The organism is Ruegeria sp. CH2 (genome assembly GCF_056537065.1).
In genome coordinates, this window is the sequence record NZ_JBQFQV010000014.1 from 1 (window position 1) to 53962 (window position 53962).

A 53962-nucleotide genomic window follows, 5' to 3' on the forward strand; every position below is an offset into this window, starting at 1 on the left:
CTGCGGTCAGCGTCGTCTTGCCGTGGTCAACATGCCCAATCGTGCCGATGTTGACGTGCGGCTTATTACGCTCAAACTTTTCCTTTGCCATTCCTCAGGCGCCCTTTTGCGATTTGGGGGACCCTTGGTCCCGGGTTACTATCTGCGCGCGCGAGATATTTGGTTCAAAGGGGAAAATCAAGCACATCCTGAGGGAAATGCGCTTATCCCGCCGGATTTTGCGTAACCTCGGTGGAATCGAGGGGCTGGATCAGGTCTGGCCGTTTTTCGAACCAACCTTTGTCTTCATGTTCTTCAGCCAGCCACTCTTCGACCCGGTCGGCAACTTTCAATGACAGACCGGCCATTTGTTCCTCTTTGGTGCGCTCGTGCCCCGACCCTTTCAGCGCACTGCCTCCGGTCGTGTCTTCCAGCACCTGGAACTGCTTTCCCTTGGCCAGAAACTTTTCTTTCTTCACGTCATAGACGTTGACCAACACAATCGCGGTGCTTTTGGGATTGTAGATGATCGGGATTCCCGGAGGCGCCAGCATGTAGCCTTCCAGGCTGATCCCGATGTCGTATTCCTGCGTGCCTTCATAACGGCCCAGACGAATATCGACCGCATTCTGGATGGCCTTCGTCCACTCGTCGGGCGTTGCGTCGCGCGACACTGGCCCTTGCACGGCCTTGTCAGCGAAGGCGTAGTTGACCCGCAGCTTGAATTCCCCCAGTGACTCGGGCGGTTCATAAACCTGTGTCTGGGTGCAAGCGCCCATCAGGGCCAATCCGGTGATCAGGGTCAGAATGCGCAACATGTCTCTTCTCGATAGGCCTGTTTTTCTTTGGTCTAGCGCACCGATACGGGTTGTGCCAAGCCGTATCGGTGGATTTCTACCGCAACCGAGGCCGGATCACGAAAACTTATAGTCCCGCGGGAAACCATAGGGCGCTTTTTTCCCTACGCTGGCGCGCTTGGACAGCCATTGGGACATATCTGCCTCATGCCGGGTCTTGTCGCCCCCCATGGACCATTTCAGGCCTTCCTCCCAGTTGAAGGTGGTGATGTCAGACAGACCGCCATCCAGCTCCAGCGTCCCCTGCCGCCCGCGTGCCATATTGTATTTTTGCAGGCGCACGCCCTTGCCGCGGGTCATTTCGGGCAATTCCTCGATCGGGAAGACAAGGAACTTGCCGTTCTGGGACACGATTGCAATGTGGTCGCCCTCGACCGGTATACAGATCACTGCTGTTTCGTTGTCCTTGACGTTCAGCACCTGCTTGCCGTTTCGCGTCTGCGCCAGCACGTCATCTTCGGGCACCATGAACCCGTTGCCCGCATCCGAAGCCACCAGCAGCTTGCGCCCCGGCTTGTGGATCAGGATATCGATGATCCGAGCCTCGTTCGGCAGGTCGACCATCAGGCGCAGGGGTTCGCCCATGCCCCGCCCGCCGGGCAGGTTGGCCGCGCTGACAGTATAGAACCGCCCGTTCGAAGCGAAGACCAGCAACCGGTCGGTCGTTTCCGCATGGAAGATAAAGCGCGGCCCGTCGCCATCCTTGAACTTCAATTCACGGGTCAGGTCGATATGACCGGTCATGGCGCGAATCCAGCCCATCTGAGAGCAGACGACCGTGATTGGTTCGCGGTCGATCATCGCCTCAAGCGGCACTTCTTCGACCTCGCCCGCTTCGGCGAACCGCGTGCGGCGCGCGCCGCCTTCGTAATCTTTGCCGAAGGTCTTTTTCGTCTCTTTCAACTGCTCGGAAATCCTGGCCCATTGCAGGCCTTCGTCGGCCAACAGGTCTTCGAGGTTGGCACGTTCCAGCATCAACTCATCGCGTTCTCGGACCAGCTCCATCTCTTCCAGACGGCGCAGGCTGCGCAGGCGCATGTTGAGGATCGCGTCAACCTGAACCTCGGACAACTCGCCCTCGCCCGGTTTGGGTGAGACATAGTCGGCCTCGCTGGTGGCGCGGATATGGTCGATCCCCCAATCCTCGCGCATCAGCGCGGCTTTGGGGTCTTCGTCGTAGCGGATGATGTCGATCACACGGTCGAGGTTCAGGAAGGCAACGATAAAGCCCTCCAACACTTCCAGCCGGTGGTCGATCTTGGCCATGCGGTGGCGCGAGCGGCGCAGCAGCACCTCTTGCCGGTGATCAAGGAAAGCGCGCAGCACTTCCTTCATCGAGCAGACTTTGGGCGTCACCCCGTCAATCAGCACGTTCATGTTCAGGCTGAACCGCACCTCGAGGTCCGAGTTGCGATAAAGCATGCCCATCAGCACTTCAGGGTCCACGTTCTTGGAGCGCGGCTCGAGGATCAGGCGGATGTCATCGGCGGATTCGTCGCGCACATCGGCAAGGATCGGGATTTTCTTGGTCTGGATTAGCTCGGCGATCTTCTCGATCAGCTTGGACTTCTGAACCTGATAAGGAATCTCGGTGACGATGATCTGCCACTGTCCGCGCCCCAGATCCTCAACCTCGTACTTGCAGCGCAAACGGAACGAACCGCGCCCGGTGCGATAGGCTTGCGCGATATTCTCGGGTGGCTCGACAATCACGCCACCGGTCGGGAAGTCAGGGCCGGGCACATAGTTCAGCAACGTGTCATCGCGCGCGTCCGGCGTCTTGATCAGATGCAGACAAGCGTCGCAGAGTTCCGAGATGTTGTGCGGCGGGATATTCGTCGCCATCCCCACCGCGATACCACTTGCGCCATTGGCCAGCAGGTTCGGGAACTGTGCGGGCAGCACGACCGGTTCGGTCAGCGTGCCATCATAGTTGTCGCGAAAATCAACGGCGTCTTCGTTCAACCCTTCCAGCAGCGCCTCGGCCACGATGGTCATCCGCGCTTCGGTATAGCGCGAGGCCGCCGGGTTATCGCCGTCGATATTGCCGAAATTGCCCTGCCCGTCGACCAGCGGATAGCGGACGTTGAAATCCTGTGCCAGACGCGCCATCGCGTCGTAAATCGCGGCGTCGCCATGCGGGTGATAGTTGCCCATCACGTCGCCGGAAATCTTGGCAGACTTCCGGAAACCTCCGGTTGCACTGAGTCGCAACTCTCTCATCGCATAGAGGATTCGGCGGTGAACCGGCTTCAACCCGTCCCGCGCATCGGGCAGCGCCCGGTGCATGATGGTGGACAGCGCATAGGTCAGATACCGCTCACCAATCGCGCGGCGCAGCGGTTCCGCCACCTCGCCCCCACCTGTGGGGGCCTGCATGTTGGGGTCATCGATCGTATCGTTCATATATGATGTGATACGACGCAAGTGCGCCTTGGTAAAGCGAGCAGCACATAAATTGCTGGGGAAAAGTCGTGCTTTTTGCAACAGGGGGAGACACCGTGTTGTTTTCCCCCATTTTTCGACTCGTCCCCCGAAATATGCTAAGATCTCATCAATTGATTTGCTGCCATTTGTTGATGTTACGATTGCTTTGGGGGATGCGCCATGACGCGCCTGATACTTGTTACCTTTGCCGCGCTCGGCTGGACCTTTTACGTGATGAGCGGTGGCCCTGATTTTGAACCGCGCGGCGTGCGCCCTGCCAAACCGGAACGCGTGGCTGTCGTGGCAGAACCGGTTGCCCCGGTCGTTGAACCTGCACCTGTCGAAGATTTGGTCACCCGTGCCGCCGTCAAACCCGCACTGGTGGTTCCACCTGTTGCCGAGGCGGTAACCCAGTTGGGTGAGACCGAAACAAAGGCCCTCCTCTCGCAGGTCGAGGCTGGCCTGAAAGCCAATCCCTCGCTGTTTCAAGACGAAAGCGTGACCCTGACCTTGGCATCACTGGAACAGGGTGTGACCGCACTGGAGCAGGTGGTCACCGATGCCGAGTTGCCCACAGTCGAACTGCCCACGCCTGCCGAGGCCCAGACCGACATCCGCGAGATTTCGGGCACCCGGGTCAATCTGCGCGATGGCCCCGGCACGATCTATCCCATCATCGGCAAGGCCGCGCTTGGCCAAAGGGTCGAGGTCCTGAGCGATTCCGGCACCGGCTGGCTGCGCCTGCGCGTGTTGCCCGCGCAACAGGTTGGGTGGATTTCAGCATCGCTTGTCCGGAAAACATCAAACTGACGCCCGGACGTCATTGCCCTGCTGCAAACCCCGCCCTAGCTTTTGGCGGAGTTCAGCTTCGGAAGGCACATGCAGAAATCGATTCTTATTACGGGATGCTCGTCGGGCATTGGGCTGGACGCAGCACACGGAATGCGTGCGCGAGGCTGGCGTGTGTTTGCATCCTGCCGACAGCAGCGCGACTGTGACCGCCTGCGCGCGCAAGGGTTTGAAAGCCCAAGAATCGACTATACCGACCGCGACAGCATTTCCTCGGGATTGTCATATGTACTTGAGGCAACGGACGGAACACTGGACGCACTGTTCAACAACGGCGCGCACGGGCTGCCCGGTGCGGTTGAAGACGTCCCGACAGACGCTCTGCGTCATATCTTTGAAACCAATGTCTTTGGATGGCACGAGCTGACCCGACAGGTTATTCCCGTCATGCGGGAACAGGGCCACGGCCGGATCGTGCAATGTTCCTCGGTACTTGGTCTTGTTGCCTTCCCCTGGCGCGGCGCATATGTCGCCACCAAATACGCCATCGAAGGGCTGACCGACACCTTGCGGCTGGAGTTGCGTGACACAGACATTCAGGTCGTGTTGATCGAGCCCGGCCCGATCACCTCAAAGCTCAGGGAAAAGGCAATCCCGGTGTTCGAAAAATACATCGACTGGGAGAACTCGGCCCTGCGGGAAAAATACGAAGGTTCGCTGCTGAAGCGACTATACGAAAACAGTGCGCCCGACCGGTTCGAACTGCCCGCCTCTGCTGTCACCGACAAGCTGGCCCATGCGGTCGAGGCGCGCCGCCCCAAACCACGCTACTATGTGACCACCCCGACATATGTCGCAGGGGTTCTGCGCCGGATTCTGCCCACAAAAGCCACGGATCGCATCCTTTCGGATATCTGAGACGTTATTTCCCGTTCGCTTTTCGTCACCTTGACGCTAGATGGGGATAATCGAAAAAACCGGACGGTGACTTTAAATGGACCCTTTAATGGTCATTCTGCTTCTGGCCATGGCGGCAGTTGTCGTTGTGTTAGCCCTGGGCATCGCGAATTTCGGCAAAGGCGGCATGGAAGCAGCTAAGAAAAGCAACAAGATGATGCGCCTGCGTATCCTCTTTCAGTTCATCGCCGTTATTTTGATCGTGCTATACGTCTATCTACGCGGGCAAGGGGTGCAGTAATGGTTGTCCTGAACAAAATCTACACGCGCACGGGCGACGATGGCAAAACCGCTCTGGGCAATGGCGAGCGTGTGGCAAAGTATTCGGGTCGCGTTGCCGCCTATGGAACAGTGGACGAGCTGAACTCTTTTGTTGGCGTGGCCCGCACCGAGGCTGAAGGCGTAGTCGATGCCGCCTTGTCGCGGATTCAGAACGACCTGTTTGATCTTGGCGCAGATTTCTGCCGCCCTGAAATGGAGAAGGATGCAGAAGCGGACTATCCACCGCTGCGAATCGTATCCGCTCAGATCGACCGGCTGGAAGCCGAAATTGACATCATGAACGAAACACTGGAACCGCTGCGCAGCTTCATCCTGCCGGGCGGTTCGCGGCTGGCCGCGCATTTGCACGTGTGCCGCACCGTATCGCGTCGCGCCGAGCGGTTGGCGGTCGAGTTGACGAATATGGAACCGGTTAACGATGTGGCCGTCAAATATCTCAACCGGCTAAGTGACTGGTTTTTCGTCGCGGCCCGGTGCGCAAATAACGATGGCAAGGACGACGTGCTGTGGGTTCCCGGCGCAAACCGCTGAATATTTCCCTGAAAATAAGCGCAATGCGGGCAACAATCTTGCGTGCCTCAAGGTAAAAAACTGCAAAACGCGACGTCCCGACGCGACGACGTGACGATTTTGCTCTGTTTTGCGGGTGCAGCAGACGTTATCAAGTCCGACGAGAGCATTGGTGGAGTCGCCTTCGCGGCTTGCCGTTTTTTGAGGAGAAAGCGCTACAATGAAGGTACTGGTACCTGTCAAACGCGTGATTGACTACAATGTGAAGGTCCGCGTGAAAGCGGACGGTAGCGGTGTTGATCTCGCCAATGTCAAAATGTCGATGAACCCGTTCGACGAGATTGCGGTTGAAGAGGCCATTCGCCTGAAAGAGGCTGGCAAGGCAGACGAAGTTGTTGCCGTTTCGATTGGAGTGAAGCAGGCGCAGGAGACGCTGCGGACCGCGCTGGCCATGGGGGCTGATCGGGCGATTCTGGTTGTTGCGACGGATGATGTGCATACCGATATCGAGCCGCTGGCGGTTGCCAAGATCCTGGCCAAGGTGGTCGAGGAAGAGCAGCCCGGCATCGTTCTGGCGGGCAAGCAGGCGATCGACAACGACATGAACGCCACCGGTCAGATGCTGTCGGCCCTGCTGGGCTGGTCGCAGGGCACCTTTGCCTCGGAACTGGATATCGAAGGCGACAGTGCCAAGATCACCCGCGAGGTGGATGGCGGGTTGCAGACCATCAGCGTCAAGATGCCGACCATCGTGACCGTTGACCTGCGCCTGAACGAGCCGCGCTATGCGTCGCTGCCCAACATCATGAAGGCGAAGAAAAAGCCGCTGGACGAGAAAACCGCCGCCGATTACGGCGTCGACGTCACGCCGCGCCTGGAAATCGTCAAGACCGAAGAACCGCCGGCACGGGCCGCTGGTATCATCGTTGGCTCGGTGGATGAGCTGGTTTCGAAACTCAAAGAAGCGGGGGCTGTGTAATGGCTGTACTTCTGCTTGCCGAAGTCAACAATGGCGAACTGGCGCTGGACGCCACCGCCAAGGCCGTCAACGCCGCCAGGGCGCTGGGTGACGTGACCGTTCTGGCCGCGGGTGGCTCGGCCGCCGCTGCCGGCGAGGCTGCCGCCAAGATCGACGGCGTGTCCAAGGTGCTGGTTGCCGAAGACGCATCGCTGGGTCATCGCCTGGCGGAATCGACCGCCGCGCTGATCGTGGGTCTGGCCGATGGGTACGAGCATATCGTGGCCCCCGCGACCACCGACGCCAAGAACGTGATGCCGCGCGTCGCAGCCCTGCTGGACGTTATGGTGATCTCGGATGCCTCGGGTGTGGTTGACGGCTCGACGTTTGAGCGCCCGATCTATGCGGGCAACGCGATCCAGACCGTGAAGTCGAACGACGCCAAGAAGGTCGTCACCATCCGCACCGCCAGCTTTGACGCGGCGGGCGAAGGTGGCTCGGCTGCGGTCGAGACCATCTCGGTCGGCGACAATCCCGGCCTGTCGTCGTGGGTCGAAGACAAGGTGGCTGCAAGCGACCGTCCGGAACTGACCTCGGCTGGCGTTGTTGTCTCGGGCGGCCGTGGTGTCGGCTCGCAAGACGACTTCAAGCTGATCGAAGCTCTGGCTGACAAGCTGGGTGCCGCGGTTGGCGCATCGCGCGCCGCTGTGGACTCGGGCTATGCCCCGAACGACTGGCAAGTGGGTCAGACCGGCAAGGTTGTTGCCCCCGATCTTTATGTCGCCGTCGGCATCTCGGGCGCAATCCAGCACCTTGCGGGCATGAAGGATTCAAAGGTCATCGTTGCGATCAACAAGGACGAAGAAGCGCCGATCTTCCAGGTCGCCGACTTCGGACTGGTTGCCGACCTGTTCCAGGCAGTCCCTGAGCTGACCGAAAAACTCGGCTGACCACAGCCCGGGGCCTTAGCCCCACAATCACCAAAGGCTCGCCAACCGGCGGGCCTTTTTTAATTCAATCCCCTCAAAGCCACCTCAAGCTTCAAAGCTATCTCCCTATGCGCCGAGGGGCCGAGCATATGCTCGGCCACAGGCTGTTGCAGCGTCCCGAACAACACGTCCTCGATCTCGTCTGACAAGGAGGACACACTGACCGTGCATTCCACGACATCGGCACACAACGGTCGAACCTGTTCGATCATGTCAGCATCGGGCAAGACAAGGTCGCGATGCCGATCCTCCTGTCGCTGTATGTGCAGCCAGAGAAGAACAACCCGTGGCTTGATCCGTCGCACCAGCTCGGATGTGTTGCGCAACCAAGTCTCTCGCAACTCCTGCGCCACAACCTCAAAACGCGCGTCCTTTATGGCCCGCAACCTTTCCAGCAAATGCCTGACAAAGTGGATTTCCGTGAAATCGACCTCAGGATAAAGGCCCTGCAAGTCGCACGAGGGTTCAAGAAACCGATCATTCCGACGCGAATGCACGCGATAAAACCTGTTCGACTGGTACGGCACGTCCAGCACTTGCAGCACACAAAGGTCTGATCCGTTGACAAGATTTAAGACCCCCGGATCAGCAAGCAACGCATCAGCCCCACAAAAAAGACTGCCAAAATTGATACAAGGTTGCGGCAATCTTTTGGCAAGCAATGCCGGGTACGGATATTCCACGAACCGGCCAAACGTCTCTTCTCCACCCAGGCAGGCCACATAAGGCGTATCAAGATTTCCGGGCGGCGACCGAAACCAAAGATTTGATCCTGCATATTGGCACGCGGCCTCTGTGCCGTTGCTTACACGATGAAAGCTCATACCAAGCCCCCCAAATTTTCACCCAATTGCCAATTTGCGGCCTTAGGTATTGAGAATCTCCTAATGCGCGCATTTGAAGCAAAATTGACCGGTTCGATCCTCTTGCCGCCCGCCCCGGTCTGCCGATACTGTCCCGGTATCCTCCAGGGCAAAGGCAGCTGAACATGGAAGTTAAATCGGTCGGGGTGATTGGCGCGGGTCAGATGGGCAACGGCATTGCCCATGTTCTGGCTTTGGCGGAATACGATGTCTTGCTGAATGATGTCAGTCAGGATGCGTTGAACAGCGCAATGGCCACGATCGAAGGCAACATGGCGCGTCAGGCATCACGTGGCAAGATCACTGACGATGCGATGCAGGCGGCCCTGAAGCGTATTACAACCACCCTTGAATTGCCGCAGCTGGGACAGACCGATCTGGTGATCGAAGCCGCGACCGAGCGGGAAACGGTCAAACAGGCCATTTTCGAAGATCTGCAACCGCACCTCCTGCCGCATACGATCCTGACGTCGAATACGTCGTCCATTTCCATCACGCGTCTGGCCAGCCGTACCGACCGGCCCGAACGTTTCATGGGTTTCCACTTCATGAACCCGGTTCCGATCATGCAATTGGTGGAACTGATCCGCGGTATCGCAACAGATGAGGAAACCTTCAAAGCCTGCAAGGCGGTCGTGGACCGGTTGGGCAAAACAGCTGCCAGCGCCGAAGATTTCCCGGCTTTCATCGTTAACCGCATCCTGATGCCGATGATCAACGAAGCCGTTTATACGCTGTATGAAGGTGTCGGAAGCGTCCAATCCATCGACCAATCGATGAAACTGGGTGCGAATCACCCCATGGGGCCGTTGGAACTGGCGGATTTCATCGGGCTGGACACATGTCTTGCCATCATGAACGTCTTGCATGATGGTCTGGCTGATACAAAGTATCGCCCCTGCCCGCTATTGACCAAATATGTCGAGGCCGGATGGCTGGGGCGCAAGACGCAACGCGGTTTCTATGACTATCGCGGCGAGGTGCCGGTTCCGACACGTTAAGTAAACCGCCCGTGCCCGGTACAGTACCGGTCAGATGAAAACACGGGTCAGGACTTGCCTGACTTGCCCAGCGACAGTGTATGGTTTCTGAGCCAGGTCATGAAACCACGCGGGTCTCTCTCCAACTGTTCCATGTCCTGATCCGAGATCGGATCGCCAATGACCGGCGATTGCGGTTTTTTGCACGAGCGGACGATTTCATGCAGCAACAAGCCTTGCCGCAGGATCGGCGACAGTTTGTTGGCGATCTGGTACCAGCGCGAGTTGCTGCCGGGAAAGAAAATCGGCACCACACGCGCGCCTGAACGGCGGATCATTTTTGCGGTGAACACATTCCACTCGCGCTCGACCGCGGGGCCAAACCAGTCATCCGAAGACATGACGACACCGGACGGGAACAGCGCCACGACACCGCCGTCTTTCAGATGGTCCATCGCCTTGCCACGCATTTCCAGCATCTTGGCCTGCGCTTCGGGGTCATGCGGAAACGGAACCGGGATCATGAAAGACGTCGCGGCCTCATCAAGACCCGTCAGGACCGAGCGGGTCAGAATGCGATAATCACTGCGGATCCGCCCTATCAACTCGGCCAGAATCATACCGTCCACCATTCCGTGAGGGTGGTTGGCAACGACAACGACGGGGCCGGATTTTGGAATACGGGCAATCTGTTCTTGCGGTGTGGTCAGGTCAATCCCCATCACCTCAAGCGCGCCGCCCCAGAACCGCTGCCCACGATAAAATTCGTTCTTTTTCTCGAATTTGTTGACCATCCGCAGAATGGTCAGCTTGCCCGTGCACCATTCGATGGCGCGAATGGCCGTCGAAGTCCAGGCATCGTCGAAAGAGTTCGCATAGGTCAGAGTTCTACGATCGTAGATCTCGCCCTGATCTTCAGTCCCATCCACCACCGGGCTTGTCTTGGTCTCGTGCGTCGTTTCCGCCAATTCCTGGCCTTCCCGTTCTTTCTGTCCTGGCGAGGGCAGCTTAGAACCCCTCTCCGAACTTGTCGTTCACAAGCGCTTCCAGAGCTTCTGCCAATGCTTCAGCATCCGGTCCGGAGGTCTCGACGTCAATAGTTGTTCCGCGTGATGCTGCCAACATCAAAAGGCCCATAATACTGTCGCCTGACGCAGAAATTCCGTCCTTCGACACCTCGGCATGCGCGTCGAAACCTTCCACAACCTCGACCAGCTTCGCCGATGCGCGGGCATGCAGACCTTTTTCATTGATAATTTTCAGGCTTCGGGTGGTCATATTCATCAATCCGGTTTTAGTCCAATGTCACATTTTGCGCATTGATGTATTTCCGTCCAGCTTCCATTGCCTGACGGACAGCATCACCAACGGGTAAGTGGCGGCTTTTGGCCAATTTAATGAGCATTGGCAGGTTTGCCCCATACAATATCCGCCGATCCTGAGGGGCGCAGGCCCGCAGGCTGAGATTTGAAGGGCTGCCGCCGAACAGGTCGGTTACAACGACAACACCGTCGCCCATATCGACTGCGTCAGCCGCACGACAGATTTCCGCCTGTTTTTCATCCCTGTCGTGGTCAGGTTCGATCGCAATGGCCACAAGGCCGGGCTGCGGCCCGACCACATGCTGTGTGGCGGCCAGGTATTCCTGGGCCAAACCGCCATGCGCAACGATCACAATTCCGATCAATCCGACCTCACATTCAACGACCGACGTTCCATCTCGCGATGCCTAATTGCCACCTGCTGCCCATCCTCTGCAAGGGCCTTTGCAACGGCTTCTGCCATTGCGACGGATCTGTGTTGCCCACCCGTGCATCCGAAAGCCACCGACAGATGTGCTTTTCCTTCGGCCCGAAAGGCCGGCAGCAACAAGGTAAGCAAATCCATCACCCGTCCAAGAAAGGGTTCGTAATTCTTATCCGATTGGACATAGCGCGCAACGTCCGAGTGTCGCCCATCCGCCGCCCGCAACTCGGGGCGCCAATAGGGGTTCGCCAGAAACCGGCAATCAAAGACCATGTCCAGCCCACGCGGAAGGCCCCGCTTGTACGAAAACGACTCGATTGAAACTGCCAGATGTCGCCCCCCCTGGGGCGCAAACCAGTTTTCAACTTCTTCCCGTAACTGGTGCACGTTCAGTTGGCTTGTATCGATCAGGGTATCTGCAATCTCGCGTATGGGGGCCAGCAGCTCTTTTTCACGCTGAACACCGGTCTCAGGGCTGGCATTCTTGGCAACAGGGTGCCGCCTGCGGGTTTCCGAAAACCGGCGCACCAATACGTCATCACTGCAATCCAGATACAAAACGGTCAAATCCACCCGCGCCATGCGGCCCAGGCTTTCGGCCAGTTCGATAAACCCAATTGTCGAGAAATCGCGATTGCGGGCGTCAATGCCAAGCGCCATTGGGCGGTCGCTGTCCGCGCTGTCCAGCAGGCGCAGCAGCAGGCCCATCGGCAGATTGTCGATGGCCTCAAAACCCAGGTCTTCCAGTACATGAATGGCTGTGGATCTTCCGGCCCCTGATGGGCCTGTTACCAGCACGATCCGCCGTTGCTCTGTCATTTGTTCGGCCATTCCGGGTGTACACGCCCATTCTTCAGAAGCTGCATCAACGCTGCGGCCAAGTTGGGCACGCCCGCCCCGCGAAGCAAGGGAACAGCTTGCCCCAGCAGCACGATTGTCGCCTCGGCAGGTAACCTCTGTGGCTCATTTTGATCCAGATCCACAACATAGTCCAAGGAGACCGGTCCGAATACATCCGCTTTGATCAAACCAATGTGACGGGCCTCGATCAAACCCTGTATCTGCGGCACGGCGGCGGCAATGACCTGATGGTCCCGCCTTGACAGTTCGACCCGATCATCCGCGACCAGACCCGCCCCATAGGCCATCATCTGCAATGCTAGTGCCGATTTTCCCGCGCCCGAGGCACCGACGATCAACAGCCCGCGCCCGGCAACTGTTACGCATGAGGCATGAACACAAGCGCTGTCCCGGTCTTTGGCGTCTGACAGAGAACCTGCTTGCATGAGTTATACAGGTAACCCCACCACAAAGCGTGCCCCTAGCGGGTCTGACGTAATATCCGCTTCGGTCGGGCGGATATTCTCAGCCCAGATTACGCCGCCATGGGCTTCGACAATCTGTTTCGAGATGGCCAGACCAAGCCCCGAATTGTTGCCGAAATGCTCTGCCGGGCGTTGCGAATAGAAACGCTTAAACACTTTGGTCAAGGCCTGTTCCGGAATACCCGGCCCGGTGTCTTCGACCACGACTAGAACACGGTTGTCGCGCTGACGCACCCAGACGCGGATGGCATCACTTTCTTCACAGAAGGAAATGGCATTGGTGATCAGATTGACGAATACCTGCGCCAGCCGTGCCTCAAGCCCGTTTATGACAATCGGTTCGGATGGCAGATCGGTGATATAGTCGATCCCCTTGGACCGCGCGTCCTCTCCCAGATATTGACCGATATTGCCAATCAGCTTGAGCAGATCAAAGGGTTGTTCTTCTTCCTTAACCAGTTCCGCATCAAGACGTGACGCGTTCGAGATGTCGCTGACCAGCCGGTCCAGGCGCCGAACGTCATGTTCGATTACACCCAGCAGCTTGTCGCGCTGATCATCGCGCTTGACCATGCGAAGCGTGCCAACAGCGGATTGCAGGCTGGCCAAGGGGTTCTTGATTTCATGGGCGACATCAGCGGCGAACTGTTCGTTTGCGTCGATCCGATTATACAGAGCAGTCACCATGCCCCGCAGAGCGCGGCTGAGGCGACCGATTTCATCCGGACGGGCGCTAAGATCAGGTATGCGAATGCGCCCCGGATTGACCCCTGTGCCCCGATCCTTACCCATTTCCGCCGCTGCGGCCAGGTCTGCCAACGGGTTGGCGATGGTCGAAGCCAGCACAAGGCTCAGGCCCACCGAAACCAGCAAAGCCACCACGAACATTTGCAGAATGCGCTCCTGCTCACGGCGGGCCAGTGCGTCGATCTCACCGGCGGGGCCTGTGATGGCAACTGCTCCGGCAGGGGTATCCTCGTAAAGAATCGGAGCAGCGGCTACGATCACGGTCTCACCTGCGGCGTCCTGAACTGCCTGAACCTGCCTTTGACCTGCCAGCGCCTGTGGGATAATTCCCTGCACCCGCTGTGCCAGAGTCGGTGCCTCGACCTCGGTCGACCAGTTGAGAAGGTTCGACACACCGATCCAGACCGCGTTCAACGTGTCGCTGATCACCGTGCTGCCGGTTTGCAGCTCGGAATTGGTTTGCAGAAGAACCGGCATGGCCGACACTTGCGGGGCACCGCGTGTCCAGCCAATCAGGGTGCCACTGGCGTCATAGACAAAGACTTCCCCGCCTTCAGGAAGTGTCAAACCTGACAGCGTATCTCTGACGTCGAGGTTGCCAGCATCCTGCGCGGTGTGCTGCGCACCCTGGCGCAGCTGGGTTTCAAAGACGTTGCTGACCAGCTGCGCATCGCCAAGCAGATTGCGCGCCGTCTGCTGAACCGTCTCTTTCCGCGAATCGTCCAGATACAGCAATCCTGTAACCAGGATCACCAGCGCGATCAGGTTGAAGGTGATGATCTTGCGCGCCAAAGGCGAGCCTCGCAGAGAAAACAGGTTTCTCTGGGACCGCTTTTCCCTCAGTTCCGCTGACTCGGTATCGTCGGGAATGACCCAGTCATCCCCGAGTACGACGTCACCGTCACGTAGTTCGCTGGCTGCTTCGGTGTCGCGCACGAGAGCCCATTACCCCTTGCTGGCGTGGCGCCTATTCTTCGTTGTACCGATAACCGATACCATAAAGGGTTTCGATCGCCGAAAACTCGGGATCAGCCGCGCGCATCTTCTTGCGCAGACGCTTGATGTGGCTGTCGATCGTCCGGTCATCCACATAAACCTGATCATCATAGGCCACATCCATCAGCTGGTCGCGGCTTTTGACGAAACCCGGACGCTGGGCAAGTGCCTGAAGAAGCAGGAATTCGGTCACGGTCAGGGATACATCATTCCCTTTCCAGCTGACCGCATGGCGCAGCGGGTCCATCCGCAAGTCGCCGCGTTCCATAACCTTTGTGTCGTTGCTATTGGCCGCAATCGCGTCGCCGCTTGTTGCTTCTTGCCGACGCAGCAGAGCGCGGATGCGCTCAACCAGCAACCGTTGCGAGAAGGGCTTTTTCACATAGTCATCCGCGCCCATGCGCAGACCCAGAACCTCGTCGATTTCATCATCTTTCGAGGTCAGAAAAATCACCGGCATCTGCGTTTTCTGACGCAGCCGTTGCAGCAGATCCATGCCATCCATTCGCGGCATCTTTATATCGAGTACGGCCATATCAGGCAGCTTTTTGTTGAACGCATCCAACGCGGCCTGGCCATCATTATAAGTTTCAACCTCGAAACCTTCGGCTTCGAGTGTCATGGATACAGACGTCAGAATGTTTCTATCGTCATCCACAAGTGCAATCTTTGACATCGGGCTCACCCCTATTCCTGCTCACTCGCGCAATAATTCGCTTATTTGTAAGGCATTGTTGGCGGTTTTAAGACGCCGAATCAATCCGTAACTGCGAATCGTGCCTTTGTTGCGGCAGGTCTGCGGCAAATTTGCCTTTATGCCCGCAAAAATATGCCCGGTTCTCGGTCATTGAATTTGTGATGGCGCTAAACCCGAACTTGGTTGCGCTAACTGCGTCAAACCCGCCTGTTCATGTCCTGAACGACCGTGGTAAGACGCGCCCAACCGCCGGTTTTCCCGGTACACTGCCCCAAAGGCGCCTCAGGGCCCAAAGCCCCCGCGCCGCCACAGGAGAAGATACACATGACATCTGGACGGGTTAACCCGCAATTCCGCCTCGAGGATCAGGGCATCGAGGGTCTGGGCAATGTCTATTATAACTTCATGGAACCGTCGCTGATCGAAGAAGCGCTGAAGCGCGGCGAAGGTACACTTGGGAATGGCGGTGCCTTTCTGGTCACCACTGGCAAGTTCACCGGTCGCTCGCCCAAGGACAAGCACGTCGTCAAAACCAGCAGCGTGGCTGACACTATCTGGTGGGAAAACAATGCCGAGATGACCCCAGAGGGATTTGACGCCCTCTACCAAGACATGCTGGCCCATATGAAAGGCCGCGACTATTTCGTGCAGGATCTCGTCGGTGGTGCCGATCCGACCTACGCGATCAACGTGCGCATGGTGACCGAGCTTGCCTGGCACAACCTGTTCATCCGTCACCTGCTGCGTCGCCCGGATCGCGAGGATCTGGACGAGTTCACCGCGGACTTCACCATCATCAACTGCCCCAGTTTTCAGGCTGACCCGGCCAAACATAACTGCCGCAGCGAGACGGTTATTGCGCTGAACTTCGACCGCAAGCTGATTCTGATCGGCGGCACCGAATATGCGGGTGAGAACAAGAAATCCGTCTTTACCCTGCTGAACTACATGCTGCCGGAAAAAGGCGTGATGCCGATGCACTGCTCGGCCAACCATGCTGTCGGAAACGCGGTCGATACCGCCGTGTTCTTTGGTCTGTCCGGCACCGGAAAAACAACCCTATCCGCTGATCCTTCGCGCACGCTGATCGGAGATGACGAGCACGGCTGGTCAGATCGGGGCACCTTCAACTTCGAAGGCGGCTGCTATGCCAAGACCATCAACCTGAACGCCGAAGCCGAGCCGGAAATTTATGCGACCACCTCGAAATTCGGCACCGTGATCGAAAACATGGTCTTTGACCCCGAGACCAAGGAACTGGATTTCGACGACGACTCGCTGACCGCGAACATGCGTTGCGCCTATCCGCTTGAATATATCTCGAACGCCTCGAAAAGCGCGCTGGGTGGGCATCCGAAGAACATCATCATGCTGACCTGCGATGCCTTTGGGGTTCTGCCGCCGATCGCGCGGCTGACGCCTGCACAGGCAATGTATCACTTCCTGTCGGGCTTCACCTCAAAGGTGGCCGGGACCGAGCGTGGCGTAACCGAACCGCAGCCCACCTTCTCGACCTGCTTTGGTGCGCCGTTCATGCCGCGTCGCCCGGAAGTCTACGGAAACCTGCTGCGCGACAAGATCGCCCAGCACGGCGCGACCTGCTGGCTGGTCAATACAGGCTGGACCGGTGGCGCCTATGGTGTCGGCAGCCGGATGCCGATCAAGGCCACCCGCGCCCTGCTGACCGCAGCGCTGGATGGTTCACTGCGCGACGCCGAATTCCGCAAGGACGCCAATTTCGGCTTTGACGTTCCCGTCTCTGTCCCGGGCGTCCCCGAAGTTCTGCTTGACCCGCGTCGGACCTGGGATGATCAGGCCGCTTTCGACAAGCAGGCCGAGAAACTGGTGCAGATGTTTGCCGAGAACTTCGAGCAGTATCTGCCATTCATTGATGACGACATCAAAGCCGTCGCAATCGGATAAACGAAAAAAGGGGCCGCTGGGCCCCTTTCTTTTTGCCGATCCGCAGCTCCCTTAGCTGCCCACCAAATACTCATCTTATAGTTGTGTGTCATAAAGTGCACATACAAGTGCGTTGTTTCAAAGTCCGATCTGCGCTAGGCATATTTACTGTTGAGACGAAAAAGCCCGGCACATTCGCGCCGGGCACTGACTGAAAGGACTTTGTGGAAGCTCATTTGCGCACACTCACAACGCTGAATTGAGCAACCTAATCAGGCTTCTAGTCTAAGTAAACGGGGATGAGTGTCAACATGGGACTGGCTGATTGGTATTGCTATCAGTGTGGTTCAAATGGTCGCGGACATGCGGCGGTTGGCACAGAAAACTACAGGTAACACCATGACGGAAATCTCGAAACTCACCGAACTACGCAAATTGATGCAAAGCATGGAGCGGACGCTTGGGCTGGAAAAACTATCTCCGGTTGAGCGCGACATCTATTACGCCGCGGAAGAGCTTTCAAAATCCACTCAGGAAGTGCGTACGTTCGGTTTGATCGAGCATACTTTGGTCCAAAGCATTTCACGCCCAACTTTTTTCCGCGCGCTGAAATCGCTGGTCGAAAAAGGCTATCTTTCGCAAAGCGGCAGCGCCAATCGCGGGCGGTACATCGTTCATGCCCCCAGATGACGCGCCCCGTGCGCGCACGGTGATGTGATCGCAATGCGCGGCTGGGCGACTGACACCCTTGCGGCTTCACTGGCTTATGTGCTGGCGTCGATACTGACCTTCGCCGTGCTTATGCCAATGCAGAACGTGTTTTTTCCGGAATACCCAAGCCGGGCGAGCCTGCTGTTTTTGCCACATGGCGTGCGGGTTCTGTCGGCCTGGCTGCTGGGGTGGCGCGCGGTATTTGCGTTGCTGCCGGGTGTGTTCATCGTCTTTGCTTATCTGGCGGGAACGGATGTTTTCCTGCCCACCCGCCTGCTGGCAATTGCTGTCGCGGTTCTGACAGTTCCTGCGGTTTTCTATCTGCTCAAGGCTGTCGGATGGGACCTGTTCCCCAACCCGAACCGCAAACCCTGCTGGATTTGCGTTATGGGCGTGGGCATAGCCACATCCATTCTGGTCTCTGGCCTGACCAATCTGGTCTTTGGCAGTGCAACGGTTGAGTACATCGCCTTCCTGATCGGCGACATCTCGGGCCTGTTCTTTCTGATGCTGGGTCTGTATTTCGCGTTCCGATTTGCAGACAGGCGACCGGGCTAGCGCCTTAGCCCATCAGGCCACGCCGCAGCAGGTTCAATCCCGCCACCAGTAAAACGAACAGCGTGGCCTTGCGAAAGCTGGCCTGATCGATGCGATCCTGCAGTTTCAAACCAACCCACATGCCAAGCATGGCGGGAAAGATCAGTATTACTGAAAACGGAACCGTTTGCACCCGCAGAAAACCGGACCAGACATGCGCGGCCAGTAACATGACCGCCCCCAATCCATAGATGACGCCCTGAATTCGGATCTGCTCGGCCTTCGGGGTATTCAAAGCCGTCAGATAAGCAACTGTGGGAGGACCCCAGATGCCCGACATGCCACCCACGAACCCGGCGACGCCGCCAACAATAGCCTCAACACCGGTTGATGGATGATGTAGCACCAGCCTGACGCCCAGAACCTGCACAAGGGCGAAGAAGGACACGAATGCGCCGATCAGCAGCAGGAAGACCGAACCGGGCACCAGCGTAACCAGCTGTGCGCTCAGTACCAGAAAAACACCGCCAACGACCAGGAACACCCGAAACCGGCGAATAGAGCTGAGTGCGGCGCTGGCGCCCCCGCGAAAAGCCTGAACGCCATTGGTGACAAGGGTCGGCAGAATAAGCCCTGCTAGGGTCAGATCCGGTGGCAGAAACGAATTCAGGCCAGATACAAACACCATGGGCATGGCAAATCCAACCATGCCCTTGACCCATCCGGCGGCAAAGGCGACGGCGATGGCAAGTAACAGCTCTTGCGGCGACAGAAGGGAAAACAGGTCCATGCCTTCTAGATATCATCTGGATTTTCTTCTGCATTGCAAAAATGATAAGGTAATTTTTGAACTTTCTAGCAGCAAATTGAGTATTTTTGTTGCGCTGCACGTGCAGCATGATATGACCAGACGACCGAGGAAAGGACGCGATTCATGGCCCATGACGGACAGGATATGACCCAAATGACAACTGATGCAGTTTTGCCCGATCTTCTGGATTTAACGCGGGCCGCCGTGCCTGCTGTGGACGCCGTTTTTGAAAAAGCCCGCGCATCCGTGCGTGGCATGGTGACTGCTGAGGGCCGGGTTTCTGGCGCATTGATCGAAGCAAATCAGACCGCCGCGCATGGTCTGGCCTGGCTGGCGACATATTCGCAGTCGCTGCAACAGATGCAGCGCTGGGCAGAAGCGCTGCAAGCCGATGGTAAATTTGGCGAGATCGAGCAGTTGCTGCACCAGATAGCCTTTGGCGAATATCTGCATCAGGTCGCGGGCGGTATTCCGATGAACCAGGGCGAGGTGGTGCGTCTTCAGGATATGGGTCTTGGCTGGGACGCGCTGTCGGGCTTTCAATCGACCGAAGTACAGACCCTGATGGCACGGGCCAATTCTCAGGCCGCACGTAGCCGTCTGGTTGCGCTGATGCAGGATCAGGCCGGAGCTACGATGTTCGGCGCGTCCGGTCTGGATGAAGAGCTTGAGATGATCCGGGACCAGTTCCGCCGCTACGCGCAGGAAAAGGTCGAACCAAACGCGCATGACTGGCACCTGAAGGATGAACTGATTCCGCTGGAAATCATTGAAGAACTGGCGGAAATGGGCGTTTTTGGTCTGACCATCCCCGAGGAGTTCGGTGGGTTTGGCCTGTCCAAAGCGTCGATGTGCGTGGTGTCCGAGGAACTGTCGCGTGGCTATATCGGCGTGGGTTCGCTGGGTACCCGATCCGAGATTGCGGCCGAGTTGATCATCGCGGGCGGCACCGACGCGCAAAAGGCACAGTGGTTGCCAAAGATCGCCAGTGCCGAGATCCTGCCGACCGCCGTTTTCACGGAACCTAACACCGGTTCAGACCTTGGCAGCCTGCGCACGCGCGCGGTCAAGGATGAGAATGGCGATTACAAGATCACCGGCAACAAGACCTGGATCACCCACGCCGCGCGAACCCATGTGATGACCCTGCTGGCGCGGACCAACCCCGACAGCACCGACCACCGCGGCCTGTCCATGTTCCTGGCGGAAAAGACACCGGGCACAGACGAGAACCCCTTCCCAACCCCCGGCATGACCGGTGGCGAGATCGAGGTTCTGGGCTATCGCGGTATGAAGGAATACGAGCTGGGTTTTGACGGCTTCCACGTCAAGGGTGAGAACCTGCTGGGCGGAGAAGAAGGCAAAGGTTTCAAACAGTTGATGGAAACCTTCGAAAGTGCGCGCATCCAGACTGCCGCCCGCGCCATCGGCGTCGCACAGTGTGCGCTGGACATCGCCATGCAATATGCGATCGACCGCAAGCAGTTCGGAAAATCCCTGATCAACTTCCCGCGCGTGTCTGGCAAACTGGCGATGATGGCGGTCGAAATCATGATCGCGCGTCAGCTGACCTATTTCAGCGCATGGGAAAAAGATCACGGCCAGCGCTGTGACCTTGAGGCCGGTATGGCCAAGCTGCTTGGTGCGCGTGTGGCCTGGGCTGCGGCGGATAACGGGTTGCAGATTCATGGCGGTAACGGCTTCGCGCTGGAATACAAGATCAGCCGCGTTCTGTGTGACGCGCGTATTCTTAACATTTTCGAAGGGGCTGCCGAAATTCAGGCACAGGTCATCGCACGACGTCTGCTCGGGTGACCCATTCCGGCAGTCCTGTTTCCCCGACTGGCCCGGCGCTTGCGCCGGGTCTTTTTCCTGTTTTGTACAATCTGTACGCGGTCCGAACCGTGCAGAGTACGTTTTGTACAAAACATACCATCGCCCCTCGCGGCCCGCGTAACGGTCATATCTGACCTGCGTGTTTCAAAACTTCCCCCTTTGATCCCGCCCTTTTCACCGGTACAGCATCAACCGGACACGAGGCGTCGAAATTAACTTTTGGAATACAGCATGACCCGACCTTTCCTTGCCATTTGGGCCGTTCTTGCGGCTCTTGCTCTGGCGGCTTGCACCACCTCGCAGCCGACGGTGAGCCGGAGTGATGTGGACGCGCTGGCGCAATCGATCCGGGGGCTTGGGGCGGATGTCGATCCGGCCGAGGCACAGCAAGCGGCCACGATTGCCTATGCCTATTCGCAGCAGCTGAAGCAGGACTGGAACGTCACCGACCCGGCGATCATCCACAATGCCAAGGTCATCAACGGGTTCCGCGAAAAGGGTCTGTGCAATGACTGGGCCGAAGCGATGACCAAACGCCTGCGGCAGGAAAATTTCCGGACGCTGGATTTGCATTGGGCCACGTCGCCGCCGACCCCGCTGCGCATCATCCACCATTCGGCATCGATCAGCGCCAAGGGGGACACGATGTATGATGGCATTATCCTGGACCCCTGGCGCAACAGCGGTGCCTTGTTCTGGGCGCCGGTGCGCGAGGATACGCGATACAACTGGGCACCCCGGCTGGAAGTGCGCGAGCGGCTTCTGAACGGGTCATTGCCCTACTGACCCGGTTTCGCCGACAGGGCAGATACGCTAGAACGCTGCCATGACACGCCTGATCCTGACTCTGCCTTTGATGGCCCTGTTTCAATGCGACAGGGATGAAACCGTTGCCGCCTATGGCGCGGCAGACCGGACATGGGCGTTGCAGGAGATCGACGGACAGCCCTTTGCCGCCAGCGCCCTGCTGCGGTTCCCCGAAGAGGGCAGGATCGCCGGAAATGCCCCCTGCAACGGCTATGACGGCACGCTGAACGCGCCCTACCCGTGGTTCGAAATTCAGGACCTGAGAGCAACGCGGGCCGCCTGCGCCGGGCTTGAGGCCGAAGGGGTCTATTTCGCCGCCCTTTTGGCCATGACCCAATCCGAAGTGTCGGGCGATGTGCTGATCCTGCGCAATGAGGACGGGCACGAGATGGTGTTCACAGCCGCCGAGTGACCTGATCCACGAACCGCGCGCGCGCCTCGGGCAAAGGGTTATGCCCCAGCGCAGGGGCGACGCGGTGGTTCAGGAAATATCCGGTTGTGCGCAAAGCCTCGGCAATCTCGGCATCCGGCGCGGTGCCTTCACCCCGCAGACAGGGCGGCAGCGGCAACAGCTTGTCTGCCCAATCCCCGGCCCCTTTGGCACTGACAGCGCGCCCGGTCTTGGGCGACACATAGGTCAGCCCCTCGGTCGTGCCGGTCGCGGCGCAGGCGGTCAGATCAAGGCCAAAGCCAAGCTCGTCCAGCAGCGCCAGTTCCCATCGCAGGTAGGCCAGCGGCCAGATCTCATCCTGTCCCAACAGGTCCATCAACCGCTCGGTCCGGGTATAGAGCGCCGGGTGCGCCTCTCGTTCGGGCAGGCAGAAGGACAAAAGCGACACGACGGCGTTCAGCCCGGACAGGGCCAGCCGCCCGGAAAACGCCGCCGCCGCGCGCGAGCGCAGGGGTTCGACCTGAAAGGTGCCGATATGTTCTTCCAGCCGCGCGCGCCACAGCACGTCCAGCTGCGCGCCGGGTTGCAGGATCGGTGCGATCTTGCGGCTGGTCCCGCCCCGCACCACACCAGCATGACGCCCGTGGGATTCGGTAAAGACCTCGATAATCGCCGAGGTTTCGCCGTGGCGTCGAGAGGTCAGTAGGATGCCGTGATCGCGCCAGTCCAATTCGGGGTCCTGTCGGTGATTAAGTTGTGGTGTTCCCAGAAAATCGTGAAGGGTTCCGTTCTGCAATGGTTTTGCACATCAAACGCGGAAAGATACGTGAATCGCCTGGTCCGACGGCAGGGGGCTAGTGATCTAAGTGGGACGAAGTGCCAATTCGCTGCGGATGCGCCGAGGTCTACTATTCCCGCTTAGTCGTCCATACCGAGGGTGAAATCGCAGAATTGCGTATATTGCAGGGTCACGTTGCCGTTCGATATTTCAAGCACTCCGTATTGTGGTGCTTCTTTAGCAGGCTTGAAGCTATCCCAATCCCAAGGAGGACGCGGTGCTGGCGCTTGAAACGACAACGCACCCAATGTCGCGAAAGGGATACCACGAACTGTCCCACAGGTAGGCCTATGAACATGCCCCATGAATAAGTGCTTCACGTTTGTATGGCGGCAAACGACATTCAAAAAAGCTTCTTCGTCCTCAAGTCTGATTTCATCTTGTTTAGGCAATCCAAGCGCGAACGGCGGGTGATGCATGAAGATGTAAGCGGGGCGATCGTCATTCCTGCTCAACAGGCTATCCAACCAGCCTCGCCGCACTTCGCAAAATTGGCCTGCGTGGGAGCCAACCTTATGGGTATCCAAGCAAACCACTGTACCGTCAGCGGTCTCTAGGGCGAATTGGATAAAATCAGGCATCGTGTCTTCGGGCAAAGGAAGATGGGATCTAAATCCACCCCTGTCATCGTTGTTTCCCATCATCGGATAGATATGCAACTTAGACTTGGCGAGGTATCCCGCCAATGCGGTATAGTCACCCTCGATATCATCCCCAACCAAATCTCCGGACAGTATCGCGAAATCAGCGTCAGCGTGATGGGTGTTTGCATGATTGATGGCAGCAGCGAGCCGCGCTCGTGGGTTTAGCCCGTCGATTGTACCTTCATTCTGGAAATGAGGATCGGACATCCAAATGATTTTGGTCATTCTAATCCCTTAAACTTAGATTAAACAATTGTCGCCAGCTTCGGGTACGCTAACTGCAATAGCGAGTAGCTGCCAGTCTTGTATGGAGATTCCAGCCATTCCGCGACGACGGCAGCTTCGCGCGGAACTGGTACAGTTTGCTCTGTATGCAGCATCAGCGACTTGGCCTCAAAGCCGACATGCGTCTGGCCCGCTACTCCAGCCCCTCTTCGCCCAGCAGGTGTCGGCCTTGCCGGTCTTCGACCTCAATCACCCAGAGGTCGGGGTCAAAGCTGCGCTGGCGCTGGATGGCGTGATCCACGTAGCCCTCGGGGCCAGAGGACAGTTCGACCCATGTGCGTTCACCGCTCATCAGATCAAAGCTGCGTTGAAAGGCGGTGGCCTGCCCGTCGAGCGTGTTGAGCTTGACCAAAACCGCGCCCGCGGTGTCATCGCCATGGGCCACAACAAAGGCGGGGATTTCCTGAAACCGGAGCCGCGCCAGATAGGCGTGCACCCAGAAATCGGCGGTCAGGCGGGTCATGCGTTGCCGTCTTTGAAATCCAGACCCATTTCCGAATAGCGCTCGGATTCCTCAAGCCAGTTGGGCCGGACTTTCACTTGCAGGAACAGGTGGATCTTGCGGTCGAGGAACTCTTCCAGTTCCGCCCGCGCGGCCTGACTGACGGCCTTGATCGTCTCGCCCTTCTTGCCCAGAACGATGCCCTTGTGGCCGTCGCGCATGACATAGATGACCTGATCGATTCTGGCCGAGCCGTCCTTGCGTTCTTCCCAGGTCTCGGTCTCGACCGTCAGTTGGTAGGGCAGTTCCTGATGTAGGCGCAGGGTCAGTTTCTCGCGCGTCATTTCAGCGGCGATCATGCGCAGGGGCAGATCGGCGATCTGATCTTCGGGATAAAGCCACGGGCCTTCGGGCAATTCGCCCGCCAGCCATTTGCGCAGGTCGTCGACGCCGTGGCCTTTCTCGGCCGAGATCATGAAGGTTTCGGCAAAGGGGTAGCGCGCGTTCAGGTCGCTGGTCAGAGCCAGCAGTTTCTCGGACGGCACCTTGTCGATCTTGTTGATGGCCAGCGCGATGGTGCGGCCCTGCCCGATCTCGGCCAGCCCTTCGAGGATGCGTTCGACCCCTTCGGTGATGCCGCGATGCGCCTCGACCATCAGCACGACGATATCGGCATCGGCGGCCCCGCCCCAGGCGGCAGCGACCATGGCACGGTCCAGACGGCGGCGCGGTTTGAACAGGCCCGGCGTGTCGACGAAGACCAGTTGCGCATCGCCTTCCATCGCAACGCCCCGGATACGGGCGCGCGTGGTCTGAACCTTATGGGTCACGATCGAGACCTTTGCCCCGACCATGCGGTTCAGGAGGGTGGATTTGCCTGCGTTGGGCTCTCCGATCAGGGCGATAAATCCGGCGCGTGTGGTCATGTGTCTGGCAATCCTGTCTGCAACTGCGCCCCCCTATAGCAGAAAGGTGCGGCGGGCCAGAGGGATTTGTCGCATTGCGGCCCTGCGTTTGCGGTGGCAGGACAGGCTCAGATGCCCAGCCAGTTCCAGCCCGGCAGCAAATCCTTTCAGTGAGGTTGTCATGAAACGTCGCGAGTTTCTTCTTGGAAGCGGTGCCGCCGCTGGCGCGTTTGGGTTGGGCGGATGGTCGCTGGCAGCAGGTGATGCAGCACAGGAACTGGTGCTGCAACCCGCCAGTTACCGGCTGCGCGAAGGGCTGACCACAGGGATGGTCAGCCTGTCGCCCGATGCGCCACCGCCGGTTCTGTATGGGCGGCAGGGCGAGCCTATGCGGCTGAGCGTGCGCAACACCTTGCCGGATTACACTTCGATGCACTGGCACGGGTTGCGTATTCGAAACGAGATGGACGGGGTGCCCTACCTAACCCAGATGCCCATCGGCGAGGGCGAAAGTTTCGCCTATGAGTTCACGCCACCGGATGCGGGGACCTACTGGTATCACCCCCATTGCATGACGATGGAGCAGATGGCGCGCGGGCTGACCGGCGTGATGGTGATTGCCGAGCCGGAAGAGCCGGGGTTCGACAGCGAACAGGTGATCAATCTGCGGGATTTCCGTCTGGACGAGGATGACGCGTTCCTGCCTGCCTATACGGCGCGGGGTGCGGCGCGGGCGGGCACGTTTGGCACGGTGCAGACCGCCAACTGGCAGAGCACGGCGGTCTATGAGCACGCGGCAGGCAGTCTGGTGCGGCTGCGGGTGGTCAACACGGACACGACCCGCATCTATAAGCTGCATCCCGAGGGGGCCGAGACCCGGATCATCGCCTGGGACGGGCATCCGGTCGAGATCGACCTGCCGGTGCCAACGGCGGACGAACCGCTGTTGCTGGGCCCCGGTCAACGGGTGGATATTGCCGTCCGGATGCCCGAGGGCGAAGGGCAGTCGGCGGAGCTGATGGCCAAGTTTCCCGGCCAGCCGCACCGCGCCATGGCGCGCTTGCGGGCGACTGGCACATCAGCGGCGCGTGATCTGAGAGAGCTGCGCCCGTTGCGTGCAAATCCCGTTGCGCGCCCCGATCCGGACCGTGCGGAATTGCATGAGTTCGTCTTTGGCTGGACCCCCGAAGGCGGTGCCCCGAATGACGGGTTCTGCGGCACGCTGGGGTATAGTTTCTGGTCGATCAACCGCAAACCCTGGCCGGGTGATGCAGCGCAGGGCACCGGGCCGCTGGCGGTTCTGGAACAGGGCAATAGTTATGTCCTGCGATTGCGCAACGAGTCGCCCAACCTGCATCCGATCCACCTGCACGGGCTGGCCTTCGTGCCGCTGCGATCCAACCTGCGCACCCTGCCTCCGCTGATGACCGACACGATGCTGCTGTTGAAGGATGAGGTGGCGGACATCGCGCTGGTGGCGGACAATCCCGGCGACTGGGCCTTTCATTGCCATGTGATCGAACATCAGAAAACCGGGCTGACCGGGTTTTTCCGGGTGGAGTGAAAAATGAAAGCCGTCGGCCCGACACCGGACCGACGGATAGAACGGATCAGATCACGGGTGACGGCGCAGGATGGGGTTCAGCACGGCAACAAACACGATGCCGTACAAAACGTGGCCGATCAGCGCGACCCATGTGATCCCGACGAAGTTCAGGAACGGCGGCAGACCGGCAAAGGTCGTGACACCTCCGATTGCAAACACCCACAGACCGAATCCATAGATTGCCGAGGCTGCCAACATGTGGACCGGACCCAGTACCTTGACCCAGATTGGCTGGAAAATAAGGAACCAACCCAAAGGATAGGCAATCAGGCCGACAATGTAGAAATGCACGAAGAAGCCCAGAAAAGCGTTGCTGGGCAAACCCAGACTGGACAGCAAACTCTGCGCCAGACCTTCGGGTGACAGGTTGGCCCAGCCGATCCCCGGACTGACAACTTGCCCCCAGAAATCGAAGGCCATGGTTGCCACAAACCCGGCAATGAACAGGAAGCCGATATTGACGAGCGAGAGTTTTGCACGTTGCATTGGATTGCCTTTATACGTTGTTTCCCGAGTGCTTTGACCTGCCGCAGTCTGACGGGTGCCAAAACGACTGATACCCAGATACAGGTCGTCTGTCGTGGCTTCTATAGTCTTCAAGTTAGATTGAAGTTTGTGACAGGCCGAGCTTCAACAGGGATCAGCCGACCCGCTCCAGCAACGCCTTGGCAGCCGCCTGTTCGGCCTGGCGTTTGGAGCCCGCGGTGGCTTGTGCCTCGGTTCCGTCCTGAAGGCGGGCGGCGATGGTGAAGACGGGGGCGTGGTCGGGGCCGCTGCGCTTGACCTCGACATAGCTGGGTGGTTTCTGGCCGCGCGCCTGCGCCCATTCCTGAAGCGCGGTTTTGGCGTCGCGGGCGTCGGCCTCGACCTTGTGGATGCGGTCGCCCCAGAGGGCGAGAATGACATCGCGGGCAGCTTCGAACCCGGCGTCGCGGTAGATGGCGGCAATCACCGCCTCCATCGCGTCGCCCAGCAGCGCCTGTTTGCGGCGCCCACCCGAGAGCATCTCGGACCGGCCCAGTTTCAGCACCGCCCCCAGATCGATCTGGCGGGCGACATCTGCGCAGGCCTCTTTGCGGACCAGAGCGTTGAACCGGGGCGCAAGCTGGCCTTCGGAGGCTTTCTTGTCGGCCTCAAGCAGCGCGGTGGCCATGACAAGGCCCAGCACCCGGTCGCCCAGAAATTCAAGCCGCTGATTGTCCGGGCGTGTCGACGATGAGACCGAGCCGTGGGTCAGCGCACGCACCAGCAACTCAGGGTTCAAGAACTCGTATCCTAGACGCTTTTGAAACGCATTCATTTCCGCAGATAATTTCATTGCACCTCCACAAGAATTCTATCCGGGCGCCAAGCCCAGACGAACCAAGGTGACCGCCCTGTCGACGAGAATACAACGCGGCCCGCGCGACCCGAAAGGTTTTCGCGTGGAACAAAACCGATACCACCCGCGGGTTGCGGGATCCGGCTATCGTTTGAGTTATCGCGATTGTCTCCGAGAAGGAAATAGTGCCCCTCTGGCACGGTATACATACCAGTATCATCGCCAGATTGGGTCGCAATGTTCAATACAGGATAGCTTACCCCATTCGGCAAGCTTTCAATAAAGTGACCTTTGTGGCAGGCATCACCTAAAGCTACCGGGCCGTTTTCGCACCGTGGGAAGAGACGAAATGGGCCTTGTCTTTCCATGGTTTCAGAAAAAACACCATCGGGTAACTGCGGAACCGCCTCTCCATTCAGAATGATACTGCCATCTTGCATTTGCACAAGGTCGCCTGGCACCCCGATCAGGCGCATAATATGATCTTGGCCTGTAACCGGGTGGCTGAACACGTACACTTCGCCAGCCTTCGGCACATTCCCTTGATCGAGTTCTGTTGTTACTAAATAGTCGCCCACAAGAAGAGTTGGCTTCATGTTGCCCGATGGTATTGTATAGGGCGTCCAAAACGCACGACTGAGGGCGAGCACAGCCAGAGACATAAGCGCCATTTTTCCCAGAAGATGACCTTTCTTGCCCACCCAAGCTGCATGCTGATTATGCTTGCCAGCCACAATGGCGCAAATCATCAAGAAAGCGATGTTCAGGACAGGCACTACTACCAATATTGCCCAAACCCCAGACCTGGCCATGTCGTGCAGACGCCGAACTGAAACCGAAACAAGCGGAAACATGGTGACGACCCAAAGCAATAGCCAAACCCACTTGGCAATAAACCCCCGCTCGACCATCCAAACAAAGGCCACTTGCAGCGCGAAGCAAAATAGAACCGTCAGCCAGAACTCAGGGCGTTTTGCAGTGCCACGCCAATCCAATGGCTGTCTGAAGATGTAACGTAACACCATTGTCTGGGGCGGGATCAATTGACCGCCTTGAAGAACCGATCCCCGCGCCAGGTCCAGAAGAACAGCATGGACCGCCCGGCGGACGAGAACATGATCCGGTCGGCGCGTCCGATCAGGTTTTCGTAGGGTACATAGCCAACCCCGCCAGCGGATTGCGGCAGGCGGCTGTCAGCCGAGTTGTCGCGGTTGTCGCCCATGAAGAAATAATGGCCTTCGGGCACGGTATAGATGCCGGTATTGTCCGAGCCCTGATTGCCGATATTCAGCACGTCATAGGTGACGCCGTTGGGCAGGGTTTCAATCAGGCGCGACTTTTCACAGGCGCCGCCAACGCCAACGGGGCCGTTTTCGCAGCGCGGGCGCAGGCGTTGCGGGCCCTGCGGTTCGGCGATTTCGGTGAATATGCCGTCAGGCTGTTGCGGAACCGGTGTGCCGTTGAGGATGATCTGCCCCTCGCGGACCTGAATGCGGTCGCCCGGCAGGCCGATCAGGCGCTTGATATAATCGCGCCCGCTGACCGGGTGGCGGAAGACGATGACATCGCCGCGCACGGGATCGCCGCCCCAGATGCGGCCGCCGTCGTCGCCCTGCATCCAGCCGCAGAGATCTTCGGCGTCGATATTCAGACCGACACTGGGGATGATCAGGCTGGGGCATGAGGCGTAGGAATAGCCGTAGGCCATCTTGTTGACGAAGAGGAAATCGCCGATCAGCAGCGTCTGTTTCATCGAACCGGAGGGAATCCAGAACGGTTGAAAGAAGAGTGTCCGGAACACGCCCGCGATCAGCAGGGCATAGACGATGGTCTTGATCGTTTCCCAGACGCCGCTTCCGGTTTTGGCTTCGTCGGCCATACTGCTCTCTCCAGTTCTCTGTGCTTGGCTTCGCTGCTACATGCGGGGGGGATGGGGTCAAGTCAAGGCTGTGTGACGTGATCTTGCAGAGGACGCGCCTCGATCACGACAAAGGCCTGTGCCCAGGGGTGGTCGTCGGTCAGGGTGACGTGGATGATCGCCTCGTGCCCTGCGGGGGTCAGTTCGTTCAGGCGTTCGGCGGCCCAGCCGGTGACATGCATCACCGGCTGCCCGGTGCGCAGGTTGGTGACGGCCATGTCCTTCCACGAAATGCCCATGCGCAGGCCGGTGCCGAGCGCCTTGGAACATGCCTCTTTCGCGGCCCAGCGCTTGGCATAGGTGCCTGCGGTATCCGCGCGGCGTTCGGCCTTGCGCTGTTCGGTGTCAGTAAAGACACGGTTGCGGAACCGGTCGCCGAACCGGTCGAGCGTGCCCTGAATGCGGTCGATATTTGCAAGGTCTGTGCCGATGCCGAGGATCATGTGGCTCTCATTTCTCTGGTCGGGCCAATCAACGGCAATTGATGACCACACGCAAGCGGTTGGTTGCCGCATTCCGTGATATACTTTACCGGAATGTTCAATTTTTACGTTGGTGTGGGGGGACGCAATGTCGAAAATTCCGTTCATGGCAATCGCGGTGGCTGGCATTGTCGCAAGCACCGTTTTCCCCGCTTTTGCACAGGATTGCGGAACCGAGGATACCCCCTGTCAGGTAGGAGAGTTGTCCTATCGGGTGGTTCTGCCCGAGGCCGCGCCCGAGCCGCCAGCTGTTATCTATCTGCATGGCTATGGGGCAACGGCGAATTCAGCCGTGAATCTTTCCGGCCTCGCGGCGGCCTTTACCGACCGCGGCATCGCCTTTATCGCGCCGAATGGTCAGGTCGACATTGGCAACCCCAAGGTGTTGGACTGGGGGGTGCATGATGGCTATCGCTGGCCGCGGGATGATCTGGCCGCGCTGGAGCAGATCAAGGAAGACGCCATTGCCCGTTTCGACCTGAACGCAGATCGCATTTTGCTGGCGGGGTATTCACGCGGCGGATCACTGGTTTGGGACAAGGCCTGCACGGATCATTCCTTTGCCTTTGCCTATGCCTCGGCATCAGGGGCTTTTTGGGAGCCAATGTGGCGGCGGTGCAGCGGCCCGGTTCACATGCATCATTCCCACGGATTTGCAGACCGGACCGTCCCGCTGGAGGGGCGTTTTGTGACCTTTGGGGACTATGATTTCGAACAGGGTAGCGTTTTGAAATCCATTGAAATTCTGACCAGAACCAATGGATGCGGGCAGATGGCGAACAGCGTTTCAACAGAGGGCGCAACCTGGCGAAAGAAGTGGACCGAGTGTCAGGACGGCTCTGTCACCCTGGCGCTGGGGCCACATGGCCACGGCAGGCAACCCGGTTGGGCAAATGCCGTGGCGGAATGGTTTTTGGAAATCTCGAACGCGCCCTAGCGCTTCCACCGGCTTTTGCCGAAATCAATTTCGCCTGCTTTACAACAACCGCACCGTCAGGATCTTGTAACTCGCCACGCCAAAGAACCCGGCGAAGGCGAAATCGAACCAGCGGCGGGCGCGGCGGTAGGTGCGGACCATGCGGGCGGATGAGAACAGGAACGCATAGCCGATGAAGATCAGCAGCGATCCTGCGTACAGCATGGCGAAATAGCCCAGCAGCATCGGCAGGTTGGCATCGCTCGGCGCGACGATGGCATAGATCGACCCCCAGCTGAGGATCGCCTTGGGGTTGGTCAGGTGGATCGCCGCACCTTTGGCAAAGATCGTGGGCAGCGTGCCGGTGACCGCTTTGCCCAAGGCGACCTCATCATCCGAGGTCATCGCGCGTTTCAGGGCCTTCAGCGCCAGCCAGCCCAGATAGGCCACGCCGACATAGCGGATCACCTCGAACAGCCAGACATTGGCCAGCATGACCGCCGACAGGCCCAGCGCTGCGGCAATGCCCCAAGCGGCCGATCCGGCGCAGATGCCAAGGGCAAAGGCCAGCCCGGCGGTGCGGCCTTCGTTCATGGCGGTTCCGGCAATGCCCATCGTGGCCGGGCCCGGCGAGCCCCCGGCCATCAGCCAGGCGAACCAGATGGCGATAAAGCCGGGGGTGATCACGCGCGTGCCTCGTCCATCAGACGGCGCATTTCCCGAATGGCGGGGGTGAGACCCAGAAAGATCGCCTCGCCAATCAGGAAATGCCCGATGTTCAGTTCCATGACCTCGGGGAAGGCGGCAACCGGCTTTACGGAGTCATAGGTCAGGCCATGGCCTGCATGAACCTCGAGCCCCAGCGAATGGGCAAAGGTGGACATCTGGCGCAGCGCTTCAAGCTCGCGCGCGGCGGCGTCCATGCGGCCTTCGGCATGGGCATCGCAATAGGCGCCGGTGTGCAGTTCGATCACCTCGGCACCGATACGGTGCGCGGCCTCGATCTGGCGCTGATCCGCGGCGATGAAGATCGACACGCGGCACCCGGCCTCGCGCAGGGGGGCGATGAAATGGGCCAGCTTGTTTTCCTCGCGCGCGACTTCGAGCCCGCCTTCGGTTGTGCGTTCCTCGCGCTTTTCGGGAACGATGCAGACGGCGTGCGGCTTGTGGCGCAGGGCGATTTTCTGCATCTCGTCGGTGGCGGCCATTTCAAAGTTCAGAGGCACCGACAGAACCTCCATCAGGCCGTCGATATCGGCATCCGAGATATGGCGGCGGTCTTCGCGCAGATGCGCGGTGATGCCGTCGGCGCCGGCCTCTTCTGCCAGCTTGGCGGCGCGCAACGGGTCAGGATAAGCCCCGCCGCGCGCGTTGCGCACGGTGGCAACATGATCGATATTCACACCCAGACGCAGACGGCTTTCGGACATCATTTGGTTCCTTTTGCAGATTTTCGCCCCGACCTTAGCGATCTTGGCGCGGGACTGGCAGATGTTTCTCCGGCCAGACGTTTGATTTCTTCAAACTTTGCCTTGATCTTCGCGCGGCGGCGCTGCTGGTAGGTCAGGATCAGTGGCAGGCTGAGGTAGTAGCAGATGATGCCCGCCACGATACCGGGGATGATGCCGCCAATCATGTAGGGATAGAAAACGTCGTGATAGAACTGCCCCAGCCCGTGCCAGTCGGCCACGCGATCGGTGAAGAGCGCAAGAAGGTTGTCCTTGAGGTCACCGATGGCGTCGGCAAATTTGCCCATCAGCCCCTGCGTGTCGCCTTCTTCATATTCGGTGCCCAGCAGGAAATGCCCGGTTTGCAGGCAGATCACCCCAATCGGGACATAGGTCAGGGGGTTGCCAAAGAACGTGCCGCTGAGCGCGGCCAGAATATTTCCCTTGATCAGCCGCGCACCAATTGCCGCGACCAGAAAGTGCAGCCCGTAAAACGGCGTGAAGGATGCGAAAACGCCCGCCCCGATGCCGCGGGCGATCCGGTCAGGGGAATCCGGCAGGCGGCGGACACGGTGTTTGACATAGTGGAAGGCGCGGGTCCATCCGCCACGCGGATAGACGAGTTCCGATGCGACCTGAACAGGAGAGCGTCGGTCTCGGCGCTTGAATACCACCCGTGATCACCCCTTCTCAGCCAGCCGCGGTCGCGGTTTTGGTCCGGTCCCGATAACGCTCGACCGCTGCAACGTCGCTTTCAGCCTCAAGCATCAGCATCAGCGAATGCAACTGTTCAAGGTCGCGCAGTTCGACATTGATCAGCAGGCGGTAAAAATCCGGTTTGCGGTCCACAAATTCCAGGTTCGAGATATTGGCCTTTTTCTCGCCGATCAATGTGCAAATGCGCCCCAGAACCCCGGCATCGTTGCCGATGGTCAGATCCAGTGTCGCCCCATAGACGGCCGGGTGCGTGCCAGAATGCCAATGCAGATCGACCCAGCGTTCCGGTTCGCTTTCATATTGGCTGAGCTTGTCGCAGTCGATGGCGTGCACCACAACACCCTTGCCCCGGTAGGTGATGCCGACGATCCGTTCGCCCGGCAGCGGCTGGCAGCAGGGCGCGCGGTCGAATTTCTGGCCGGGTTCAAGACCGATCACGGCGCGCCGCAGCGGGATGGCGTCGCCGTCATCCTGAGCCAGTTCGGGATAGACGGCCTGAACCACCTCATGAGCGGTCAGTTCTGCACTGCCCAGACGGGCCAGCAATTCATGCCGGTCTTTCAGGCGCAGGTGCTTGGCGGCGGTATCAAGCGCCTTGTCGGTGGCCTTGCGCCCCACATGGTCAAAGCCCGAGCGCGCCAGTTCCTTGCCCAGCTTGATGAACCGTTCGCGATCCACCTCGCGCAGGGCGCGGCGGATGGCGGTACGGGCCTTGCCGGTGACAGCGATCTCAAGCCATGTGACCTGCGGTGTCTGCCCGTCAGCGGTGATGATATCGACCGACTGGCCGTTCTTCATCCGCGTCCAGAGCGGCACGCGAATGCCATCGACCTTGGCCCCCACACAGGCATGGCCGATCCGGGTGTGGATGGCATAGGCGAAATCGATCGGGGTCGCACCGCGCGGCAGTTTCACCACGTCGCCCTTGGGGGTGAAGCAGAAGACCTGGTCCGAATACATCTCGAGCTTGACGGCTTCGAGGAAATCTTCGTGATCATCCTCGTTGTCGAATTGCTCGGTCAGGTTGGATATCCATTTCGCCGGGTCGACGGCAAAGGGGTTTTCCGTGCGCACCCCGTCCCGGTAGGACCAGTGCGCCGCAACGCCGGTTTCTGCCACATCGTGCATCTGGCGGGTGCGGATCTGAACCTCGACCCGTTTGCCATCGCGGCCTGAAACGGTGGTGTGAATCGAGCGGTAGCCGTTCGATTTCGGCTGGCTGATATAGTCCTTGAACCGCCCCGGCACCGCGCGCCAGCGCTGATGGATGGCCCCAAGCGTGCGATAGCAGTCTTCTTCCGTCTGGGTGATGATGCGGAACCCGTAGATGTCCGAGAGGCGCGAGAAGCCCTGATCCTTTTCCTGCATCTTGCGCCAGATCGAATAGGGTTTCTTGGCGCGGCCAAAGACTTCGGCCTCAATGCCTGCCTTTTCCAGCTCGTGGCGCATGTCGCCGGTAATGCGGTGGATCACATCGCCGGTTTCGCGTTGCAGCGTGATAAAGCGACGGATGATCGACTGGCGGCCTTCGGGATTCAGGACGCGGAACGCGAGGTCTTCGAGCTCCTCGCGCATCCATTGCATCCCCATGCGGCCCGCAAGCGGCGCATAGATATCCATCGTCTCGCGCGCTTTCTGAACCTGCTTTTCGGGCCGCATCGCCTTGATGGTGCGCATGTTGTGCAGACGGTCGGCCAGCTTGACCAGAATGACCCGCAGGTCCTTGGACATGGCCATGAACAGCTTGCGGAAATTCTCGGCCTGCTTGGTTTCGCGGCTGGACAGTTGCAGGTTGGTCAGCTTGGTGACGCCATCGACCAGTTTGGCGACCTCATCCCCGAACAGATCGGACACCTTGCCGTAATTGGCCTTGGTGTCTTCGATCGTGTCATGCAGCAAAGCCGTAATGATCGTCGCATCATCCAGACGCTGTTCGGTCAGGATGGCGGCAACGGCAACGGGGTGGGTAAAATAGGGCTCGCCAGAGTGGCGGAATTGCCCTTCGTGCATCTTCTGGCCGAACTCATAGGCCAGCGCGATACGTTCAGCATTCGTCTTGGGATTGTAGTTGCGGACCAGCGCAATCAGATCGTCAGCAGAAATCATCCGGTCCGCACCTTCGTCTTTGGAGCTTACCCCTGCCCTTGAGCCTCCATCAGGGCGCGCAGGAGTTTTTCTTCGGACATGTCGTCCATCGCAGGCTTGTCCGACTCGGCACCCATCAGCAGCGCCATCTGATCTTCTTCCGGCTCATCAACCTCGATCTGGGTCTGGTTGGCCTCGATCAGGCGTTCGCGCAGGGCGTCCGCGCCTTGGGTCTCGTCGGCGATTTCGCGCAGGGACACGACAGGGTTCTTGTCGTTGTCGCGGTCAACGGTAATCGCGGCACCGGCAGAAATCTCGCGCGCCCGATGGGCGGCCAGCATCACCAGTTCGAACCGGTTTGGAACCTTGTCTACGCAATCTTCAACCGTCACGCGGGCCATTGGGCGCTCTCCGTTTCTGAGTCCATGTCAGGAAGGGGTTTATCTAAGCGCGATTCCGCGCCTTGACAAGCAGGAAATGCTGCATTTGCAGGGATCACAGCGGCGTAACCGCCGCAACCTCGGGCGGGGGCAGGTCGGCAACCATCTGGGAAACCGTGCGATCAAGCACGGGGTGGCGCCAGTCGGGCACAATATCCGCCATCGGCACAAGCACAAAAGCGCGGTCCTGAAGGCGCGGATGCGGCAGGATCAGCTGATCCGGTGCCTCTTGCCGCTGTGCCTCGGGCGGCAGGGTCAGCCAGCGGTCGAACAGGGCACGATTGGGCAGAATCTGATCGCCATAGCACACAAGATCCAGATCCAGCGTCCGCATTCCCCAGCGCTGCACCCGTTCACGACCGAACTGGTGTTCAACCTCGTGCAGCACGCGCAAAAGCTGGGCCGGGGATTTGTCGGTTTCGATCAGCACAGCCGCATTCAAGTAGTCCGGACCAGCGCCAGCGGGGAAGCAGGGTGTCGCAAAAAACCGGCTGACAGAGCGAATCACTACGCCCTGTTGCGAAAGTGCGTCAATTGCGCGCTGTAGCGTTACAGCGGGCCTATTTCCTCTCAGATCGAGATTTGCGCCCAATGCCACAACCGCGTTTGGCAAAGAATTGTACATATGCTACCCTATATTCGACACATTGCATACTTGCGATAACGGCCAAAAGTTCTAACTATAAGCCCACCAGATTGCGTCAATTTATAAAACACCCACTCACTCACGTAACGCGGCGCAGTCTGGATTATACCGGAAGGACCTATTTATGTTTTATAAGGACGAACGGCTAGCGCTGTTCATCGACGGCTCGAACCTTTATGCCGCGGCAAAAGCACTCGGTTTCGACATAGACTACAAACTTCTGCGGCAGGAATTCATGCGCCGTGGCAAGTTGCTTCGGGCTTTCTACTATACAGCGCTGCTTGAAAACGACGAGTATTCACCGATCCGCCCATTGGTTGACTGGCTTCATTACAACGGCTTCACCATGGTCACAAAACCGGCCAAGGAATACACCGACAGCATGGGGCGTCGGAAAGTCAAAGGAAACATGGATATCGAGCTGACAGTCGATGCCATGGAACTGGCACCGCGTGTGGATCATATCGTGCTGTTCTCGGGTGACGGGGATTTCCGCCCGCTGATCGCCAGCCTGCAACGTCAGGGCGTTCGCGTGTCGGTCGTGTCAACGATCCGCAGCCAGCCGCCGATGATTTCGGACGAGCTGCGCCGTCAGGCCGACAACTTCATCGAGTTGGAAGATCTGCGTGACGTGATCGGTCGCCCGCCGCGTGAAATGCCGGCAGAGCATCGCAGCGTCGCGGTTGCAGGCGGCAGCTGATCCGGCACCACTGCCTGTTGATGGGAAAAATTCGCGCGGTCAGGACCGGAGTCCTGGCCGCGCTTCTTTAACTAAGGATTGGTGCTGAAACATCCTCTGACTAACAACGATTCGTGTCAGATGAATGACAATGTCCTGTCTGGACCAAGGCCGGGAAAAGACTTACCTGTGCCCTAAGGAGACAGCCGAATGACCAAGCCGCCACTGACACTTTACCTGGCCGCCCCCCGCGGGTTCTGCGCCGGTGTGGACCGCGCCATCAAGATCGTTGAAATGGCCCTGCAGAAATGGGGGCCGCCGGTCTATGTGCGCCACGAGATCGTGCATAACAAATTCGTGGTCGACGGGTTGCGGGCCAAAGGGGCTGTGTTTGTCGAAGAACTGCATGAATGCCCCGATGACCGCCCGGTGATCTTTTCCGCCCATGGTGTTCCGAAATCGGTACCCGCCGAAGCCGCGCAACGTGAGATGATCTATGTGGATGCCACCTGTCCGCTGGTGTCGAAGGTTCATGTCGAGGCGCAGCGCCATGCGGATGCGGGATTGCAGATGATCATGATCGGCCACAAGGGCCATCCCGAAACCGTTGGCACCATGGGACAGCTGCCCGAGGGTGATGTGCTGCTGGTCGAAACGGTCGAGGATGTGGCCGCCGTGCAGGTGCGCGACCCCGACGCGCTGGCCTTTGTCACCCAGACCACCCTGTCGGTGGATGATACCAAGGACATCATCGCAGCCCTTCAGGCCCGGTTCCCGGCCATTGTCGGCCCGCATAAGGAAGACATTTGCTATGCCACGACCAACCGGCAGGAGGCCGTGAAGGCCGTGGCCCCCAAGGCCGATGCGCTGCTGGTTGTGGGGGCTCCGAACTCGTCCAATTCCCGCCGTCTGGTCGAGGTTGCATCGCGCGAGGGGTGCAAATACGCGCAACTGGTCCAGCGCGCGACCGAAATCGACTGGCGCGCTTTGCAGGGCATCAAAAGCGTTGCGGTGACCGCTGGCGCATCGGCCCCGGAATTGCTGGTGAACGAGGTGATCGACGCCTTCCGCGATCATTACGATGTCACTGTCGAGCCGGTCGAGACCGCAATCGAAAACGTCGAATTCAAAGTGCCGCGCGTGTTGAGGCAACCGGCGTGACCGGCGTGCCGAAGGCGCCGCTTTATCTGGGGCTGGCGGGACTGGTCCCGTTTGTCTGGGGCGCGCTGACATATCTGAACGGTGATCTGAACGACTGGGGCACGCATACATTTGGCCCGCGCTTTGTCGGGCCTTATGTGCAGCTGTTTTATGGCTCGGTCATCCTGAGCTTTATGTCAGGTGTGCTGTGGGGCTTTGCCACCAAGACCTCGGGCAGCAAGGCGGCGCTGTGTTATGGGCTGTCGGTCCTGCCTGCGCTGTGGGCCTTTGCCATGACGGGCGGCGGGCCGGTCACTGCGGGCACCAATCTGATCTACGGGTTCACTGGCTTGCTGCTGCTGGACGCCCTGTTTTCATACTGGCGGCTGACGCCGGTCTGGTGGATGCAGCTGCGTATCCTGCTGACCGCGGTCGTTCTGGCCAGCCTAGCCGTCGGAGTGTACCTGTGAGCGACAAACGCACAATTGATGCCTATACGACCAGAGTGAACGAATATCTGGCCATTCCTTTACCAGCCGAACAGCTCAAGACCCGTCAGGATTTTGCCGATGCGGTCGGTGCGGGCGGCTATGTGCTGGATCTGGGGTCAGGCCCCGGATCGGACAGCGGTTTCCTGATGCGTCAGGGGCTGAAGGTGCGGGCGCTGGATGCCACCCCCGCCTTTGTCGAACATGCCCGCCAGAACGGGGTGGACGCGCATCTGGGCACGTTCGACGATGTTACCGAAACCGCCGAGTATGACGGTGTCTACGCCAGTTTTTCCCTGCTGCACGCGCCGCGAGCGGATTTTACGCGTCACCTGAAAGCGATCCACACGGCCCTGAAGCCCGGAGGCCAGCTGTTTCTGGGCATGAAGCTGGGCACGGGCGAGCATCGTGACGATCTGGACCGCTATTACACCTATTACTCGGAAGCCGAGATCCGAGAGGCGCTGACCCAGGCCGGGTTCACGGTTGACCGCACGGTCGAAGGGGTGGGCAAGGGTCTGGCCGGGTCTTACGACGGGTTTATTCTGGTGTTCGCCCATGCCTGAGTTGTTTGCCTATACAGATGGCGCCTGTTCCGGCAATCCCGGCCCCGGAGGCTGGGGCGTGCTGCTGCGTGCGAAGAACGGGGACAGGGTATTGAAAGAGCGGGAACTGAACGGCGGCGAGGCCGAGACGACCAACAACCGAATGGAGTTGCTGGCTGCCATCAGCGCGCTTGAGACGCTGGAGCGCCCGTCGAAGATCACCATTGTCACCGACAGCGCCTATGTGAAGAACGGCGTCACCGGCTGGATATTCGGCTGGAAGCGGAATGGCTGGAAAACCTCGAACAAGAAGCCGGTCAAGAATGTCGATCTGTGGCAGCGACTGGACGAGGCGCAGGAACGACATGATGTGACATGGGAATGGGTCAAGGGCCATGCGGGCCATCCCGAAAACGAAAAGGCCGATGAACTGGCCCGCGCAGGCATGGCGCCCTTCAAGCCGAAAAAGGCACCGGCGTGAGCGCGCTGACGCTGCTGGATTATGCCTCGGTTCTGATCTTTGCGCTGACCGGGGCGCTGGTGGCCAGCCGGGCGCAGCTGGATCTGGTGGGCTTTGCCTTCATGGCCTGCCTGACCGCAGTTGGCGGCGGCACGGTACGCGACCTGCTGCTGGACCGTCACCCGATCTTCTGGGTCGGCCAGCCGGATTACATCCTGATCGCCGTCGCGGCGGCGGTGTTTGTGTTCTTTACCGCGCATCTGGTGGAAAGTCGCTATAACTGGCTGGTCTGGCTGGACAGTTTCGCACTGTCGGTCGCCGTTGCCGCCGGAACCGGTGCCGCGCTGTCACTGGATCAGCCCGGTATCATCGTCGTGCTGATGGGTGTGACGACCGGGTGTCTGGGCGGGCTGATGCGCGACGTGGTCTGCAACGAGGTGCCGCTGGTGCTGAAACAGGGCGAACTTTACGTCTCGTGCGCATTTGTGGGGGCGTTGACGGCGGTATTTGCGGTCAGGCTGGGGCTGGAGCCCGCCTTTGTATTGGGCATGTGCGCCCTTGTGTGCTGGGCCTTGCGGGCAGGGTCGCTGGTGTTTGGCTGGCAGTTGCCCGTCTACAAAAGCCGCCCGCCCCGCAACTGAACCTGTCGGTGGACGCGACCGGGGCGGGCTGATAGCTGTTTGGAACGCGCAGCCCGGAGGCCAAATGCCGTTCAGACTTACATCGATTGCGGTCTCACTGGCTTTGCTGGCCTCATGCGGCGCATATTATGCACCCGTCCGCTTTGTTGCTGAGGGTGACCGGATCATCGCCTCGGGCACTATTGACGAAACGACGCTGTCCGCTTTTGAAGACGTCACCGCCGAAAATCCCGAAGCGCGCACGCTGGTGCTGCAATATATCGAGGGGTCGGTGGATGACGACGCCAATGTCATCTTCAGCCGCGAGGTGCGCAGGGCCGGGTTCGATACTATCGTGCCCTCGGACGGTCTGGTTGCCAGCGGCGGCACCGATCTGTTCCTGGCCGGACGCCGCCGCGTTTTGCAGCCGGGAGCCTGCGTGGGCGTGCACAGCTGGGCCGGATCGGGGCTGGTGGCCACGGAGCTGCCCAAGGATGACCCGGAACATGACCGCTATCTGGATTATTTCAGGGACATCGGCGTCGATGAGTCGTTTTACTGGTACACGCTGTATGCGGCCCCGGCCGACAGCATCCACTGGATGACTGCCGCCGAGGCGAACCGGTTCGATATGACGACGAAAGCCGCCCCGGCGCTTGGTTCAGCGCTGGAGTGCGACGAGCGCTGATCTGCTGCGCTATCTGTCGAGTGAAGGTTTGCGGGACGGAATGCGCAGCCAAGGAATATGCTAACGGCGCAGGTAGGTCTGCCAGATCCAGATCACCAGCAATGCGCCCAGAACCGCGCCCACAAAGCCCGACATCCAGCCAGCGTCGGGTATCAGAGACCACAGAAGGGGCCCACCGATCATAGCCCCAACAATGCCGATCAGCATCGTCGCCGGGAGCAACCTGGCGAGCAAAACTTCAAGCGCAGCTTGGATGATGATCAGAGCGACGATGGGCATGTCACTTCCTCCAATGCGTCGGCACGATGATCAGGGCGCCGACAGACGAGATCACCGCATCCAGACCGGGAGGGCCAAAGCTGATCCCGAACATGATGCGGATGAAGTAGAACAGGAACGCCCCGCCCACGCAGATGATGATCGACTGAAGATAGCCGTTATGAGTGAACCCGGTCTGTTCGGACAGATATCCGACGATCCCGGCAATCACGACGGTCCCCATCATCACCATGAACATCGGGCTTCTCCTAGGTCAGGCGGGTGCCGGTGGGAATGGGCCAGCCCCGCAGGAAGGTTTCCCTATCCTGCGCGCCTTTGCCCGCCCGTTGCAAGCGCAGCAGTTCGACCGCGCCCTGACCACAGGCCACGTGCAGGTCGTTGTTCAGAACCTCACCCGCTGCGCCCTGCCCGTCTGCCAGCCGCGATGCCAGCAGCTTGACGCGTTCGCCATTCATTTCGGTCCATGCGCCGGGAAAGGGTGACAGCCCGCGGATTTGCCTGTCGACCTCGACCGCCGGGCGTGCCCAGTCGATGCGGGCCTCGGACTTGTCGATCTTGGCGGCATAGGTCACGCCATCCTCGGGCTGCGGTTCCTGTATCAGGCCCGGCAGCTTGGCCAGCGCCTCGACGATCAGCGCGGCCCCCATGGCCGAGAGCCGGTCATGCAGATGCGCGGTGGTTTCTTCAACCTCAATCGCGGTTGCCTGTCGCAGCAGGACCGGGCCGGTGTCCAGACCGGCCTCCATCTGCATGATACAGATCCCGGTTTCGGCATCGCCGGACATGATCGCCCGGTGGATCGGGGCGGCACCGCGCCAGCGCGGCAGCAGGCTGGCGTGGATGTTCAGGCAGCCGTGTCGCGGCGCGTCCAGAATGGGTTGCGGCAGGATCAGGCCATACGCGACGACGACGGCGATATCGGCGTTCAGCGCGGCAAATGCGGTCTGTTCGTCAGCGGATTTCAGAGAGGTTGGGTGGCGAACGGGCAGGCCCAGCGCCTCGGACCGGGCGTGAACCGGCGTCGGGCGGTCTTTCTTGCCGCGTCCGGCGGGGCGCGGGGGCTGACAGTAGACGGCGGCGATGTCGTGCCCGGCCCTGACGAGTGCGTCCAGCACCGGGACCGAAAAATCAGGGGTTCCCATGAAGATGATGCGCATCGTTGGCTCCGGCAGTTGGGACGGGTGCCGGGCTGAAGCCCGGCCTACAGACGTCAGGTTTGTTTGCGTGCCTTGCGCAGCAGCATGTCACGCTTGACCTTGCTGAGCCGGTCGAAATACATCCGCCCGTTCAGGTGGTCGATCTGATGTTGTACGCTGGTCGCGTCGATCCCGACGAAATCGCGGCGATCCAGCATGCCATGTTCGTTCAGGAACTTCACGGTCACCGCGCGCGGGCGTTTGATTGTGGCCGAGACGCCGGGCAGGTTCGGGCTGGCCTCTTCATGTTCGCGCAGTTCGATCGAGCTGTGCAGGATTTCCGGGTTTGCCAGACGCACGGCCCGGCCCCGTTCGGCAGAACCGTCAACAACGGCCAGCCGCAGCATCACCCCGATCTGTGGCGCGGCAAGACCGACGCCGGGCATCGCCTCCATCGTGTCGATCATGTCGTCCCAGATGGCGCGGACCTCATCAGTGATCTCGGGCACCTCATCCGCCTTGGTGCGCAGGCGTTTGTCAGGCCATGGCAGGCAGGTACGAACGGTCATGCACGGGCCCGTTCGCGTTTGAGCTTTTGCATCTTGCGGGTGATCATCTGCCGTTTCAGCGGCTTGAGATAGTCGATGAAAAGCTTGCCGTCCAAATGATCGATCTCGTGCTGAACGCAGGTGGCCCAGAGCCCGTCAAAGGTTTCCTGTTGCAGGTTTCCGTCGCGGTCCATCCATGTCACATCGACCACTTTGGGGCGCGTCACCTCGGCGTATTGATCGGGGATCGACAGGCAGCCTTCCTCGTAGACATTGGTTTCTTCCGAGGCCGCGATGACCTGCGGGTTGAACATGATCAGGGGGCGCGGTGCCTCGCCTTCTTCCTTGACGCAATCCAGCACGATCAAGCGATCCAGCACGCCGATCTGTGGCGCGGCAAGGCCAACACCGGGGGCGTCATACATCGTTTCCAGCATGTCATCGGCCAGCGCGCGCAGGTCGTCCGTGAGGTCGGCCACGGGGGCACAGACCTTCTTGAGACGGGGGTCGGGATAGATCAGGATGTTACGTTTCATGAGGCTGATTTAGGCCATCCCGCCCCGCGCCGCAACGCCCCCCTTGCACCTGCCTGAATTGCGGTTAGCTTTCGGTCGAGAAAATGGAGCAGACATGACTTTCAACGACCTGATCGACCGCCGGGGCACCAACAGTTCCAAATGGGACAAGATGGAGATGCTGTATGGCGTTTCGCCCGAGGACGGGCTGGCCATGTGGACGGCCGATTCCGATTACCCGACAGCCCCCTGCGTGATCGACGCGGTGCGCAAGGCCGCGGATCACGGCGTGTTCGGGTATTCCTGGGCGCACCCGGAGTATCTGGCCTCGGTCCAGTGGTGGATGAAAACCCGCCACGACTGGGAGATTGACACGGACTGGGTTCTGACCACTCAGGGCTTGGGCAATGCAATCGCCCTGTCGCTGGATGTCTGGACCGATCCCGGTGATGGCATCGTGATCTTTACCCCCGTTTACCATGAGTTTGCCCACAAGGTGAACAAATCGGGCCGCCGGGTCGTGGAATGCCCTTTGGTGCGGGACGGGGAAAGTTATGGCCTTGACCTGGAAGATGCGCAGTCGCGGCTGGACGGGTCCGAGAAGATGTTGCTGTGGTGTTCGCCGCAGAACCCGTCGGGCCGGGTCTGGACGCCGGAGGAACTGCGCGCTGTGGCCGCATTTGCCGAGCGCAACGAGTTGATCCTTGTCTCGGACGAGATTCACCACGATCTGGTCTATCCCGGTGCCAAATTTGTGCCGATGGATGTGGCAGCCCCGGATGCGCGGCCATGGACGGTGACGCTGACTGCGGCATCGAAGACCTTCAACATCGCCGGGCAGCGGACCGGCAACATGATCATTCCCGACACCCAACTGCGCGAAGCGATGAAGCATCGGCTGGCAACGCTGGATTATGGCCCCAGCGCGTTGGGTGTGGCGATGATCACCGCCGCCTACAGCCCGGCTGGCGCGGAATGGGTGGATGCCCAGATCGCGCATCTGGACGGAAACAGGCATCTATTCGACCAGACCATCGCCGAGATTCCAGGCCTGTGGTCGATGCCCTTGCAGGCAACCTATCTGGCCTGGGTCGATTTTTCCGGCACCGGCATGGATCACGCTGAATTTGTCCGCCGATTGCGCGAGGACGCGCGGATTGCAACCTCGTCCGGGCCGGGCTTTGGCACTGGCGGAGAGACCTTCGAACGGTTCAACCTGGCCACGCAACGGGCGCGGGTCGAGGACGCCTGCGCGCGACTGAAAGGGGCCTTTGGTGACCTGCAATAATCCAGGCGGTGGCTGGGGTGGCTGACCTCACAATGGACCGCGCCTGTTGGCCGGGCGCGGACCCCATGGCGAAATCCATAGCGATAGCCAGTCCTACGGCATGGTGGGCGTCACCCTGACCAAATCTGGCACGATGAAAATCCGAGCCTAGTCTTCGTATCCCAGCAGTGCGATGGGCGCATCCGGGGCGCGATAGAAATCCAGCGGTGCCTCGTCATGGGCGGCGGTGCTGCGCTTGAACTCATACCGCATCTCGCCGCCTTCATCCTGATCGGCAATGATCAGGCATTGATACAGAAGATTGGCCCCGTCATAGATATCGACCAACCCGCGCAGGCGCGGCGTTGTTTCCGCCTCAACCGTGAAACCATCTTTCCACAATTTGAGAATTTTATACGTATTGTCACCCATTTGGACACGAAGGCGACTGGCCTTTTTCAATGTGGCGATTCGGGCGGCGTCCAACTCGGCGCGTATTTCCTTTGAAACATAAGTACTCATAAAATCACTCCCCCGCTAATGACCTCTATTGTGCGGGAACTGTTGTAAAAATCCAGTGAACGCGTTCACGCAACGGGCTGTGCCTGCGGTTTGTTGCACAGAAATCCCAGCATTGCCTGTGCGCGCATGCAGGTCTTGTGCGCGGGCAAATGCATAGGAACAGGCGGGGCTTGGACCTATCTTTGGCCAAACGCCTATGCGGAGGATGAGATATGGGCCTGCTGGTCGATGGAAAATGGCAAGACACCTGGTATGACACCAAATCCACGGGTGGCGCATTCAAACGCAGCGCGGCGCAGTTTCGCAACTGGCTGACCGCCGATGGCCGCGCGGGACCGTCGGGCAAAAGCGGGTTCCGGGCCGAAGCCGGGCGGTATCACCTGTATGTCAGCCACGCCTGCCCCTGGGCGCATCGCACCTTGATCTTTCGCGCGTTGAAGGGGCTGAGCGATCTGGTTTCGGTCTCGGTCGTGCATCCCGACATGCTGGGTCACGGCTGGACCTTTGAGGCGGATGATCACGGTGCCACGGGTGACCGTCTTTACGGGCTGAGCTATGCACATCAGATCTATACCAAGGCGGATCCGTCCTATTCCGGTCGCGTCACAGTGCCGATCTTGTGGGACAAGGCGCAAGAGACCATTGTTTCGAACGAAAGTTCGGAAATCATCCGCATGTTCAATTCGGCCTTCAACGACATCACTGGCAATACGGACGATTACTGGCCCGAGGCGATGCGGGACGAGATCGAGGAGGTCAACGCGCGCATCTATTCAGATGTCAACAACGGCGTCTACAAGTCGGGTTTTGCCACCTCGCAAGCGGCCTACGACGCCGCCGTGGGCCCGTTGTTCGACACGCTAGACTGGCTGGAGGAGCGTCTGGCGCGGAACCGGTATCTGATGGGGGATCGGATCACCGAAGCCGATTGGCGGTTGTTCACAACCCTGATCCGCTTCGACCCGGTCTATCACCTGCATTTCAAGTGCAACCGGCGGCGCCTGGTCGATTACCCGAACCTATGGGCCTATACGCGTGAGCTGTATCAGTGGCCCGGTGTCGCCGAGACCGTGAACATGGCCCACATTGTGCGCCACTATCACTACAGCCATGACAGCATCAATCCGCACCGGATCATTCCGGTGAACCCGGTGCTGGATTACATGGAGCCGCATGGACGCGGTCAGCGCCCCGCAGCGTAATGTTCGACCATCGCCGCCAGATCCTCTGGCGGCGTTTCGCTTTGAACATAGGCACAGGCATTGGGACTGTGCGCAAAAATCGACCCGTCGGAAAAGAAGGTGGTGTTGGTGACAAAAATCACCCGCGCCTCGGGGCGGCGATAGCTGGCAAAATCGGCCACAGCCAATGCGCTTCCGGTTTCCAGAACCAGATCCAGCACGATGATATCAAAATCCGTGCCATAGAGCGCCAGAATGGCGGCCTCCTGAGCGTCAACCAGCGTGACTTCGGCGTCTTGCCGCTCCAGATGTCTTTTCCAGACCCGACCAAGGTCGGGGTTACTCTCAACAATCAGAACTTTCATTTGCAACAACCTCGGCACTTGGTATGGTGAGTGGTGCCGACCCCCGTGGTCCGTGATCTCGTTATTTCCTTAACAAAGTGTTAACAGCAGCCGCACGCTTGCGTGTTCGGGCGGATTTGCTTGTGTAAATGGCAAAAATCCGCTTGAAGCACCCCGAAACCGGTCAATCCCCGCAGAGAGAGCAGATGAGTACACTTGATCACGGCTTGGACCCCCGCGCAGTTCGCGACCACGGCGGGGGGCTGGACAGGGCGATTGTCAGGTATGGCGGAGCGCGTGCAGATTGGATCGATCTGTCGACCGGAATCAATCCGCATCCTTACGCCGTTGCGGGCCTGACCACCGGGGATTGGGCCGAATTGCCGGATCACGGTGCCTTTGAACGGCTGAGTGATGCGGCCCGCAGGTTCTGGAACGTGCCGCAAGGGGCTGCAATCTTGCCGGCACCCGGTGCATCGGCTGTCATCTCTCGCATTCCGGCGCTGGCCGCGCCAGGGCGTGTCCAGATCACACCGCCTACCTATAACGAACACGCCGCCGCCTTTTCGGCGCAGGGGTGGCGTGTTCAGCCTGAGGGCGTGGCTGACGCCCGCGTGATCGTGCATCCCAATAACCCGGACGGGCGCATCTGGCAGGAACGCGATGTCTCGGCCCCGCTGACCGTGATCGACGAGAGCTTTTGCGATGTCACGCCAGAGGCATCGTTGATCCATATGGCGGAACGTCCCGGCGTGATCGTGCTGAAGAGTTTTGGCAAGTTCTGGGGGCTGGCCGGGATGCGGCTTGGGTGTGCCATCGGGCGGCCTGAGTTGATCAACCGCCTGAACGACCTGACCGGACCCTGGTCGGTGTCCGGCCCGGCCCTGCGGGTTGGAACGCAAGCCCTGTCGGACGATGACTGGGCCGATGCCACACGCGCGCGACTGGCGGATGAGGCGGCCCGGCTGGATGCGCTGATGCTGACCAGGGGCGCGGAAATTGTCGGTGGCACCAGCCTGTTTCGTCTGTATCGGGTTGATGACGCCTTGGGGTGGCAGGACCGGCTGGCCCGCGCCCATATCTGGAGCCGTATCTTTCCTTATTCAACAACCTTTCTGCGTCTGGGTCTGCCACCGGAAAAGGGGTGGGACAGGCTGGAGGCCGCGCTGTGAGCCCTGCCCTGATGCTGGTCTGCGCCATGTGTCTGGACGCCACTCTGGGAGAGCCCGACTGGCTCTGGTCCCGCGTCAAACACCCGGCGGTGATGATCGGCAACCTGATCGGATGGCTGGACAAACGCCTGAATTACGGGCGCGGTCGGCGGTTGAAGGGGGTGGCGGTGCTTGCCCTTCTGATCGGCGGCGCATGGGGCCTTGGGTGGGGTCTGTCCCTACTGGGGCCGGTGGTTGAAATTCTTGGCTGCGCGATTCTGCTGGCGCAAAAGTCGCTGGTTGCCCATGTCCGCGCGGTTGGTGACGGGTTGCAAACCTCGCTGGAAGACGGGCGGGCGCAGGTGGCTATGATCGTCTCGCGCGACACGCAGGATATGACCGAAGCACAGGTGGCGCGTTCCGCCATAGAAAGCGCGGCTGAAAACCTGAGCGACGGGGTCATTGCCCCTGCATTCTGGTTTCTGGTCGCCGGGCTTCCGGGGTTGCTGGTGTACAAGGCGGTGAACACCGCCGACAGCATGATCGGCTATCGCACCGAAACGTACTGCGATTTTGGCTGGGCCGCGGCCCGGTTCGACGACCTGCTGAACCTGATCCCTGCCCGCCTGACCTGCGTGATGATCGTGGCGCTGTCCGGCCAATGGTCGCGCTGGGTTGAGATGGTGCGGGATGCGCGGCGTCATATCTCGCCCAACGCTGGCTGGCCCGAAGCCGCCATGGCCCGCGCCCTGAATGTCGCGCTGGCAGGGCCGCGCAGCTATGACGGGCAAGTGCGCGATCTGGCCTGGGTCAATGGCGACGCCCCGCGCGAGATCGGTGCATCAGAAGTTTTTCGCGCATGTGACATGCTCTGGCGGGTTTGGGGGCTTGCGCTTGCGCTCGTGTCAGTGTGGGTTGGGGCCGAACTGATATTCTGACGGACCCTTTCATGCGTATACTCTCTGGCCTGATCGCCGCCGCCCTGTTTACCTCACCTGCGCTGGCGCAATGTGGCGGTGGATTTAACTCCTTTGTCAAAGGGCTGAAGACCGAAGCCGTGCAGCAGGGTTTGGACAAATCAGCGGTGAACGGGTTTTTTGACGGGGTGCAGCAGGACAGCGCTGTGCTGAAGGCCGACCGGGCGCAGGGCGTGTTTCAGAAGCCCTTTATTGAGTTTTCCCGTCGTCTGATTTCGCAAAACCGGATCGAACGCGGGCAAGCGATGTCGCGCAAATACGATGCGGTCTTTGATCGGATCGAGCGCGAGTATGGCATTTCCCGCGGGGTGCTGCTGGCCTTCTGGGCATTTGAAACCGATTACGGATCGTTTCAGGGCGACTTCAACACCCGCAACGCTTTGGTGACACTGGCCCATGACTGCCGCCGCCCGGAGCTGTTCCGGCCGCAGATCTTCGCCGCCATCGAGCTGTATCAGAACGGTGATTTCGACCCGGCCCGCACCACCGGCGCATGGGCCGGAGAGATCGGCATGGTGCAGATGCTGCCGCGTGACATACTGGAAAACGGCGTCGATGGTGACGGTGACGGGCATGTCCGCCTGAAGAGCTCGGCCCCTGATGCGCTGATGTCGGGGGCCAGAATGCTGTCTCATCTGGGATGGCGCGCGGGTGAGCTTTGGTTGCAGGAAGTCACCGTGCCCGCGCAGATGGACTGGTCCCTGTCCGGCCCCGGCAAACCGCGTTCGGTGGCTGAATGGCAGGCGATGGGCGTTCAGGCGCGCAGCGGGTCCTTGGCCAACCTGCCCGCCTCGCTGATCCTGCCACAGGGGCACAACGGGCCTGCCTTTCTGGCCTACCCGAATTTCGATGTCTATTTCGAATGGAACCAGAGCTTTGTCTATGTTCTGACCGCCGCTTATTTCGGAACACGGCTTGAAGGCGGCCAGATCTATGACGCGGGCAATCCCGCGCAGGGCCTGAATGGCGCACAGATGAAACAGTTGCAGACCAAGCTTCAGGCCAAAGGATATGATGTGGGCAAGATCGACGGGATCCTGGGGTCAGGGACGCGAGCTGCGACGCAGGCGGAGCAGAAACGTCTGGGCCTGCCTGCGGACGCATGGCCAACGATGGAGTTGCTGGGAAAACTCTGATCCAGCGGCCCGCACTGCTGTGTTATGACGCAAAACCCGAAGATTATTCGACGATATTGGCACCGTCACCGCTGATTATGTGACCGGATATTTCTCGGGGTCAATTCCATGTCTGTGACAGACAATATCGATATAACTTCCCTTAGGAGGAACACCGCCAAATTTGCTGCGAATACCACTGCGGGTTTCGCCCTGGAAGTGGTGAAACCGGGCCCAATCGGGTTCGTAGTCTTCAATGTTCTCGACCGGGTCCAGAAACCCGCGACGCGGCCAATATAAATGCCAATGCTGGCCTCGGTCGATTTCACCGGTGACCCCCAGCGCCCAGCGGGTCACGCTTGGGCCGGTTGTCGTCCACGGAAGGTCGTAGAGCGTGAGTGTCTCGCCCGCCTCATAGCGTTTGACCAGTTTTTCAATGTGATCACTGCCCAACCAAAACGGGATCGGGACTTCTGATTCAAGGAAATTCAGGATCAGCTTCAGTGCCAGAGAATTTTTGGGAAGACGCAATACGCAATTGTTCATCGCCTTATTGCGCCAGACGACACCAAACAGATAGTCCGGTGGAACATCCAGCGGCCGGACGCAGTAGATATCCAGGTCAACCCACACATAGTCGGTTTTTTGCAACATGTGGATCCGGAAGATGTCTGAATAGACCGCCATCCGTCTCCGGCCACCGGTCAGGTTTTCGGTGGTTTCATCTGTATAGATTTCGCGGGCATCATGAACAACGACGCCGTCGGGAACATCTATGTTCAGATCCAGCACGTACAGGTGGAAGACATAGCCATGATCCAGAAAGGACTGAATGCATACTCTTTCAACGCAAGATAACGGCGAGCCAAACCAGAAACTTGCAACTTGAAAATCCAAAACAGCACCTCTTGCCCAAAGCCGAAACGGGGTCGCTGCTGCACTAACGAAGCGGTGTGTGGCTCGTCAACCGCGGCTGCTGTTTTGGCGCGACTTACCCTGCTTTGCGCCAGTGCGCTGTGTCGAGGTGCCCACAGTTTGGTTCTGGCCTATCTTCGGGCGCGCATTTTTGGCTGGTGTTCCCAACATAGCCGTTAACGTCTGCCGCGGGTTCAGATTGCTGCGCGGATTGGTCCGTTGCCTACATGGCCGGCCCAAATTGTGACTTCTTTATTTGGGCCGCACCGGGTACCTATCCCCTTTCTGATCGATCAGGATCAGCCGCTCGCCACTGTGGACATACAGGTCGCAGCGGCTGAACCCGTTGCGATACGCGATGCAGACGGAACCGTCATCGGCGATGGAGTAGGTTCCGAATGCAGACCCCCCGCCCGCGTAGGTATAGGAATAAGCGCCCCCCGCCGAAAACTTGGCCTGACCATCATCGTAGAAGGTCAGCGTCTGGCCCGCGAGGGCGTCAAGCTCGGCCACTGTCAGCGGGACATCGCCGGATTTGACGGGCCATTCAGCGGCGACAACTGAAGTGGCGGCGATGAGGGCGGGGATCAGAAAACGCGTCATGAGGCCAAGGTAGCGCGTTATGCCTGCAATCATCATAACGTTGCGGTGAGCGGTCAGGCCACCATCTGCTCGGCCTTTTTCAGGTCGACCGAAACCAGCTGGCTGACGCCCTGTTCCTGCATGGTGACGCCGAACAGACGATCCATGCGCGCCATGGTCACCGCGTGGTGGGTGATGATCAGGAAACGGGTGTCGGTCTGGCGGCACATCTCGTCCAGCAGGTCACAAAAACGGGTGACATTGGCATCGTCCAGCGGCGCGTCAACCTCGTCCAGCACACAGATCGGGGCCGGGTTGGCCAGGAAAACGCCAAAGATCAGCGCGGTCGCGGTCAGGGTCTGTTCGCCGCCCGACAGCAGGCTGAGGGTCGAGAGCTTCTTGCCCGGCGGCTGGCACATGATTTCCAGCCCCGCATCCAGCGGGTCGTCGCTTTCGACCATGACGAGATTGGCCTCGCCACCGCCGAACAGGTGCTTGAACAGCATGGCAAAGTTCGAGTTCACCTGTTCAAAAGCGGTCAGCAGACGTTCGCGCCCTTCGCGGTTGAGGCTGGAGATGCCGCTGCGCAGGGCTTTGATCGCCTCTTCCAGATCGGCCTTTTCACTGCTGAGCGTGTCGAATTCTTCCTGAACGTCCTTGCTGTCTTCCTCGGCCCGCAGGTTCACCGCGCCCATGGCGTCACGCTGGCGTTTGTGACGGTTCACTTCGGCCTCCAGAGCATCCGCAGCGGGCATCTGGTCGGGGTTTACGTCCAGCTGGTTCAGCAACTGGTTCGGGGTCAGTTGCTGGTCTTCGGCAATTCGTTCTGCTGCCGCAAGCACGCTTTCCTTTGCCGCGTCACAGCGCGCCTCGGCTGCGGCGCGGTTTTCGCGGGCTTCCGAGGCCAGGCGTTCCGCCTCACGCTCGGCCATCACCACGTCGCGCAACTGTGTTTCTGCTTCGGCCAGCTTGTCGGCGGCATCGGCCCGCCGGGCTTCGGCGGCTTCGATCAACTCGTTGAGCTCTTCCCGTGCCTCGGCGATTTCGCCGGGAGCGGCCATGGCCTCGGTCAGTTCCTCTTCCGAGCTTTCCTTGCGCTCGGCCAGTTCCGAAATCCGTTTCTCGGCCGTTTCCAGACGGTGCCGCCAGCCGCTGAGATCCTTGGTGACCTCCTGCGTGCGACGGGTGCGGGCGTCGCCTTCACGGCGCAGCTCATCATGGGTCGAGCGGTGGGTCAGCATGGTGATCCGCGCCGCCTCGACTGTCTGTTTGATGTCCTCAACCTCGGCGCGGGCGCTGTCGAGGTCACCCAGATCGTTCAGCGCCGCCTCGGCCTCGCGCAGCTGCACGCGGGCGGACATGGCGTCTTCCTTGTGACGGTCCACGGCAAGGGTCAGGGTTTCCAGCTTGCCCTGCGCGAGGTTGCGATCCGCCTCGGCGCGGCTGAGCTGGCGTGCGGTTTCGGCCATGCGCTGATCAGCGGCGCGGCGGGCTTCGCGCGCGCGGCGGTCGGCCTCGGTCACGTCCGCCAGTTGCCGCGACAGGGTTTCATGCGCGGCGCGGGCGCCGTCGGCCTGCGCCTCGGTGCGGGCCAGTTCCTGTTTCAGCGCCTCAAGCTTGTTGAGCTGCTCCAGTCGCAGCGCCGCCGCACTTGGCGCATCCTCGGCCCAGGCGCGGAACCCGTCCCAGCGCCACAGATCGCCCGAGCGGGACACAAGACGCTGGCCCGGCTTCAACGACGCCTGCAGCCGCGCGCCCTGATCCGCATCGACCAGTCCGATCTGCGCAATGCGACGGCTGAGCCTGTCCGGCCCCGACACGTGCAGCGCCAGCGGGTCGACCCCATCTGGCAAGGGCTGATCACTGTCATAACCTGCCACCTGAACCCAGCCGGACGGGCCGTCACCTTCGACCAGCGGCGCACGGAGGTCATCGGCAAGCGCAGCACCCAGAGCCTTCTCAAAACCCGGTTCCACGCGCAGCAGGTCCATCACCTGCCCGCCCTCGGCCGTGTCGCGTT

Annotated in this window: 65 protein-coding genes (1 of these 65 cut by a window edge); 27 read left to right on the forward strand and 38 right to left on the reverse strand. The window is 59.7% G+C overall.

Annotated features, from left to right (window positions below):
- The 3 genes from ACR0M9_RS16535 to ACR0M9_RS16545 all read right to left on the reverse strand — a co-directional run.
- Positions 1 to 91 (reverse strand): GTP-binding protein (locus ACR0M9_RS16535; RefSeq protein WP_036223564.1); only part of this gene is annotated, 91 nt, incomplete at its 3' end.
- Between the two features lie 112 nt (positions 92 to 203).
- The gene (locus tag ACR0M9_RS16540; protein WP_480487110.1) at positions 204 to 797 is read right to left on the reverse strand and encodes a hypothetical protein; all 594 of its coding nucleotides are present in this window, start codon (positions 795 to 797) and stop codon (positions 204 to 206) included.
- Between the two features lie 96 nt (positions 798 to 893).
- The gene (locus ACR0M9_RS16545; RefSeq protein ID WP_480774132.1) at positions 894 to 3242 is read right to left on the reverse strand and encodes a DNA topoisomerase IV subunit A; all 2349 of its coding nucleotides are present in this window, start codon (positions 3240 to 3242) and stop codon (positions 894 to 896) included.
- 201 nt (positions 3243 to 3443) lie between these two features.
- Here ACR0M9_RS16545 and ACR0M9_RS16550 point away from each other — a divergent pair, with 201 nt between their 5' ends.
- The 6 genes from ACR0M9_RS16550 to ACR0M9_RS16575 all read left to right on the forward strand — a co-directional run bounded on the left by ACR0M9_RS16550 (position 3444) and on the right by ACR0M9_RS16575 (position 7709).
- The gene (locus ACR0M9_RS16550; protein WP_480774133.1) at positions 3444 to 4073 is read left to right on the forward strand and encodes an SH3 domain-containing protein; all 630 of its coding nucleotides are present in this window, start codon (positions 3444 to 3446) and stop codon (positions 4071 to 4073) included.
- Positions 4074 to 4142: 69 nt separating this feature from the next.
- Positions 4143 to 4970, forward strand: a complete 828-nt coding sequence (locus ACR0M9_RS16555) for an SDR family NAD(P)-dependent oxidoreductase (RefSeq protein ID WP_480589185.1) — start codon at positions 4143 to 4145, stop codon at positions 4968 to 4970.
- 76 nt (positions 4971 to 5046) lie between these two features.
- Positions 5047 to 5250 carry a twin transmembrane helix small protein gene (locus ACR0M9_RS16560; RefSeq protein ID WP_480473850.1) on the forward strand — a complete coding sequence of 68 codons (204 nt, stop codon included), beginning with the start codon at positions 5047 to 5049 and terminating at the stop codon, positions 5248 to 5250.
- Positions 5250 to 5822: a cob(I)yrinic acid a,c-diamide adenosyltransferase gene (locus ACR0M9_RS16565; protein WP_480774134.1), complete on the forward strand. Its 573-nt coding sequence runs from the start codon at positions 5250 to 5252 to the stop codon at positions 5820 to 5822. Before ACR0M9_RS16560 ends, ACR0M9_RS16565 begins: the two co-directional genes overlap by 1 nt.
- 199 nt (positions 5823 to 6021) lie before the next feature.
- Positions 6022 to 6780 (forward strand): electron transfer flavoprotein subunit beta/FixA family protein, encoded by a 759-nt coding sequence (locus ACR0M9_RS16570; RefSeq protein WP_267364208.1) that lies wholly within the window; start codon positions 6022 to 6024, stop codon positions 6778 to 6780.
- Positions 6780 to 7709, forward strand: a complete 930-nt coding sequence (locus tag ACR0M9_RS16575) for an electron transfer flavoprotein subunit alpha/FixB family protein (protein ID WP_267364206.1) — start codon at positions 6780 to 6782, stop codon at positions 7707 to 7709. The genes ACR0M9_RS16570 and ACR0M9_RS16575 overlap by 1 nt, the downstream gene beginning before the upstream one ends.
- Positions 7710 to 7768: 59 nt before the next feature.
- On the opposite strand, the gene ACR0M9_RS16580 is transcribed toward ACR0M9_RS16575, so the two are convergent.
- The gene (locus tag ACR0M9_RS16580) at positions 7769 to 8572 is read right to left on the reverse strand and encodes a DUF6473 family protein (protein WP_480774135.1); all 804 of its coding nucleotides are present in this window, start codon (positions 8570 to 8572) and stop codon (positions 7769 to 7771) included.
- Between the two features lie 164 nt (positions 8573 to 8736).
- Between ACR0M9_RS16580 and ACR0M9_RS16585 the strand changes: the two genes are divergently transcribed.
- Positions 8737 to 9612: a 3-hydroxybutyryl-CoA dehydrogenase gene (locus ACR0M9_RS16585; protein WP_209506328.1), complete on the forward strand. Its 876-nt coding sequence runs from the start codon at positions 8737 to 8739 to the stop codon at positions 9610 to 9612.
- Between the two features lie 47 nt (positions 9613 to 9659).
- On the opposite strand, the gene ACR0M9_RS16590 is transcribed toward ACR0M9_RS16585, so the two are convergent.
- Genes ACR0M9_RS16590 through ACR0M9_RS16620 form a run of 7 tightly spaced genes read right to left on the reverse strand, consistent with a single transcriptional unit; the run spans position 9660 to position 15081 of the window.
- On the reverse strand, positions 9660 to 10559 hold the full coding sequence (locus ACR0M9_RS16590) for a lysophospholipid acyltransferase family protein (protein ID WP_480483745.1): 900 nt from the start codon (positions 10557 to 10559) through the stop codon (positions 9660 to 9662).
- A 40-nt stretch (positions 10560 to 10599) separates the two neighbouring features.
- Positions 10600 to 10869 carry an HPr family phosphocarrier protein gene (locus ACR0M9_RS16595; RefSeq protein WP_209506323.1) on the reverse strand — a complete coding sequence of 90 codons (270 nt, stop codon included), beginning with the start codon at positions 10867 to 10869 and terminating at the stop codon, positions 10600 to 10602.
- Positions 10870 to 10885: 16 nt separating this feature from the next.
- On the reverse strand, positions 10886 to 11278 hold the full coding sequence (locus ACR0M9_RS16600; RefSeq protein WP_267364203.1) for a PTS sugar transporter subunit IIA: 393 nt from the start codon (positions 11276 to 11278) through the stop codon (positions 10886 to 10888).
- Positions 11275 to 12156 (reverse strand): RNase adapter RapZ, encoded by an 882-nt coding sequence (gene rapZ, locus ACR0M9_RS16605; protein WP_480507422.1) that lies wholly within the window; start codon positions 12154 to 12156, stop codon positions 11275 to 11277. Before rapZ ends, ACR0M9_RS16600 begins: the two co-directional genes overlap by 4 nt.
- Positions 12153 to 12623: an HPr kinase/phosphorylase gene (locus ACR0M9_RS16610; protein WP_480774136.1), complete on the reverse strand. Its 471-nt coding sequence runs from the start codon at positions 12621 to 12623 to the stop codon at positions 12153 to 12155. The genes rapZ and ACR0M9_RS16610 overlap by 4 nt, the downstream gene beginning before the upstream one ends.
- Before the next feature lie 3 nt (positions 12624 to 12626).
- Positions 12627 to 14345: an ATP-binding protein gene (locus ACR0M9_RS16615; protein ID WP_480774137.1), complete on the reverse strand. Its 1719-nt coding sequence runs from the start codon at positions 14343 to 14345 to the stop codon at positions 12627 to 12629.
- Positions 14346 to 14376: 31 nt separating this feature from the next.
- Entirely contained in the window at positions 14377 to 15081 is a 705-nt protein-coding gene (locus ACR0M9_RS16620) for a response regulator transcription factor (RefSeq protein ID WP_267364197.1), read from the reverse strand.
- A 345-nt stretch (positions 15082 to 15426) separates the two neighbouring features.
- On the opposite strand from ACR0M9_RS16620, the gene ACR0M9_RS16625 reads away from it, so the two are divergent.
- From ACR0M9_RS16625 to ACR0M9_RS16635, 3 genes are all read left to right on the forward strand, one after another.
- Entirely contained in the window at positions 15427 to 17025 is a 1599-nt protein-coding gene (locus ACR0M9_RS16625) for a phosphoenolpyruvate carboxykinase (RefSeq protein WP_480774138.1), read from the forward strand.
- Positions 17026 to 17307: 282 nt separating this feature from the next.
- On the forward strand, positions 17308 to 17694 hold the full coding sequence (locus ACR0M9_RS16630; protein WP_480774139.1) for a hypothetical protein: 387 nt from the start codon (positions 17308 to 17310) through the stop codon (positions 17692 to 17694).
- Between the two features lie 33 nt (positions 17695 to 17727).
- The gene (locus ACR0M9_RS16635) at positions 17728 to 18273 is read left to right on the forward strand and encodes a hypothetical protein (RefSeq protein ID WP_267364195.1); all 546 of its coding nucleotides are present in this window, start codon (positions 17728 to 17730) and stop codon (positions 18271 to 18273) included.
- 4 nt (positions 18274 to 18277) lie between these two features.
- Here the strand turns inward: ACR0M9_RS16635 and ACR0M9_RS16640 are convergent, their stop codons facing one another.
- Entirely contained in the window at positions 18278 to 19042 is a 765-nt protein-coding gene (locus tag ACR0M9_RS16640; protein WP_480588958.1) for a sulfite exporter TauE/SafE family protein, read from the reverse strand.
- A gap of 144 nt (positions 19043 to 19186) precedes the next feature.
- Here ACR0M9_RS16640 and ACR0M9_RS16645 point away from each other — a divergent pair, with 144 nt between their 5' ends.
- From ACR0M9_RS16645 to ACR0M9_RS16655, 3 genes are all read left to right on the forward strand, one after another.
- Positions 19187 to 20878 (forward strand): acyl-CoA dehydrogenase family protein, encoded by a 1692-nt coding sequence (locus ACR0M9_RS16645; RefSeq protein WP_480483752.1) that lies wholly within the window; start codon positions 19187 to 19189, stop codon positions 20876 to 20878.
- Positions 20879 to 21130: 252 nt separating this feature from the next.
- A complete protein-coding gene (locus ACR0M9_RS16650; protein ID WP_480774140.1) occupies positions 21131 to 21685 on the forward strand; it encodes a hypothetical protein in 555 nt (184 codons plus the stop codon).
- A gap of 40 nt (positions 21686 to 21725) precedes the next feature.
- Positions 21726 to 22118, forward strand: a complete 393-nt coding sequence (locus ACR0M9_RS16655; protein WP_480538682.1) for an META domain-containing protein — start codon at positions 21726 to 21728, stop codon at positions 22116 to 22118.
- Here the strand turns inward: ACR0M9_RS16655 and recO are convergent.
- The 5 genes from recO to ACR0M9_RS16680 form a co-directional block, all read right to left on the reverse strand.
- Positions 22102 to 22827 carry a DNA repair protein RecO gene (gene recO / locus ACR0M9_RS16660; protein ID WP_480774200.1) on the reverse strand — a complete coding sequence of 242 codons (726 nt, stop codon included), beginning with the start codon at positions 22825 to 22827 and terminating at the stop codon, positions 22102 to 22104. The two genes, ACR0M9_RS16655 and recO, sit on opposite strands and share 17 nt — an antisense overlap.
- A gap of 188 nt (positions 22828 to 23015) precedes the next feature.
- Entirely contained in the window at positions 23016 to 23804 is a 789-nt protein-coding gene (locus tag ACR0M9_RS16665) for a metallophosphoesterase (RefSeq protein ID WP_480487131.1), read from the reverse strand.
- A 193-nt stretch (positions 23805 to 23997) separates the two neighbouring features.
- The gene (locus ACR0M9_RS16670; RefSeq protein WP_480774141.1) at positions 23998 to 24327 is read right to left on the reverse strand and encodes a DUF1491 family protein; all 330 of its coding nucleotides are present in this window, start codon (positions 24325 to 24327) and stop codon (positions 23998 to 24000) included.
- The gene (era, locus tag ACR0M9_RS16675; RefSeq protein WP_209506233.1) at positions 24324 to 25232 is read right to left on the reverse strand and encodes a GTPase Era; all 909 of its coding nucleotides are present in this window, start codon (positions 25230 to 25232) and stop codon (positions 24324 to 24326) included. The genes ACR0M9_RS16670 and era overlap by 4 nt, the downstream gene beginning before the upstream one ends.
- Positions 25233 to 25265: 33 nt before the next feature.
- Positions 25266 to 25394, reverse strand: a complete 129-nt coding sequence (locus tag ACR0M9_RS16680; RefSeq protein ID WP_480774142.1) for a hypothetical protein — start codon at positions 25392 to 25394, stop codon at positions 25266 to 25268.
- On the opposite strand from ACR0M9_RS16680, the gene ACR0M9_RS16685 reads away from it, so the two are divergent.
- Positions 25393 to 26775 (forward strand): multicopper oxidase family protein, encoded by a 1383-nt coding sequence (locus ACR0M9_RS16685; protein ID WP_480774143.1) that lies wholly within the window; start codon positions 25393 to 25395, stop codon positions 26773 to 26775. The two genes, ACR0M9_RS16680 and ACR0M9_RS16685, sit on opposite strands and share 2 nt — an antisense overlap.
- A gap of 51 nt (positions 26776 to 26826) precedes the next feature.
- Here the strand turns inward: ACR0M9_RS16685 and ACR0M9_RS16690 are convergent, their stop codons facing one another.
- The 5 genes from ACR0M9_RS16690 to acpS all read right to left on the reverse strand — a co-directional run bounded on the left by ACR0M9_RS16690 (position 26827) and on the right by acpS (position 30499).
- Complete coding sequence (locus ACR0M9_RS16690; protein ID WP_480774144.1) at positions 26827 to 27417, reverse strand: hypothetical protein; 591 nt, start codon at positions 27415 to 27417, stop codon at positions 26827 to 26829.
- A 40-nt stretch (positions 27418 to 27457) separates the two neighbouring features.
- On the reverse strand, positions 27458 to 28135 hold the full coding sequence (gene rnc / locus ACR0M9_RS16695) for a ribonuclease III (protein ID WP_480774145.1): 678 nt from the start codon (positions 28133 to 28135) through the stop codon (positions 27458 to 27460).
- Positions 28132 to 29160, reverse strand: coding sequence for a signal peptidase I (gene lepB, locus ACR0M9_RS16700; RefSeq protein WP_480774146.1), 1029 nt, complete (start codon positions 29158 to 29160; stop codon positions 28132 to 28134). Before lepB (ACR0M9_RS16700) ends, rnc begins: the two co-directional genes overlap by 4 nt.
- 17 nt (positions 29161 to 29177) lie before the next feature.
- The gene (gene lepB / locus ACR0M9_RS16705; RefSeq protein ID WP_480487137.1) at positions 29178 to 30017 is read right to left on the reverse strand and encodes a signal peptidase I; all 840 of its coding nucleotides are present in this window, start codon (positions 30015 to 30017) and stop codon (positions 29178 to 29180) included.
- Positions 30018 to 30079: 62 nt separating this feature from the next.
- Positions 30080 to 30499 (reverse strand): holo-ACP synthase, encoded by a 420-nt coding sequence (gene acpS / locus ACR0M9_RS16710; RefSeq protein WP_209506227.1) that lies wholly within the window; start codon positions 30497 to 30499, stop codon positions 30080 to 30082.
- 127 nt (positions 30500 to 30626) lie between these two features.
- Here acpS and ACR0M9_RS16715 point away from each other — a divergent pair, with 127 nt between their 5' ends.
- Complete coding sequence (locus ACR0M9_RS16715; protein ID WP_480494635.1) at positions 30627 to 31475, forward strand: CE1 family esterase; 849 nt, start codon at positions 30627 to 30629, stop codon at positions 31473 to 31475.
- Positions 31476 to 31514: 39 nt separating this feature from the next.
- Here ACR0M9_RS16715 and ACR0M9_RS16720 read toward each other — a convergent pair whose 3' ends face one another.
- From ACR0M9_RS16720 to folK, 6 genes are all read right to left on the reverse strand, one after another.
- On the reverse strand, positions 31515 to 32141 hold the full coding sequence (locus ACR0M9_RS16720; RefSeq protein ID WP_480774147.1) for a LysE family translocator: 627 nt from the start codon (positions 32139 to 32141) through the stop codon (positions 31515 to 31517).
- Positions 32138 to 32884, reverse strand: a complete 747-nt coding sequence (locus tag ACR0M9_RS16725; RefSeq protein ID WP_480774148.1) for a pyridoxine 5'-phosphate synthase — start codon at positions 32882 to 32884, stop codon at positions 32138 to 32140. Before ACR0M9_RS16725 ends, ACR0M9_RS16720 begins: the two co-directional genes overlap by 4 nt.
- On the reverse strand, positions 32884 to 33576 hold the full coding sequence (locus ACR0M9_RS16730) for a DUF2062 domain-containing protein (protein ID WP_267364078.1): 693 nt from the start codon (positions 33574 to 33576) through the stop codon (positions 32884 to 32886). Before ACR0M9_RS16730 ends, ACR0M9_RS16725 begins: the two co-directional genes overlap by 1 nt.
- Positions 33577 to 33592: 16 nt before the next feature.
- Complete coding sequence (locus ACR0M9_RS16735) at positions 33593 to 35725, reverse strand: RelA/SpoT family protein (RefSeq protein ID WP_480774149.1); 2133 nt, start codon at positions 35723 to 35725, stop codon at positions 33593 to 33595.
- A gap of 26 nt (positions 35726 to 35751) precedes the next feature.
- Entirely contained in the window at positions 35752 to 36105 is a 354-nt protein-coding gene (rpoZ, locus tag ACR0M9_RS16740; RefSeq protein ID WP_209506215.1) for a DNA-directed RNA polymerase subunit omega, read from the reverse strand.
- Between the two features lie 94 nt (positions 36106 to 36199).
- Positions 36200 to 36769: a 2-amino-4-hydroxy-6-hydroxymethyldihydropteridine diphosphokinase gene (folK, locus tag ACR0M9_RS16745; protein ID WP_480774150.1), complete on the reverse strand. Its 570-nt coding sequence runs from the start codon at positions 36767 to 36769 to the stop codon at positions 36200 to 36202.
- A 145-nt stretch (positions 36770 to 36914) separates the two neighbouring features.
- Between folK and ACR0M9_RS16750 the strand changes: the two genes are divergently transcribed.
- From ACR0M9_RS16750 to ACR0M9_RS16780, 7 genes are all read left to right on the forward strand, one after another.
- Positions 36915 to 37490 (forward strand): LabA-like NYN domain-containing protein, encoded by a 576-nt coding sequence (locus tag ACR0M9_RS16750; protein WP_209506211.1) that lies wholly within the window; start codon positions 36915 to 36917, stop codon positions 37488 to 37490.
- 189 nt (positions 37491 to 37679) lie between these two features.
- Positions 37680 to 38630: a 4-hydroxy-3-methylbut-2-enyl diphosphate reductase gene (ispH, locus tag ACR0M9_RS16755; RefSeq protein WP_480774151.1), complete on the forward strand. Its 951-nt coding sequence runs from the start codon at positions 37680 to 37682 to the stop codon at positions 38628 to 38630.
- Complete coding sequence (locus ACR0M9_RS16760) at positions 38627 to 39079, forward strand: DUF3429 domain-containing protein (RefSeq protein ID WP_480774152.1); 453 nt, start codon at positions 38627 to 38629, stop codon at positions 39077 to 39079. The genes ispH and ACR0M9_RS16760 overlap by 4 nt, the downstream gene beginning before the upstream one ends.
- Entirely contained in the window at positions 39076 to 39663 is a 588-nt protein-coding gene (locus tag ACR0M9_RS16765) for a class I SAM-dependent methyltransferase (protein ID WP_480774153.1), read from the forward strand. The genes ACR0M9_RS16760 and ACR0M9_RS16765 overlap by 4 nt, the downstream gene beginning before the upstream one ends.
- Positions 39656 to 40123 carry a ribonuclease HI gene (rnhA, locus tag ACR0M9_RS16770; protein WP_209506201.1) on the forward strand — a complete coding sequence of 156 codons (468 nt, stop codon included), beginning with the start codon at positions 39656 to 39658 and terminating at the stop codon, positions 40121 to 40123. Before ACR0M9_RS16765 ends, rnhA begins: the two co-directional genes overlap by 8 nt.
- Positions 40120 to 40743, forward strand: a complete 624-nt coding sequence (locus tag ACR0M9_RS16775) for a trimeric intracellular cation channel family protein (RefSeq protein WP_480774154.1) — start codon at positions 40120 to 40122, stop codon at positions 40741 to 40743. Before rnhA ends, ACR0M9_RS16775 begins: the two co-directional genes overlap by 4 nt.
- Positions 40744 to 40807: 64 nt before the next feature.
- Entirely contained in the window at positions 40808 to 41410 is a 603-nt protein-coding gene (locus tag ACR0M9_RS16780; RefSeq protein ID WP_480774155.1) for a COG3904 family protein, read from the forward strand.
- A gap of 60 nt (positions 41411 to 41470) precedes the next feature.
- On the opposite strand, the gene ACR0M9_RS16785 is transcribed toward ACR0M9_RS16780, so the two are convergent.
- The 5 genes from ACR0M9_RS16785 to def (ACR0M9_RS16805) are packed head-to-tail and all read right to left on the reverse strand — an operon-like array spanning position 41471 to position 43909.
- Positions 41471 to 41689: a GlsB/YeaQ/YmgE family stress response membrane protein gene (locus ACR0M9_RS16785; protein ID WP_480559671.1), complete on the reverse strand. Its 219-nt coding sequence runs from the start codon at positions 41687 to 41689 to the stop codon at positions 41471 to 41473.
- A 1-nt stretch (position 41690) separates the two neighbouring features.
- Positions 41691 to 41927: a hypothetical protein gene (locus ACR0M9_RS16790; protein WP_209506192.1), complete on the reverse strand. Its 237-nt coding sequence runs from the start codon at positions 41925 to 41927 to the stop codon at positions 41691 to 41693.
- Positions 41928 to 41937: 10 nt separating this feature from the next.
- Positions 41938 to 42846 carry a methionyl-tRNA formyltransferase gene (gene fmt, locus ACR0M9_RS16795; protein WP_480774156.1) on the reverse strand — a complete coding sequence of 303 codons (909 nt, stop codon included), beginning with the start codon at positions 42844 to 42846 and terminating at the stop codon, positions 41938 to 41940.
- Positions 42847 to 42899: 53 nt separating this feature from the next.
- Positions 42900 to 43394, reverse strand: coding sequence for a peptide deformylase (gene def, locus ACR0M9_RS16800; RefSeq protein WP_209506187.1), 495 nt, complete (start codon positions 43392 to 43394; stop codon positions 42900 to 42902).
- Positions 43391 to 43909 (reverse strand): peptide deformylase, encoded by a 519-nt coding sequence (def, locus tag ACR0M9_RS16805; RefSeq protein ID WP_209506185.1) that lies wholly within the window; start codon positions 43907 to 43909, stop codon positions 43391 to 43393. Before def (ACR0M9_RS16805) ends, def (ACR0M9_RS16800) begins: the two co-directional genes overlap by 4 nt.
- Before the next feature lie 94 nt (positions 43910 to 44003).
- Here def (ACR0M9_RS16805) and ACR0M9_RS16810 point away from each other — a divergent pair, with 94 nt between their 5' ends.
- Entirely contained in the window at positions 44004 to 45176 is a 1173-nt protein-coding gene (locus ACR0M9_RS16810; RefSeq protein WP_480774157.1) for a MalY/PatB family protein, read from the forward strand.
- Between the two features lie 147 nt (positions 45177 to 45323).
- On the opposite strand, the gene ACR0M9_RS16815 is transcribed toward ACR0M9_RS16810, so the two are convergent.
- Positions 45324 to 45677 carry a hypothetical protein gene (locus ACR0M9_RS16815; protein WP_480774158.1) on the reverse strand — a complete coding sequence of 118 codons (354 nt, stop codon included), beginning with the start codon at positions 45675 to 45677 and terminating at the stop codon, positions 45324 to 45326.
- Between the two features lie 212 nt (positions 45678 to 45889).
- Here ACR0M9_RS16815 and ACR0M9_RS16820 point away from each other — a divergent pair, with 212 nt between their 5' ends.
- On the forward strand, positions 45890 to 46879 hold the full coding sequence (locus tag ACR0M9_RS16820) for a glutathione S-transferase family protein (RefSeq protein ID WP_480774159.1): 990 nt from the start codon (positions 45890 to 45892) through the stop codon (positions 46877 to 46879).
- Here the strand turns inward: ACR0M9_RS16820 and ACR0M9_RS16825 are convergent.
- On the reverse strand, positions 46861 to 47223 hold the full coding sequence (locus tag ACR0M9_RS16825; RefSeq protein ID WP_209506176.1) for a response regulator transcription factor: 363 nt from the start codon (positions 47221 to 47223) through the stop codon (positions 46861 to 46863). The two genes, ACR0M9_RS16820 and ACR0M9_RS16825, sit on opposite strands and share 19 nt — an antisense overlap.
- Positions 47224 to 47408: 185 nt before the next feature.
- On the opposite strand from ACR0M9_RS16825, the gene ACR0M9_RS16830 reads away from it, so the two are divergent.
- The 3 genes from ACR0M9_RS16830 to ACR0M9_RS16840 are packed head-to-tail and all read left to right on the forward strand — an operon-like array spanning position 47409 to position 50466.
- The gene (locus ACR0M9_RS16830; protein ID WP_480774160.1) at positions 47409 to 48374 is read left to right on the forward strand and encodes a threonine-phosphate decarboxylase; all 966 of its coding nucleotides are present in this window, start codon (positions 47409 to 47411) and stop codon (positions 48372 to 48374) included.
- Entirely contained in the window at positions 48371 to 49291 is a 921-nt protein-coding gene (gene cbiB / locus ACR0M9_RS16835; RefSeq protein ID WP_480774161.1) for an adenosylcobinamide-phosphate synthase CbiB, read from the forward strand. The genes ACR0M9_RS16830 and cbiB overlap by 4 nt, the downstream gene beginning before the upstream one ends.
- A gap of 11 nt (positions 49292 to 49302) precedes the next feature.
- Entirely contained in the window at positions 49303 to 50466 is a 1164-nt protein-coding gene (locus tag ACR0M9_RS16840) for a lytic murein transglycosylase (protein ID WP_480774162.1), read from the forward strand.
- A gap of 75 nt (positions 50467 to 50541) precedes the next feature.
- Here ACR0M9_RS16840 and ACR0M9_RS16845 read toward each other — a convergent pair whose 3' ends face one another.
- From ACR0M9_RS16845 to ACR0M9_RS16855, 3 genes are all read right to left on the reverse strand, one after another.
- A complete protein-coding gene (locus tag ACR0M9_RS16845; RefSeq protein WP_480774163.1) occupies positions 50542 to 51342 on the reverse strand; it encodes a hypothetical protein in 801 nt (266 codons plus the stop codon).
- Between the two features lie 270 nt (positions 51343 to 51612).
- Positions 51613 to 51963 carry a hypothetical protein gene (locus ACR0M9_RS16850; protein ID WP_480538723.1) on the reverse strand — a complete coding sequence of 117 codons (351 nt, stop codon included), beginning with the start codon at positions 51961 to 51963 and terminating at the stop codon, positions 51613 to 51615.
- A 53-nt stretch (positions 51964 to 52016) separates the two neighbouring features.
- Positions 52017 to 53962, reverse strand: the 3' portion of a protein-coding gene (locus ACR0M9_RS16855; RefSeq protein WP_480774164.1) for a chromosome segregation SMC family protein. It continues 1510 nt past the right edge of the window; 1946 of the gene's 3456 nt are visible here — the last part of the coding sequence; its start codon lies beyond the right edge, outside the window — the gene reads right to left on this strand; it ends in the stop codon at positions 52017 to 52019.

Excerpts from the sequence above, each read along its gene's own strand:
- ACR0M9_RS16540 (WP_480487110.1), bottom strand. The coding sequence starts at position 797 with ATGTTGCGCATTCTGACCCTGATCACCGGATTGGCCCTGATGGGCGCT.
- ACR0M9_RS16545 (WP_480774132.1), bottom strand. The coding sequence starts at position 3,242 with ATGAACGATACGATCGATGACCCCAACATGCAGGCCCCCACAGGTGGG.
- ACR0M9_RS16550 (WP_480774133.1), top strand. The coding sequence starts at position 3,444 with ATGACGCGCCTGATACTTGTTACCTTTGCCGCGCTCGGCTGGACCTTT.
- ACR0M9_RS16555 (WP_480589185.1), top strand. The coding sequence starts at position 4,143 with ATGCAGAAATCGATTCTTATTACGGGATGCTCGTCGGGCATTGGGCTG.
- ACR0M9_RS16560 (WP_480473850.1), top strand. The coding sequence starts at position 5,047 with ATGGACCCTTTAATGGTCATTCTGCTTCTGGCCATGGCGGCAGTTGTC.
- ACR0M9_RS16565 (WP_480774134.1), top strand. The coding sequence starts at position 5,250 with ATGGTTGTCCTGAACAAAATCTACACGCGCACGGGCGACGATGGCAAA.
- ACR0M9_RS16570 (WP_267364208.1), top strand. The coding sequence starts at position 6,022 with ATGAAGGTACTGGTACCTGTCAAACGCGTGATTGACTACAATGTGAAG.
- ACR0M9_RS16575 (WP_267364206.1), top strand. The coding sequence starts at position 6,780 with ATGGCTGTACTTCTGCTTGCCGAAGTCAACAATGGCGAACTGGCGCTG.
- ACR0M9_RS16580 (WP_480774135.1), bottom strand. The coding sequence starts at position 8,572 with ATGAGCTTTCATCGTGTAAGCAACGGCACAGAGGCCGCGTGCCAATAT.
- ACR0M9_RS16585 (WP_209506328.1), top strand. The coding sequence starts at position 8,737 with ATGGAAGTTAAATCGGTCGGGGTGATTGGCGCGGGTCAGATGGGCAAC.
- ACR0M9_RS16595 (WP_209506323.1), bottom strand. The coding sequence starts at position 10,869 with ATGACCACCCGAAGCCTGAAAATTATCAATGAAAAAGGTCTGCATGCC.
- rapZ (WP_480507422.1), bottom strand. The coding sequence starts at position 12,156 with ATGACAGAGCAACGGCGGATCGTGCTGGTAACAGGCCCATCAGGGGCC.
- ACR0M9_RS16610 (WP_480774136.1), bottom strand. The coding sequence starts at position 12,623 with ATGCAAGCAGGTTCTCTGTCAGACGCCAAAGACCGGGACAGCGCTTGT.
- ACR0M9_RS16620 (WP_267364197.1), bottom strand. The coding sequence starts at position 15,081 with ATGTCAAAGATTGCACTTGTGGATGACGATAGAAACATTCTGACGTCT.
- ACR0M9_RS16625 (WP_480774138.1), top strand. The coding sequence starts at position 15,427 with ATGACATCTGGACGGGTTAACCCGCAATTCCGCCTCGAGGATCAGGGC.
- ACR0M9_RS16635 (WP_267364195.1), top strand. The coding sequence starts at position 17,728 with ATGCGCGGCTGGGCGACTGACACCCTTGCGGCTTCACTGGCTTATGTG.
- ACR0M9_RS16640 (WP_480588958.1), bottom strand. The coding sequence starts at position 19,042 with ATGGACCTGTTTTCCCTTCTGTCGCCGCAAGAGCTGTTACTTGCCATC.
- ACR0M9_RS16645 (WP_480483752.1), top strand. The coding sequence starts at position 19,187 with ATGGCCCATGACGGACAGGATATGACCCAAATGACAACTGATGCAGTT.
- ACR0M9_RS16650 (WP_480774140.1), top strand. The coding sequence starts at position 21,131 with ATGACCCGACCTTTCCTTGCCATTTGGGCCGTTCTTGCGGCTCTTGCT.
- ACR0M9_RS16655 (WP_480538682.1), top strand. The coding sequence starts at position 21,726 with ATGACACGCCTGATCCTGACTCTGCCTTTGATGGCCCTGTTTCAATGC.
- ACR0M9_RS16665 (WP_480487131.1), bottom strand. The coding sequence starts at position 23,804 with ATGACCAAAATCATTTGGATGTCCGATCCTCATTTCCAGAATGAAGGT.
- ACR0M9_RS16670 (WP_480774141.1), bottom strand. The coding sequence starts at position 24,327 with ATGACCCGCCTGACCGCCGATTTCTGGGTGCACGCCTATCTGGCGCGG.
- era (WP_209506233.1), bottom strand. The coding sequence starts at position 25,232 with ATGACCACACGCGCCGGATTTATCGCCCTGATCGGAGAGCCCAACGCA.
- ACR0M9_RS16685 (WP_480774143.1), top strand. The coding sequence starts at position 25,393 with ATGAAACGTCGCGAGTTTCTTCTTGGAAGCGGTGCCGCCGCTGGCGCG.
- ACR0M9_RS16680 (WP_480774142.1), bottom strand. The coding sequence starts at position 25,394 with ATGACAACCTCACTGAAAGGATTTGCTGCCGGGCTGGAACTGGCTGGG.
- rnc (WP_480774145.1), bottom strand. The coding sequence starts at position 28,135 with ATGAAATTATCTGCGGAAATGAATGCGTTTCAAAAGCGTCTAGGATAC.
- lepB (WP_480487137.1), bottom strand. The coding sequence starts at position 30,017 with ATGGCCGACGAAGCCAAAACCGGAAGCGGCGTCTGGGAAACGATCAAG.
- acpS (WP_209506227.1), bottom strand. The coding sequence starts at position 30,499 with ATGATCCTCGGCATCGGCACAGACCTTGCAAATATCGACCGCATTCAG.
- ACR0M9_RS16715 (WP_480494635.1), top strand. The coding sequence starts at position 30,627 with ATGTCGAAAATTCCGTTCATGGCAATCGCGGTGGCTGGCATTGTCGCA.
- ACR0M9_RS16725 (WP_480774148.1), bottom strand. The coding sequence starts at position 32,884 with ATGTCCGAAAGCCGTCTGCGTCTGGGTGTGAATATCGATCATGTTGCC.
- ACR0M9_RS16735 (WP_480774149.1), bottom strand. The coding sequence starts at position 35,725 with ATGATTTCTGCTGACGATCTGATTGCGCTGGTCCGCAACTACAATCCC.
- rpoZ (WP_209506215.1), bottom strand. The coding sequence starts at position 36,105 with ATGGCCCGCGTGACGGTTGAAGATTGCGTAGACAAGGTTCCAAACCGG.
- folK (WP_480774150.1), bottom strand. The coding sequence starts at position 36,769 with ATGTACAATTCTTTGCCAAACGCGGTTGTGGCATTGGGCGCAAATCTC.
- ACR0M9_RS16750 (WP_209506211.1), top strand. The coding sequence starts at position 36,915 with ATGTTTTATAAGGACGAACGGCTAGCGCTGTTCATCGACGGCTCGAAC.
- ispH (WP_480774151.1), top strand. The coding sequence starts at position 37,680 with ATGACCAAGCCGCCACTGACACTTTACCTGGCCGCCCCCCGCGGGTTC.
- rnhA (WP_209506201.1), top strand. The coding sequence starts at position 39,656 with ATGCCTGAGTTGTTTGCCTATACAGATGGCGCCTGTTCCGGCAATCCC.
- ACR0M9_RS16780 (WP_480774155.1), top strand. The coding sequence starts at position 40,808 with ATGCCGTTCAGACTTACATCGATTGCGGTCTCACTGGCTTTGCTGGCC.
- ACR0M9_RS16785 (WP_480559671.1), bottom strand. The coding sequence starts at position 41,689 with ATGCCCATCGTCGCTCTGATCATCATCCAAGCTGCGCTTGAAGTTTTG.
- ACR0M9_RS16790 (WP_209506192.1), bottom strand. The coding sequence starts at position 41,927 with ATGTTCATGGTGATGATGGGGACCGTCGTGATTGCCGGGATCGTCGGA.
- fmt (WP_480774156.1), bottom strand. The coding sequence starts at position 42,846 with ATGCGCATCATCTTCATGGGAACCCCTGATTTTTCGGTCCCGGTGCTG.
- def (WP_209506187.1), bottom strand. The coding sequence starts at position 43,394 with ATGACCGTTCGTACCTGCCTGCCATGGCCTGACAAACGCCTGCGCACC.
- def (WP_209506185.1), bottom strand. The coding sequence starts at position 43,909 with ATGAAACGTAACATCCTGATCTATCCCGACCCCCGTCTCAAGAAGGTC.
- ACR0M9_RS16810 (WP_480774157.1), top strand. The coding sequence starts at position 44,004 with ATGACTTTCAACGACCTGATCGACCGCCGGGGCACCAACAGTTCCAAA.
- ACR0M9_RS16815 (WP_480774158.1), bottom strand. The coding sequence starts at position 45,677 with ATGAGTACTTATGTTTCAAAGGAAATACGCGCCGAGTTGGACGCCGCC.
- ACR0M9_RS16820 (WP_480774159.1), top strand. The coding sequence starts at position 45,890 with ATGGGCCTGCTGGTCGATGGAAAATGGCAAGACACCTGGTATGACACC.
- ACR0M9_RS16825 (WP_209506176.1), bottom strand. The coding sequence starts at position 47,223 with ATGAAAGTTCTGATTGTTGAGAGTAACCCCGACCTTGGTCGGGTCTGG.
- ACR0M9_RS16830 (WP_480774160.1), top strand. The coding sequence starts at position 47,409 with ATGAGTACACTTGATCACGGCTTGGACCCCCGCGCAGTTCGCGACCAC.
- ACR0M9_RS16840 (WP_480774162.1), top strand. The coding sequence starts at position 49,303 with ATGCGTATACTCTCTGGCCTGATCGCCGCCGCCCTGTTTACCTCACCT.
- ACR0M9_RS16850 (WP_480538723.1), bottom strand. The coding sequence starts at position 51,963 with ATGACGCGTTTTCTGATCCCCGCCCTCATCGCCGCCACTTCAGTTGTC.